The sequence below is a fragment of the Nonomuraea thailandensis genome (assembly GCF_024172165.1).
Classification (GTDB): Bacteria; Actinomycetota; Actinomycetes; order Streptosporangiales; family Streptosporangiaceae; genus Nonomuraea; species Nonomuraea thailandensis.
The window spans coordinates 1791009-1847345 of the sequence record NZ_JAMZEB010000002.1 but is presented as its reverse complement, the minus strand read 5'-3'; the positions used below and the strand labels follow the sequence as shown (position 1 = coordinate 1847345).

Genomic DNA, 56337 nt, shown 5'->3' with positions numbered 1-56337 from the left:
TCGGCCGGCGGCGGCGCGGTGCTCGGCCATCTCGGCGACGGCGACCGGGCGGGCTACGGGCGCGTCTCCACGCAGGGCGCCGCCTCCGGTCCCGTCCACCTGGTCTTCGAGGGCCGCCCGGGCCGCCTGTTCGACCTCGACGCCTTCACCCTGCAGTACGCCCGCTGAACCCCGGTGCGAACGGGCCCCGGCATGGCATCCTGTTGGCCACGGACGACCTGCGAGGCCCGCCATGCCGGAGATTGCGCCGCTGGAGCCAGGAGATCCCCCCAGCCTGGGCGATATCACCCTGCGAGGGCGGCTGGAAGCCTCCGGCGCAGGCCCGGTCTTCCTCGGCGCGACGGCGTCCGGTGAGGCGGTGTCCGTGCGGGTCGCCCCATCCGGGTCGGACGCGTTGCGGAGGATCGCCCGCGAGCTCCAGCGCCTCCCCGGGATCGGCGTCGCCCCCGTCATCAGGGCGGGAGAGGACGGCGGCCTGGCCTACCTCGCCGCCCGGCACATCGAGGGCCCCACGCTCCACGAGGCCGTCAGGCGCGACGGGCCTCTCGACGGCGAGGAGCTGCGCAGGCTCGCGACCGGCATCGCGACCGGGTTGCGCACCCTTCATGACGCGGGGCTCGCGCACCGGGCCCTGAGCCCGCACACGGTCGTGCTCTCCCCGGACGGACCCGTGGTGACGGACCTCGGGCTGGCCGCGACCGTCCCGGAGGTGGCGACGACCGCGCTGACGTCCTCCGCGAGCCTCACGCACCCGTCGTCCCTGGCTCCCGAACAGGCGCGAGGCGACGACGCCGGGCCGGCGGCCGACGTGTTCGCCTGGGGCACGGCGGTGGCGTTCGCGGCGGCCGGGGAGCACCCCTTCGGCACCGGGCCGACGGAGGCGGTGCTGCGCCGGGTCATGTTCGGCGAGCCCGACCTGCGTCACGTGCCCGAGCCGCTGCGCGGCCTGGTGGCGCGGGCGCTGGCCAAGGATCCCGCCGGACGGCCGACGGCCGGGCAGCTCGTGCTGGAGCTGCGCGCGGCCCTGGAAGCGCCACCGCCGCAGGGCGGCTACGGGCCGCCCTCGGCCGGGCAGGCATACCCCCCGTATCTCGCCCAGCTGTCCCCGCCGTACGGCTACCAAGGGTCCGGCCCCCTGCCCGCCGGCACGTCCCTGTCCTGGGCGCCTCCCCGGATCGGCCACCCGCGCCGCCTGGTGCCCGCGCTGATGGCCGACGCGGTCATCGTGTGCCTCGCGCTCGCCGTCGCGTCGATCCTGCGCTGGTTCGGCCCGTCGTCCACGACGGTGCTGGTCGTCGCACTGGTGACGGCCCTCGCGGCATGGCTGGGCCGCAGGTGGCTGAGGCGGCCGGCGGCCGTCGCCCGCTGGGCGGCCCGGCGCGGGCGCAGGCTCCTGGCGCAGGGGCGGCCGGACGCGGCGCTGGACGCGCTGTCCCTCGCGGCCGGGAGCGCCACGGGCAGGACGCGGCTGGTCGCCCGGGCCAACCTCGCGCTGGCCCACCGCGAGAAGGGCAACCTGGGCGAGGCGCGCTGGTTGCTCGCCGGCCTCCTGCCGGAGCTGACCGCCGAGTTCGGCGCCGCGCACCCGGAGGTGCTCACCGCCCGGGCCGGCCTGGCCGCCGTCCTGCGTGACCTCGGCCATGCCGGCCAGGCGGCCACCGAGCTGCGGGAGGTGGCCCGCCACACCGAGCAGGCCCTCGGCGCCGACCATCCGCAGACCCTGCGGGCCCGCGCCAACCAGGCCGTCGCGCTGGACGACGCGGGCGACCCCGAGGGCGCGCTGCGGCTGCTGCGCGACCTGCTGCCCCGCATGGAGCGGGTCCTCGGCCGCCATCATCGCGACGTCCTGGCGACCAGGGCGAACGCGGCCGCGCTGGAGGAGCCGGGCCGGGCCGCCGAGTCGCTGCGCCTGGTGCTGCGGCGGCAGCGGCGCGAGCTGGGCCCCGGCCATCCCGACACGCTGCGCACCTCGACGAACCTCGGCTACCTGCTGCTGCGCGACGGCGACCGGGAGGCGGCGCTGGCGCTGTTCGACGAGGTGGCCGGCCTGGCGGGCGACACGCTGGGCCGCGGCCATCCGCTGGAGCGGCGGGCCAGGGCGGGCGCGGCGAGCGCGCGCGGAGGCGAGCGGTGATCGCCCGGCGCCACACCCGGGCGCTGCTGACCGCGGCCGTCGCCGCGGCGCTGGGCGTCGTCATCAACGTGGCCACCGACCTCGGCGACAACGTGTGGGCCTGGGCGTCGGTGCTCGCGCTCACGCTGGTCTCCGGCACGGTCGCCGCCGCCGTGGAGGGCCGCCCGGCCGGGGGCGGCAGGACGGTCGTCATCCGGACGGGCGGCTGGCGGTCCTGGCTGTCCGGCACCAGGCAGCGTACGGAGATCGAGGGCATCGTCCTGGTCATCGAGGTGGAGACCCGCCCGGACGGATCCCGGCTCAAGCGGACCACGGTCTACTCGGAGGAGGTCGCGATGAAGCTGACCGGACTCGGGGAACGGGAGACGGAGGGCTGACGCGCCCCGCCCCGGCGGCCGGCGCCGGAGCTCCGGGGACGCGCCGCACGCGGGGGAGCGCGAGGGCCGGCGGTCAGGGGACGCGCCGCACGCGGATGCCGTGGGCGTCGGCGCGCTGGACGCCTCCCGCGTCCACGTTCGTGATGGGGATCAGGCCCCGCACCTGTCCCGAGCGCCCGTCGTCGGTCATGCGCACGATCAGCATGCCGGGGTCGTGGCCGTGGGAGGAGTGCGGGTCGCCGGAGAGCGGGTTGGGGCCGCGGGTCGAGGCGAACACCCAGCCGTGGTCCGGCGAGGAGGCGAACAGGTCCACGGTCGGATCGGCGCTGTACGGGGAGGTCAGCGGCACCGTGTTGACCCGGGCCCCGGTGCGCCCGTCGAAGACCTCCACCACGTTGGCGTCCCGGTCACCCACCCAGACGTGCCGCTCGCGGGGGCCGGCGGCGGTGCCGTGCGCGTCGCGTTCCGGGGTGTCGTCGTCGAAGAGCCGCTCGACGGGGGGCGTGTTCGGCGGATTGGCGGCCGAGTAGCCGCCGCGGGGCATCCGGAAGACGCTGAACTGGTCGAGGTTGGCCGGGGTGCCGCCGCCCCCGTCGCCGTAGACGGCGCCCTTCGCCTCGATGAACCCGCAGCCGTTGGCGGGCACGTGCGCGGCGTCGTACTCGCCCGCGATCGCCATCGGCGTGGCCCGCCAGTCCACGACGAACATGCCGCCGCCGCGCAGGCTGACGAAGACCGGGCCGTTGTCGGAGGCGATGAACGGGCAGATCGGCGCGTTGTCGGGGCGCAGGCCGGGGGCCTGGCAGGGCGCGCCGCCCGGCGTGGTGCAGCCGGCCAGGTCGAGCGTCGCCGCGGGCTCCTGGGTGAACGTGCCGGACGCGTAGTCGGTGCGGAGGCGCTCCAGCTTCTTGCCGTTCTGGTTGGCGATGACGAGGTAGCGGTCGTCGCCGGTGGGCCACAGGGCGTGCGCCTGGCGTGCGCCGCCCGCTCCCGGCTCGGTCTCGACGCAGGCGAGCGGGCGGCGGGAGCCGGCGTCGAAGATCACGACGTGGCCGCTGGCGACGAAGGCGAGGGCCGCGTGCGTCCCGGCCTGGTTGAAGACGATCATGTGCGGCCTGACCGGGTTCCTGCCGGTGGCGGCCAGGCACAGGGACGAGGCGGCGCCCGCGAGGTCGATCACGGCGGCCGGGCGGGCGGCGGACAGCCGCCTGGTGACCTCGCCGCCGTCGTAGACGTGCACGTGACCGCCGTAGGCCCGGCCGTCGCTGTCGGACTGGTCCACCAGCCAGATCTCGTACGCCTCACGCTCGGGCGCGGCCTGCGCGGCCCCCAGGGTGAGCGTCATCAGCAGCGCGGCGATCATGGCACGCCATTTCACGGCGCCTCCCGGGGGCGTCTCCAGCACTGATCGTCGCCTGCAGTGTCTCCGCGATCCCCCGTCAGGACAAGGGCCGGTCCACGAGGTCGGCCAGGGGGCGGCGGACGGCGCTCGTGCCGTCGAAGGTGACGCCCAGCCGCATGATCATCTGCGGGTGCTCGCCGGAGCAGAGCTCGCGGCGCAGGAACGCGCGCAGCGGGTCCATCTCCAGCGCCTGCGTGTGGAAGGCGGCGCTGACGCCGTGCGCGGCGGCCAGCAGCAGCACGTGCTGCAGCGCCTGCCCGCAGGCGATCCACTCCTGCCGGCCGTCACCCGCCGTGGTGAGCAGCGCGGGCACGCCGATCGACGTGCCCGCGCCGCCGTCGCCGCCCCAGTCGTGGCGCCAGGCGTAGTCGCGCTGCGGGAAGCCGGGCTCGGTGGGCGCCGCGCGGCGCGGGTAGCCGTCGGCGGGCACGCCGTCCTTGCGGCTGCTGCCCGGCGGACGCGCCCAGCGGATCACCTCCAGGCTCCAGCGCCGGTCGCCCGCCTGCACGCCCTGCGCCGCCCGGGTGAGCCCGGCGAGCACGCCCACCGCCTCGGGCGCGCGCACGGGGGTGAGCCTGGCGCCCCCGGCCGCTGCCGCCGCCACCAGCCGGTCGACGAGCCGGTCCGGCACGGGCAGCCCGGTGAATCCGGCGCGGTGGGTGCGCCGCCGCTCGATCTGCTCGCCGAGCAGCGCGGTCGCCTCGTCGGCCTCGGTCGCGGCGCCGGGTCTGACGGTGGCGATCAGCGACGGGCGGTCGGGGTCCGGCAGGACGTGCACGACGGGCTCGTAGCCGTGGCAGCGGATCGCCGTCCGCATGGTGAACAGCGCGGCGCCGCAGCTGATCAGCAGCTCGCGGCCGGACGCGTCGCCGACCCGCAGCCTCCTGCCGGCGTCGGCGCGCAGGCCGATCTCCTCCCCCGTCACCGAGAACGTCCAGGGCTGGGTGTTGTGCACCGACGGCGCCCAGCGGGCCGCCTCCAGAGCGGCGTCCAGCGCGTGCTTCTCCGAACGATCGATCATGGCCTCGTCCCTCCACCTCACGGTACGTCCAGCGCACCACGAGGCGGGCGGCCCGGATCAGGGCCGAAGGTCCCGCGTCCGGGGGCCGGTCGGCCCGGATCAGGGCCGAGGGTCCTGTGTCGCGGGTCCGGATCGCAGGGGGACCTGCCAGCGCACGCGGGTGCCGCCACCGTCGGGGGCGTCGAGGCCGGCGGTGCCGCCGAGCCCGCGGGCCCGCTCCTCGATGTTGCGCAGCCCGCTGCGCCGCCCGGCCTCCCCGACGCCGACGCCGTTGTCGGTCACCACCAGCGTGAGCCGCTCGCCCGCCTCGACCGACACCTCCGCGCGGCCGGCGCGGGAGTGGCGCACCACGTTCGACAGCGCCTCGCGCAGCACGGCCAGCAGGTGCTCGGCGACCGGCTCGGGCACGACGGTGTCGATCTGGCCCTCCATGCGCAGGCCCGGCATGAAGCCGAGATGGCTGCCCGCCCCCTCGACCAGCTCCACGATCCGCCCGCGCAGCCCGGGCGCGACCTCGTCGACCGGCCCCTGCAGAGCGAAGATCGACGACCGGATCTGCCGGATCGTCTCGTCCAGTTCGTCGATCGCGTGCTGCAGCCGCTTGGCCGCCTGCGGATGCTCCACCAGCCGCACCGTGCTCATCAGCGTCATCGCCGTCGCGAACAGCCGCTGGATGACCACGTCGTGCAGGTCCTTGGCGATGCGGTCGCGGTCCTCCAGCAGGCCCAGCCGCTCGGCGTCGCGCCGCGCCTCCGCCAGCTCCAGCGCCAGCGCCGCCTGCCCCGCGAACGCCTGCAGCATCTGCCGGTCCGCCCCGCTGAACGGCAACCGGCCGCTCCGCTTGGCCAGCATCAGCACGCCCCGCACGCCCGGCGCCGCGCCCAGCGGCACGAGCAGCGCCGGCCGGCCCTCCGACTCGCAGATCGGCTCGCCCCGGCTGAACACCTCGCCGGCCGGCGTGCCGTCGATCTCGCAGGCCGAGCCCAGCAGCTCGCGCGCGCCCTCGCCCTCGGCTGCCGCCACCCGCAGCGCCGGCCCCTCCGGCAACAGCACCTGCGCGAGGTCCGCGTCGCTCATCTGCCGGGCGCGGGCGGCCACCACCGACAGCACCTGGCGGGGGTCGGCCCCGGACAGCAGGTTCGTGGTCACGTCGGCGGACGCCTGGAGCCACCTCTCGCGCCGCCGCGACTCCTCGTAGAGGCGGGCGTTCTCCACCGCGACGCCGGCGGCGGTGGCCAGCGCGATCACGACGGCCTCGTCCTCCTCGTCGAAGTCGCCGCCGCCGCGCTTCTCGGTCAGGTACAGGTTGCCGAACACCTCGTCGCGCACGCGTACGGGCACGCCGAGGAAGGTGCCCATCGGCGGGTGGCCGGGCGGGAAACCGTACGACTCGGGGTGGTCGGAGATGCGGCCGAGCCGCAGCGGCCGCGCGTCCTTGATCAGCAGGCCGAGCAGGCCCAGCCCGTGCGGCCAGTGCTCGATCCTGGCGATCTCCTCCTCGCTCAGCCCCACCGGGATGAACTGGATGAGCGTGTCGTCCTCGCCGACCACGCCCAGCGCGCCGTAGCCGGCGTCCACCAGCGTGGTCGCGGTCTCCACGATGCGGCGCAGGACCGTCTCCAGGTCGAGGTCGCTGCCGATGGAGACCACGGCCTCCAGCAGCGCATGGACGCGGTCCCGCGTCGCCAGCACGGCGTTCAGCCGCACCTGCAGCTCCGCCAGCAGCTCATCGAGGCGCATCTGCGGCATCAACGGACGGTGCTCGCTCTCCACACCGGTCAGTCTGGCACGCGGGGGGCGCGGCCCGCTCCCTAGGTCGCGGGCAGCGCTGCCGCGAGCAGCACCACGCCCAGCGAGCCCACCAGCGACGCGATCGCCATGCTCCTGGCCAGCAGGGGACGGCCCGCGCCGCTGGCCCAGCCGTGCGCCCCGGCCAGAGCCATGACGGCGCAGAACAGCAGCAGCTTGGCCGCCAGGATCCGGCCGTAGCCGGGCTCGGCCAGCGTGGCCCACGTGACGCCCTTGTGCCAGGCGATGGCCACGCCGGTGGCGAGCTGGAGCGGCAGGAACACCGCGACGGTGAGCAGCCCGAAGCGCCGGCCCACGGCGGTCAGCACCTGGCCGCGCCGCTCGGCGTCGAGCAGCCGCCGGGCCAGCGGCAGCACCACCAGCGACACCGTGAGCTGCCCGCCGACCCACAGCGCCGCCCCGAGCACGTGCAGGAACCGCACCACCGACCACCACGTCATGACCGTCTCCGCCCTCCTCACCCGTCCCGGAGCCCGATCAGGCTACCGGCCGGGCCGGCCGCCGCCGCAGGGTCCTCCTGCCGGCGAAGAAGGGACTTTGGTCCCTGTTCCCGGGCGGGACGGGGTCGGCAGGCTGTGATGGTGATGTACCAGAACGGGATGGGCGCCCGGCGGCTGCGGGAGCTGCCCGCCGACGAGGCGCTGCGCCTGCTGGCCGGCGTGCCGTTCGGCCGGATCGTATTCACCCGCCACGCGTTGCCCGCGATCCGGCCGGTGAACCACGTCGTGGTGGACGGCGCGATCGTCATCCGGTCCAGCCCCGGCACGATCCTCAGCTCCCACCTCAGCTCGTACGTCGAGCCGGTAGAGGCCGTGGTGGCGTACGAGGCCGACGACCTGGACGGCTACGAGCGCCTGGGCTGGAGCGTGATCATCACAGGGGTGGCGCGCCTGGTGGCGGAGCCCGGCGAGGCGGCGCGGCTCCGGGACCTGCTGACCCCCTGGGTGGCGGGCGAGATGGAGCAGGTGATCCGCATCCAGCCGGAGATCGTCACCGGGTTCGAGCTCGTGCCCGTGGCGGTCACGGCGTAGCGGGCGTACAAAGATCGGTCCGCCGGGATAGTGGGCGCGGCGCGGCCCCATGGGGAACGCTGCCCGTGGACAGGACGGACGCAGCCCCCAAACTCGGGAGAACCCCATGGACCATGCCGGTGCACGCCCGTTCGTCATCGATCCCGCGGGCCGCGACGTCCACGGCGAGGCCGAGCACATCCGCGCGCTCGGGCCCGCCACGCGCGTCGAGCTGCCCGGCGGCGTCCTGGCGTGGGCGGTGAGCGACCAGGCCCTGCTCAGGCGGCTGCTCACCGACCCCCGGGTGTCCAAGGACGCCTACCTGCACTGGCCCGCCTGGATCAAGGGGGAGATCTCCCCCGAGTGGCCGCTGTTCGCGTGGGTGGCCGTGCGCAACATGCTCACCGCGTACGGGCCGGACCACCGGCGGCTGCGCGGGCTGGTCTCCAGCGCCTTCACCGTCCGCCGCACCGCCGCGCTGCGCCCGCGCATCGAGGCGATCACCGCGGAGCTGCTCGACGAGCTGGCCGAGGTGCCGCCGGGAACGGTCGTCGACCTGCGCGAGCGGTACGCCTACCCGCTGCCGATCAGAGTCATCTGCGAGCTGTTCGGCGTCGGCGACGAGGCCACCCGCGAGGAGGTGCGCCACTGCGCGGACTCCTTCTTCCAGATCGGCCGGCCCGACGCCCCGGACACCGCCGAGGTCCTGGCCCGGCTGCAGGCCGTGCTGCGCGGGCTCGTCGCGGAGAAGCGCGCGAACCCCGGCGACGACCTGTCCTCGGCCCTGATCGCCGCCCGCGACGAGGAGAACGCGCCGCTGGAGGAGCACGAGCTGGTCGACACGCTCATCCTGTTCCTGAGCGCGGGTCACGAGACCACGGTCAACCTGCTCGACAACGCCATCTGCGCCCTGCTCACCCATCCCGGCCAGCTCGCCCTCGTCCGCTCCGGGCGCGTGAGCTGGGACGACGTCGTGGAGGAGACGCTGCGCAGCCAGGGCCCGATCGCGAACCTGCCGCTCCGCTTCGCCGTCGAGGACATCGACCTAGGCGACGGCCTCGTGCTGCCCGCGGGCGAGCCGATTCTCCACTGCTACGGGGCCGCCGGGCGCGACCCGCTCGTGCACGGGCAGGACGCCGGCGCGTTCGACGTCACCCGCGCCTCGAAGGAGCACCTGGCCTTCGGGTACGGCGTGCACCGCTGCCTCGGCGCGCCGCTGGCCACGCTGGAGGCCACGAGCGCGCTGCCCGCCCTGTTCGACCGCTTCCCCGGCCTGCGGCTGGCCGGGGCGCCGGGCGAGCTGCTGCCGCTGGAGTCGTTCATCTCCAACGGGCACCGCGCGCTGCCCGTCCTGCTGTCGGCCTGACCTTGATCCCGTCAGTTCGCACGGCGAAGGAACGCGCATGGCCGGGGGTCCTGTGGAGATCGTCGAGCAGGCCCCGCGCGGGCCGCGATGGGCGGGGACGGCGGCGCTGCTCGCGCTCCTGGCGACCGGCGTGACGCCGAACGACGTCTACCCGGCGGCGCGCGTCTCGGGCGGCACCGGCACGATACGGGTCACGTTTCCCGACGGGTCGCGGGCGGAGATCAGCTACCCGGCCGGCCTGAGCCTGGCCTCGCTCGGCGCGCGGCCGTACACGGGCGGCACGCTGGCCGCCGCCGGCGGCGAGGAGTTCCGCGTGCTCACCGCGCCGCTCTACGGCGAGGCGGAGACGGCCGCGGGGATGACGTTCGAGCAGCGGCTGGCCTGGGCCGGCAACCTGCGCGGCACGCTCGGCCCCGACGGCTTCCTCACCCTGTCGGCCGGCGGCCCGCTGCGGCTGTCGCGGCCGGGCGAGATCCGCGACGGCCGGCTCGTGGGGCCGCAGTTGTGGCTGGGCGGGCTGAGCCGCTGCATGCTGGTGGTGGCGCCGGTGCCCGGCTGCGCGCGGCTGGGCGGGACGCCGGTCGTCCTCGACGCCCGGCACGCCATCGCGGGCAGCGCCTGCCGGGACGGCTACTACCTGGCCGCGGCCGGCGACCGCGGCTTCGTGCGCGAGGCGATCGGCGGTGTCCGCGTCCGTCCGGCCTGACACCATGAATCGGCCTCGCATTGTTCACCCTCCCTTGGCGCTGCCGCCCTTCCTTGACAAGACGTGAAAGGCGATCATGACGGTGTCCGTCACACCTTCCGCAAGGAGGCTTCGTGCACGCTCCGCCGCGTCCCCGCCCGTCCTGGCCGGTACGGCTCGCCGTCATCCTGTCCGCCCTCGTCTCCCTCGCCGGGCTGGCCGGGGTCGCTCCCGCCGACGCCGCGGTCTACGGCTCCTGCACCATCTCCCGCTGCGCCGACGCCCGCTCAGCCAGGACGATCTGGGCCTCCAAGGGCTACCCCACCACCGCCGGCTGGTACTCCTGGCCCGACGGCAGGTACAACTACACCGGCGGACGCCACTACAACCGCGAGGGGCAGCTGCCCGCCGGCGCCACCTACTACGAGTACGACGTGTACTCCCGTGCCCGGGGCGCCGCGCGTGACGCGTACCGGATCGTCGTCAACCGCAGCACCGGCGCGGCCTGGTTCTCGCCCGACCACTACACCGACTTCTACCGCCTCTAGGGAACGTTCATGACCTCTGCCCCGCGTCCGCTGCCCGCGTGGCTGACCGTGTCCACCGGCCGGGTCGTGGACGGGCGGGCCTGCCGGACCCGCGCCGCCTTCTTCGAGGAGGTGGCGCGGGTGCTGCGCTTCCCCGGCTACTTCGGCCGCAACTGGGACGCGCTGACCGACTGCCTGCGCGACATCGGAGCCGTCACGCTCGTCGTCGGCCGCGCCGAGGAGCTGCTGGCCGACGAGCCCGCCGAGCAGCTCGCCACCTTGCTGACCGTGCTCGCCGACGCCTCCCACGACGGGCTCACCGTGACGCTGTGCGCGGACGCGGGGCACGACGCCGCGCTGCGCGAGCGCGTCGCCGCCGCGCTGCGCTGACCCGTCACCCCTGGAGGTAGCGCAGGACGGCCAGCACGCGGCGGTGGTCGTTGTCGGACGGGCCCAGGCCGAGCTTGGTGAAGATCTGCGTGACGTGCTTCTCCACCGACCCGTACGACAGGAACAGGGTCTCGGCGATGGCGCTGTTGGAGCGGCCCTGCGCCATCATGGCCAGCACCTCGCGCTCGCGCGGCGTCAGCAGCGCCAGCGCGTCGCCGCGGCGGCTGGCGCCCATGAGCTGCGTGACGACCTCGGGGTCGAGCACGGTCTCCCCCGCCGCGATGCGGTCGAGGGCCGACAGGAAGTCCTTCACGTCGGCCACCCGCTCCTTGAGCAGGTAGCCGATCCCGCGCGCGCCGCCGGCGAGGAGCTGGGCGGCGTAGCGGGTCTCGATGTACTGCGAGAACACCAGCAGGCCCAGCCCGGGATGGTCGCGGCGGACCCGGATCGCGGCCCGCAGCCCCTCGTCGGTGTGCGTGGGCGGCATGCGCACGTCCACCACGGCCACGTCGGGGCGGTGCTCGGCCACGGCCGCCACCAGCGCGTCGCCGTCGCCCACGGCGGCCGCCACCTCGTGGCCGCGCGTGGTGAGCAGCAGGCACAGGCCGTCGCGGAGCACCACGGCGTCCTCGGCGATCACGATGCGCATGGGCCGTCCGATCATGCACGCAGGGGCAGGTCCACGGTGACCACCGTAGGGCCTCCGGCGGGGCTGTGGATCGCGAGCTCGCCGTCCACCACCCGCACGCGGCCGGTCAGGCCGCGCAGCCCGGACCCGGCGGCGGGCTCCCCGTCCGCCACGACGGCGCCGCCCTCGCCGTCGTCCCACACCCGCAGGCGCAGCCGCCCGCCCTGCGCGCGCAGCCGGATCGCGGCCTGCCGGGCGCCGCTGTGCTTGGCGACGTTGGCGAGCAGCTCGGCGGTGCAGAAGAACGCGATCGTCTCGACGGCGGGCGAGGGCCGCTCGGCCAGCTCGGCGTCGAGGTCCACGGGCAGCGGGCTGCGGGCGGCGAGCGTGGCCAGGGCCACCTCCAGGCCCTTGTCCAGGGCGGGCGGGTGGATGCCGCGGATCAGGTCGGTCAGCTCCGACAGGGTCTCCTTGGCGCCGCGATGGGCGCCGTCGATCAGGGCGCGGGCGCGTTCCAGCCGCTCGGGGTCGGCTGCCCCGGCCAGCTCCTCCCTGGCCATGCTGAGGCTCATGGCCAGCGCCGTCAGCCGGGCCGCCGTGCCGTCGTGCAGGTCGCGCTCCACGCGGCGCAGCGCGGCGGCGGCGTCCTCCACGGCCAGCGCCCTGGTCTCCTCCAGCGTACGGATGCGGGCCTGGGCGGGCGGCGGGCCGAGCAGCTTGCGCACCAGCATCCGCTCCGGCCCGAGCGCGAGGTGCACGACCATGGGGGCCAGCAGCAGCAGCCCCAGCCCCAGCACGCTCAGCAGCAGCGCGCCCGCCCAGCCGCCGGGGGCCGGCAGGCCGGGGACCTGCCACCACAGCGGGCACGTCAGCAGCACCAGGCCGAGCCCCCACGTCCCGGCGGCCGAGGCGAAGGCGAGCGCCGCGGCGGGCAGGCGGACCACGGCGTGGATGATCGCCCGCCAGCCGGCGACGTCGCCGAGCGCCGCGCCCATGCGGTTCAGCAGGCCCCGGCCCTGGCGGTGGGGCGCGGGCGCCGGCACGTCCGTCTCCGCCAGCGTCCGCGCCAGCCCCCGGTTGGCCGCCCCGAGCCGTCTGGCGCCCACCACGCATCCCGCCAGCAGCGGCAGGCCGACCACGTAGGTGGAGGCCAGCACGCCCGTCAGCACGACCAGCAGGTGGACCAGGCCGAGCGCGGCCATCAGGGGCACCGTCACCGTGTAGCCGAGCTCGCGCCAGATCCGCACCGGCCCGCTCCCTTCTCCTCGCCTTCCAGGCTGACGGACCCGGACCTGCACGGCCACCCGGCGATCCCCCCGGGGTTGTCCCCCGTCCTGTTCGGCGGAGGGCCCCGTGGTGCGCGGCGGGGGCGCGGGCGAGGGTGGCGCTGTGGGTGATCGATCGGACAGCCGGTGGATCGAGGAGAGGAGTCATGACATGTTCCGCAAGTCCGCGGGCCTGGCTGCCGGGCTGGCGCTGGCGACCACGGTGACGGGGCTGGTGGCGCTGACGCCGCCGACAGTGGCCCACGCTACGGCGACGGCGGCCGAGGCTGCAGCGCCCCACGCGGGAGTGGCCTCGGCGGCGGCGGTCGCGGCTGCTGCGCCGATCCTGTGGCGGGCGTGCGCCGGTGAGGGCGTTCCCGCCGGGATGGAGTGCGGCGCGCTCGACGTGCCGGTGGACTGGTCGAGGCCGCGCGGCAAGCAGGTCAGGCTGGAGCTGGTCAGGCTGCCGGCCACCGAGCCGGCCCGCCGCATCGGCAGCGTGCTCGGCGTCCCCGGCGGCCCCGGCGGCAGCGGCGTGGAGGACCTCAAGCGGGCGGCCCCCGACCTGACCGAGCTGCGCCGCCGCTTCGACCTCGTCGGCTACCGGCCGCGCACCACCGTCTGGGGCACCACCGCGGCCGAGCCGTGCTGGAAGCCCGGCGTCGCCCTGCGCGACCCGCGCGACCGCCGGGACTTCGAGGCCATGGCGGGGGCGATGGCCAAGGCGTTCGAGGTCTGCCGCGAGGCCGACACGACGGGCCTGTTCTCCCACCTGGACTCGCTGTCCGTCGCCAGGGACATGGAGGCCGTGCGCCGGGCGCTCGGCGAGGAGCGGCTGAGCTTCATGGCCAACTCCTACGGCGGGGTGGCCGCGGCCGCGTACATCAGGCTGTTCCCGCAGCGCATCAGGGCCATGTACCTGGACGGGGTGGTCGACCAGACCGAGGGCTGGTCGACGGTGAACCTGGTGGCACGCGCAGGCGTGGAGGGGGCGCTGGCGCGGTTCGGCCGCTGGTGCGCGGCGACGCCCGCGTGCGCGCTGCACGGCGAGGACGCCGCGGAGGTATGGCGAGAGCTGACCCGCGACGCCGACCGGGAGCCGATCCGGGTCACGTCGCAGCAGTACGGCGAGGGCGAGCTGACCGGCTGGCGCCTGCGCAACTTCGGCTTCGTCCCGGACCCCGGCCCCGGCCACGCCCGGTGGGCGGCGCTGGCGGAGTGGGTGGACAAGGCGCGGAACGGTGACGGGTCGGGGTTCGCCGACTTCGTCCTGGGCAACACGCGGGCGTGGGCCATGCCCGCGCTGCTGGCGATGACCTGCGGCGACGAACGCGGTTACACCGGCTGGGCCGAGCTCCGGAAGTTCCGCCGCGACATCCGCGAGGCCGCGCCGAGCTTCCCGGGGGCGGCGTTCGACCAGGTGGGGTGCATCGGCTGGCCGGAGCCGGTGGCGAACCCGGCGCGTCCGCTGGAGGTGGGCGGGCTGCCGCCGATGCTCGGCGCCGGCACCCTGGAAGGGGACTTCCCGTGGGTCGAGCGGTTCATCCGGAAGGTGCCGGGCTCGGTGACCCTTGGTTACGACGGGCCGGGGCACGTCCTCTACTTGTCGGGCAAGAGGTGCCCGATCGCGCATGCCACCGCGTACCTGACCGGCCTGAAGCTGCCCGCGGCGGGCACCGTCTGCCCCGCCGAATGATCTGAGGCTCGCCTCGCGCCGTCGTGGGGGCGCTCGGCAGGTCTCTCATCGGGCGAGGCGCGTGACGTCCTTGATGTGGGCGTTGCGCAGGAGGATCAGCCTGGTCAGGTAACGCTTCAGGACCAGGAACTCGGCGAGCGTGCCCAGCGGGGGCAGGGGGGCGGCGAAGTCGACGACGTCCGTCATGAGCGTGGCCGCGCCGTCGTTCGCCGGCTCGAAGGTGTGGGCGTGGTGCCAGCGCCTGAACGGGCCGGTGACCTGCTCGTCCACGAAGTACGAGGGGCGGGTGCAGGCGCTGATGGTCGTGGTCAGATGCCAGGTGAGGCCGAAGTGGCGGGCGCGCCACGTGACCTGGTCGCCCAGGGCGAGCTGCCCGGACGTGACGCCTGCCACCGCCCGCTCGGCTGTGTGGCCCATCGAGGACGTGTGCACGTCCACCGACAGGGACGCGTCGAAGACGACCGGCGGCGGCGCCAGGACCAGCGTGGTCACCTCGAATCGCGACATGCGCGGATCCTAGCCCTCCTCACCCGCCCCGCCCTCCGCCAGCCCCGCCGCCCACCAGCCCGGCTGCCCCGCCGCCGCACGGGCAGCCCTCACCACCGCAACCCCGCAGGCCGCAGGCGGGGTCACAGGGCCGCGAGTGGCAGTCCCCGCAAGCCGCAGGGCCACGGACGGTGGTCGCCCGATCGCGGGCGGCGGTCTCGGGGGGCAGGCCCCGCAGGGCTCAGGGCCGCAGACGGCAGGCGGCGTCGCTCGTCAGCGCGCGCAGGCGGCACCCCTCGCGGCGGCAACCCCCGCAGGACCATGAGCCGCAGACGGCGTCCGCAGACGGTAGGCCCGCAGGTCGCACGGCCGCGGGTGGTGGGTGACCGGTGGTGGCGGCCGGTGGTGGGCGGCCGGTGGTGGGCGGCCGGTGGTGGGCGGCCGGTGGTGGGCGGCCGGTGGTGGGCGGCCGGTGGTGGGCGGCCGGTGGTGGGCGGCAGTGGCGGTGGTGGGTGGTGGGTCAGTGGTCGTCGGTGAGGCGGTGAAGCAGTTCGTCGGCGACGGCGAAGCCGGCGACGACGTCGGCCGCCGTGAGCTGCCGCCGCACCATGCCCACCGCCTGCCCCGCGTACACGTAGGCGGTGTCGAAGTCGCCCGCCGCGCGCCCGGCCTCCAGTTCCGCCCGCGCCGCCTCGTCGCCGGCCAGCTCCTCCTCCCGCCCGTGCCACCGCTCGAAGAACGCGTTCCGCAGCGCGCGCCCGCCGAACTCCGGTGGCCAGGCCAGCCGCTGCGCGACGTCGAAGACCCGCCCGTACGCCGTGCCGGTCTCCCCGGTGGCCAGCACGCGCGCCCGCGCGGCCTCGGACAGCATGGTCTCGGCGCAGCCCAGGAACGCCGTCCCGGCCCAGGCGCCCGCCGCGCCGGCGGCCAGCACGGCGGCCAGACCCCGGGCCGTGGCGATCCCCCCGGCGGCCAGCACCGGGACGGTCACCTCCTCCAGCACGCCCTGCAGCAGCGGCAGCGTGGCCACCTCGTCACGGCCGTGGCCGCCGCCCTCGCCGCCTCTGGCCACCACGACGTCCGCGCCGGACTGCTCGGCCTCCCGCGCCTCCCGGGTGGTACCCGCCTGGACGGCGACGGTGATGCCGGCGCGGCGCAGCGGCTCGACGTACGGGGCGAAGTCCCCGAAACTCACCGATACCAGCGCCGGTCTGGCCTCGAGGACGGCGTCGAGCTGGTCGGGGTGGTGCTCCAGCGCCCACGCCATCAGCCCGATCCCGTACGGCCGCCCGCCCGCGGCGGCGACCGCGGCCTGCTCGGTGATCCACGAGGCCGGCGCGGGGCCGGGGACCCCGATCATGCCCAGCCCGCCGGCCGCGGAGACGGCCGCGGCCAGCCGCCCGTCCCCGACGCCCGCCATCGGCGCGCCGACCAGCGGCACGTCCAGCCCGAAACGGTCGGTCAGCCAGGTACGCGGCATTCGTCGCTCCTCATCAGCACAAGCTCGTCACGAAACTCATCAGCATGGCCTCATCGCCAGAGGTCTCGAAGCCGGAAACCTCGTCACAGCGGCCCCCGTCACGGCGGGCCTCATCACAGCGGGCCCCGCCACAGTGGGCCCCGCCACAGCGAGTCCCGCCACAGCGGGCCTCGTCACTGCAGGTAGCCTTCGACCTGCGCGACCGGCGCCACCTCGGCGTCATCGGGGTCCAGCCCGGCCGACTGCCGGGCACGGCGGCGCCGCAGCAGGTCCCAGCACTGGTCGAGGGTCTCCTCCAGGTGGGTGATCCGGGCGTGCTGCTCCGGCCCGGCGGACTCGCGCCGGGAGAGCAGGTCGTGCTCCTCCTCCACGAGGGCGTGGATGCGCTGGAGGATCTGCTGGTCGTCCATCACTCGGTCCTGTGCCTTTCCTGTGCGTGCATGCCGATCGGGACCCACCATGCCAGGGGGACGATCCACCGTACATCGCACGAATGTGTGATCTTGACCGCCTTGCCGCCCGGCCGGGGAAAGGACGCGCCGCACCGGCCGAGACGAATTTCTCGCACCTCGCATATCGATGCGGCAATAAATTTCAACAGGCCCGGAACCGCCCCCGGCCGCACCGGCCGGATTTTCCGCACGCGTAATCTTCTTATGCCGTTCCAGGAAGTACCGTTCCAAGGTCGCTTCCGCCGATCATTGGTCGCGGCAAATCAAGATCCGTGTAATCGTACGGTCCTGTTGGGGAAAAGCCGCGCGCTGCAGGGTGGTCATATGGATTTCAAGATCCTCGGCCCGATCGAGGTTCGTACCTCTCTCGGAAGACCGATCGCGCTCGGACGCCGAAAACAGCGCGTGCTGCTGGCCGCCCTGCTGCTCAACACCGGAAAGGCGATCCCCAGCCGGCGCATGCTCGACTGGCTGTGGGGCGAGCGCGCCCCGGCCACCGCGGAGTCGAACCTCTACACCTACATCTCCGCCCTGCGCAAGGTGCTCGGCTCCCCCTCCCGCATCGAGGCGGGCTCCAACGGCTACATGCTGCGCGTCACGCCCGGCGAGGTCGATGTCATGCTGTTCGAGGACCTCGCCGCGCAGGGGCAGCTGGCGCTGTCCGCCGGACGCCACGACGTCGCGCTCGAACGGCTGACCCGCGCCCTGTGCTTGTGGCGCGGCGAGTCCGTCCTGGAGGAGCTGCCCCTGCCGGCGTCGCTGCGTTGCGAGGCGGCGCGGCTGGAGCGGCTGCGGGCGACCGTCGTGGACGCCTCGCTGGAGGCCAGGCTGGCGCTCGGCCGGCACGGCGAGATGCTCGCCGAGCTGGAGGCGCTGACCCGCAGGGACCCGCTGAACGAGCGGCTCAGGGCGCAGCTCATGCTGGCCTTGTACCGTTCCGGCCGCAGGGCCGACGCGCTGACCGTCTACCAGAGCACGCGGATGACGCTGGCCGCGGAGGTCGGCATCGACCCCGGCCCCGACCTGGTCCGCATGCACCAGCGCATCCTCGCGGACGACCCCGCGCTGACGCCGCCGCCGGCGGTCGCCGCCCGCAGGGCCCCGGCCGAGCTGCCCATCGGCTCGGCCGCCTTCACCGGCCGGACCACCGAGATCTCGCGCCTGTGCACGATGCTGACCGCCGGCTCGGGCGCGACCGCCATCTCGGCGATCACGGGCGCCGCGGGGGTGGGCAAGTCGGCGCTGGCCGTGCACGTCGCCCACCAGGTCGCGGGGCATTTCCCGGACGGCCGGCTCTACGTGGACCTGCACGGCTCCACCCCGGGCGTCGCGCCGCTGAACCCGGCCGACGTCCTGGCCCGCCTGCTGCGCTCGCTCGGCGACGGCACGGTCGCGGGGCCCGGCGGCCGGTTCGACGTGGACGAGGCCGCGGCCCGCTTCCGTTCGCTGACCGACGGCAGGCGCCTGCTGCTCCTGCTCGACAACGCCCGCGACGCCGCGCAGGTGCGCCCGCTGCTGCCCGCGAGCCCCACCTGCCGCGTGCTGGTCACGGCGCGCAGGATGCTCACCTCGCTGGACGCGGCGTCGCACTTTCGCCTCGGCGTCATGGCCGAGGACGAGACGGCCACGCTGCTCGGCCGCCTGATCGGGGAGGAGCGCGTGGGCGCCGAGCAGCGGTCGGCGCGGGCGATCGTGCGGCTGTGCGCCGGGCTGCCGCTGGCGATCAGGATCGCCGCCGCCCGGCTGATCGCCCGGCCGGGGCTGTCGCTGCGTGCCCTGGCCGACCGTCTGGCGGTCGAGGACCACCGCCTGTCCGAGCTCCAGGCCGACGACCAGGCCGTACGGGCGTGCTTCATGATGAGCTACCGGAGCCTGGACGCCGAGTCGTCCCGGATGTTCCGGCTGCTGAGCCTGCTCGGCGGCGGCGCCATCAGCGTCGCGGCCGCCGCGGCTCTGGCCGGCCGGCCCGAACCGCGCACCGCCGACCTGCTGGACCACCTCGCGGAGGCCCAGCTGCTGGAGTCGTGCGGCCACGACCGCTACCGCATGCACGACCTGCTCGGCCTGTTCGCCCGCGAGCGGGCCAGGGAGGAGGACACCGAGGAGGATCAGGCGCAGGCCGCCCGCCGGGCGCGGCGCGACGTCCCGTCGCCGGCCCAGCCGGTCACCTACATGACCGTGAGGGGCTGAGGCCGGCCCGCCCGCGGGAAATCATCCGCATTCACCGTGGTCTCGGATCGATAAACGCGCGGCGATCCGCTCCCGGCCGCCTTTTCTTCTCCGCCCACTCGCGCGGGCCGCCGACCTACACACATTTGTATGGCACGGGGCATAGCCGGATTCGACATTGTTGACGCCGGGTCTCACCTTTTCTCACCGCCGAGAAGAAGGCCGGGCACCAGCGGAATTCACGCGAACCGGGAAGGGCGGACGTGTCTGAACTCATCGGCGTGGACGAGTGTGAAAGTTTCACGGTGAAACAGGTCCAGGACTTGTACAGAAGGTACGTCAGCCGCAGCCAGGTCAACCTCATGACCTCCTTCGGCTTCGGCCGGGAACTGGTCGAGAGCGCCGAGGGCGCCCGGATCAGGACCCGCGACGGCCGCGAGGTCCTTGACGTCACCGGCGGGGTCGGCGTACTGAACCACGGCCACAACCACCCCCGCATCCTGGAGGCCCGCCGCCGCTTCGCCGACCGCCGGCGCATGGAGGTGCACAAGGCGTTCTTCTCGCCGTACGTGGCCGCCCTCAGCCACAACATCGCCACCCTGCTGCCGGGCGACCTGAACATCTCCTACTTCCCGAACTCCGGCGCCGAGGCCAACGAGGGCGCCGTCAAGATGGCGTACAAGTACCACGGGGGGCGCCGCAACACGATCCTGCGCTCCGACATCAGCTTCCACGGCAAGACCCTCGGCGCGGGCAGCCTGACCGGATCGTCGGAGAACTCCTTCCGCTTCCCCGGCCTTCCGGGCATCGTCGTGCACCCGTACGGCGACCTCGCGGCCGTCCGCGCGGCGGTCGAGGCCGCCCGCACCCCGGACGGCGGCTGCGACGTCTACGCCATCATGGCCGAGCCGTTCAGCGCGTCGAGCATGCGCTGCTGGTCGGAGAGCGACCTGTACGAGCTGCGGCGGCTCTGCGACGCCCACGACATCATGCTGATCTTCGACGAGGTCTACACGGGCTGGGGCAAGACGGGCAGCCTCTTCTACTTCATGCGCTACCCCGACCTGCTGCCCGACCTGCTCGTCTACTCCAAGTCCCTCGGCGGCGGCAAGGCGTCGATCGCCGGCTACACCGCCCGCGAGCGCGTCTTCCGCAAGGCGTACGACCGGCTCTCGGACGTCATCCTGCACAGCACCACCTACTACGGCTTCGGCGAGGAGACCGTCACCGCCATCGAGGCCGTCAACATCGTCGTCGAGGACGACTACCCCGCCAGGGCCCGGCAGATCGAGCGCATCCTGGGCCCCGGCCTGCAGAACATCCACAAGCGCCACCCCGACGTGGTCGGCCGGGTGAGCGGGGTGGGCGCGCTGTGGGGCGTGTTCCTCGCCGGCGGGCCCAGGGTGCTCGACCTGGCGGCCAGGCTCGCGCCCGGCTTCTCCGGCGACCCGCAGTTCCGCACCAAGCTGATCGCGCTCTCGGTCATCGCCGACCTCTACCGCGAGCACGGCATCGTCTCCTACTACAGCCCGAACGCCGACAACCCGCTCGTCGTCGCGCCGACCCTGGCCATCGAGCCGGAGGACGTCGAGTACTTCCTGGCCAGCCTCGACAAGACGCTGTCGAAGGGGCTGCCGCGGTTGCTCGCCGCCTTCGTGCGGGAGAAGGTGGGGTCGCGATGGCCCGCCGGGTCGTAGTCACCGGCAGCGCCGGGATGCTCGGCGGCCACCTGGCCCGCCGGCTCGTGCTCGACGGCCACGACGTGCTCGGGGTGGACGTGCGTCCCCAGCCGGACCCGCTGCTGGCGGCGGGGCACCGGATCGGCGACGTGCGCGACCTGCCGCTGATGACCGAGGCCATGACGGGCGCGGACGCGGTCGTGCACTGCGCCGGCGCGCTGCCGAGCTATCCGGCCGAGCAGATCCACGACCTGATCGTCACGGGGACCGGCACGGTCCTGGAGGCCGGGCGCCGGGCCGGCGTGGAGCGGCTGGTGCACATCTCCTCCACCGCCGTGTACGGGCTGCCGTCGCTCGTGCCCACCCCTGAGGACCATCCGCGCGCCCCGGTCGACCCCTACACCAGGGCGAAGGCCGAGGCGGAGGAGCTGGCGGAGAAGTACCGGGCCGACGGCATGTGCGTGCCCGTCCTGCGCCCCAAGACGTTCCTCGGCCCCGGCCGGATGGGCCTGTTCGCGATGCTCTTCGAGTGGGCCGAGGAGGGCCGCAACTTCCCGGTGCTCGGCCGCGGCGACAAGCGCATCCAGATGTTCGCGATCGAGGACCTGGTGGACGCGGTCGCCCTCGTGCTCGACGCGCCCGCCGGCGTCGCCGGCGACACCTACAATCTGGCCGCCGCCGAGTTCGGCACGCTGCGCGAGGACTTCCAGGCGGTGCTGGACGCGGCCGGCCACGGCAAGCGGGTCGTCTCGCTGCCCGCGGGACCGGCCGTGGCCGGGCTGCGGCTGCTGGAGCGCAGCAGGCTGTCCCCGGTGTACGGGCGGCTGGCGCGCAAGCTGCTCGCCGACTCCTACGTCAGCATCGACAAGGCCCGTGAACGGCTCGGCTTCCGGCCGCGGCTGTCCAACCGGGACGCGATCCTGCGCACGTACGCATGGTGGCGGGAACACCGCGCGACCGGTCCGTCCGCCGGCGGATCCGGCGGCGCGACGAGCCGGGACGCGTGGCGGCAGGGCGCGCTGTCGCTGGCGAAGGTCTTCTTCTGAGCTATCGGGGTGAAGCATGCGCCTTGTCGAATCGGCAGACGTTCCAGAGAGCCCGCAGCGCCAGGAAGCGGCGCAGGACCGGGTCGTGCAGACCCGCAGGCGACCGGTCGCGGACCTGGCCGCCCTGATCCGCCCCTCCCACGCGGCCAAGGCGATCCTGCTCGTGCCCGTGGCGCTCGTCGGAGCGGCCCCGCCGAGCCTGGCCGAGGTGGCCGGGGTCGCCTGGGCCACGGTGGCGTTCATGGTGGCCTCCGCCGCCGTCTACATCGGCAACGACATCGCCGACCGGCACCGCGACCGCCTCCATCCGGTGAAGTGCGCCCGCCCCGTCGCGGCCGGCCGGGTGGGGGTGCTGACGGCGGGCGTCTGCTGCGCCGTGCTGCTGGCGGTGCTGGCGGCCATCGTCGCGCGGGCGCCGGCGGCCTCCTGGCCGGTGCTGGTGTACCTGGTGCTCAACATCGCCTACAGCCGCGGGCTCAAGCACGTTCCGCTGGTGGACGTGGGGGTGGTGGCGGCCGGCTTCGTCCTGCGCGTCGTCCAGGGGTACGAGGTGACCGGGGACCGGGTGCCCTCCTGGCTGCTGATCACGGTGTTCTCGATGTCCCTGCTGCTGCTCATCGGCAAGCGCCGCCAGGAGCTGCTGGAGGCCGGGGCCGTGCACCGGCCCGCGCTGCGCGGCTACTCGATGGAGCTGACGAACTGGCTGCTGCAGATCGCCTCCGTGCTCGCCCTGGTCTCGGGCCTGATGTACCTGCGTGAGGAGGGGCCGTTCGGCCCGGAGCACGGCCAGACGGCCATGATGCTGTCCACCCCCTTCGCGCTGTTCGCCCTCTTCCGGTACCTGCAGATGCAGCTCGTGCACAAGCAGGGCGGTGACCCGGTGCGCGTGCTGCTGCGCGACCGCGTCATGGTCGCGAACTCGATGTTGTGGGCCGCCGCCCTCGGCGTGACGCTCGTGCTCGTCCACCTGTGAGGACGCCCAGTGAGAACGCCCAGTGAGAACGCCCAGTGAGAACGCCCAGTGAGAACGCTCTGTGGAACGCCTGTGAGAACAACTGTGAGAGGAAGGCGATGGACGTCCGCATTCTGGGACCGGTCGAGGTGACCTCCGGTGACCGCGGGGTGCCTCTGGGACCACCTCAGCGACGCGCGGTGCTGGCCGCGTTGGCGATCGACGCCGACCGGCCCGTCTCGCTCGGCACGCTGATCGAGCGGGTCTGGGACGACCCGCCGGACCGGGCGGCCGACTCGCTGTACGCCCACATCGCCCGCCTGCGGCAGGCGCTGACCGCGACCGGCGTCCGCATCGAACGCCGCGACGGCGGCTACACGCTGGAGGTGGACCCCGATCGGGTGGACGCCTACCGGTTCCGGCGGCTGGCCAAGCAGGCGCAGCTGCGCGCCCGCGACGACTTCGCCCGGACCCGGCTGCTGGGCGAGGCGATGGAGCTGTGGCGCGGCGCGCCGCTGACCGGCATCCCGGGCGAGTGGGCCGCCCGCATGCGGTACGGCATCGAGCAGCAGTACGTGGGCGCACTCGTCACCTGGGCCCAGGCGCACCTGCGGCTGGGCCACCCCGACCTCGTGGTCACCGAGCTGACGCCGCTGGTGCCGCGTTACCCGCTCGCGGAGCCGCTGGCGAGCATGCTGATGCGCGGCCTGTGCGCGCTGGGACGCGGCGCGGAGGCGGTGGCCCTGTACGCCCGCCTGCGCGGGTACCTCGCCGACCACCTGGGCGTCGAGCCGGGGCCGGAGCTGCGTGCGCTGCACCTGCGGATGCTGCGTGCGGGCACGGCCCCGGCGCCCCGGCCGGCCCTGCTGCTCGCCCAGGTCCCCGGCTGAGCGGGACAGGCGGGCTCAACCAGGCGGGCTCAACCGGGCGGGCTCAACCGGGCGGGCTCAACCGGGCGGGCTCACCCGGCGGGCTCACCGGGCGAGCGAGACGACCAGCCGCTGCCCGCTGTGGTCGGACAGGCCGTTCGAGCGGACCAGCCGGTATTCGTGCACGGCGATCTCCGGCGTGGTGTACGCCCAGTCGATGCGCCACAGCGACAGCAGGGGCCGCCGTTCGTCCCAGGTGGCGGGGTAGAGCGAGCGCAGCGCCGGGGAGGCGTCGGTCATCCGCTCCGGCACCAGGCGCAGCAGGCCCATCGCGGGCGAGGCGTTGAAGTCGCCGGCCAGGACGGCGGGCAGCGGGTTGGCCCGGATGTCGGCGGCGAGCGCGCGCAGGTTGGCCTCGCGGGCGTCGTGCTGGGCGCGGCTGAGGCCGCCGGAGGCGACGGGCGAGTTGATGTGGGAGTTGTAGAACGAGACCGTGCCGCCGCCGACGCGCAGGTCCGTGCGCAGCGTCTTCACGGCGTGGAAGGCCGGCCAGCCGGAGCCGGGCGGCACGTGGGCGTCTCCCGCCCCGAGGCCGCGCTCCAGGACGACGGGGAAGCGCGACAGCGTCACCATCTCGCTCGCCGTGGCGATGTGGTACCCGGGGAACTCGCGGCGCAGCCGGTCCAGGTCGTTCACCCGGATCGGCCGGGAGTCCGCGCCGAAGTAGACGTACTCCTGCAGCAGCAGCACGTCGGCGTCCTGGGCGCGCAGGTGGCGGTAGAAGGCGGCGACGTCACGCGGCGGCGTCCCGCCCGGCGGGGGCGCCATGCCGCTGATCGGCTGGTCCCAGTACCAGGTGTTCCAGGAGAACATCTTGATCGCGTCCGGCGGGGCGGGAGTGGCGCGGTGCCACAGCGCGGCGGGGTTGAGCCCGCTCGCGCCCCCGCCCAGCGCCAGGGACAGCAGCGCCACCGCGGCGGCCGCCCGGCGCGCGCGGCGCGCCACCACCAGGGCGGCGGCGAGCAGCAGCACGGGAACGGCCGCGAACGCCAGCGGCGGGACGAGCTCGGGGCCCTGCCACCACCACACCCGCCCGGACAGGACGCGGTGCAGCACCACGAACACCGCCCAGGCGACGGCCGCGCACAACACCAGCGCAATCCTCCGGCGGGCCCCCGGCGCGCGCCGGGAGCCGCGAAGGGGCGCCCCGGCCTGGGGACCGGGCGTGCGGGCGCGGCGGACCGGGCCGAGGAGCGCCCGCAGCGGAGCCGTCACGTGGCCGCCTGCCCGGGGATCCCCATCGTCACGTCGGGGTCGTAGAGCCGGCGGAACCTCGCCGAGCAGAGCCACCGCGCGACCCCGGCCGCCACCCCGGCGGCGATGGTCACGTTCACCAGGAAGTGCACGGCGCCGAAGTACAGCAGGAACAGCGGCCCGCGCCGGCGCAGCACGAAGCGGTACATGCCGAGGTCGGCCAGCAGCGACACGGCCAGGGCCAGGGCCGCGAGCCCGGCGCCGGCCGCGCCGAACGGGATCGCCAGGGGCGCCGCGGCCAGGGCGGCCAGGGCGGCGAGGCTGCCGCCGGCCCGGCTGGAGGTCTCGAAGCCGCGGGCGAAGCGCCGCCGGCGGGCGTACAGCGGCACCCTGGCGCGCCCGCGCCGGTACAGCTTGCGCAGCAGCTTGACCAGCTTGTCGTCGTGGTCGTGCCGCGAGCGCACCGCGGTGGTGAGCAGCATCTCGTAGCGCTGGGTGAGCCGGTGGCCGTAGTCGACCTCCTCGGTCTCGCGCAGGCGTGGGTTGAACGGCCCGATCTCGTCGAACACCCGGCGCGGCATCGCCATCAGCGCCGAGAACAGGAACGAGACGGGCCCCTCGGAGCTGACCGTCCAGTAGTGGTACTGCAGCGCCCGGTACTCCTCGACGAGGCTGTCGCGGATCAGCGGCTCGGGGTCGTGGACGCTGGACACCACGCCGAGCCCCGGATCGGCGGCGAGCAGGCCGACCGCCACCTCGATCGCGTCGGGGTAGGCGGCCACGTCGGAGTCCACGAACATCAGGATCTCACCGGCGGCGTGGGCGGCGCCGAGATTCCGCGCGGCTCCCGGGCCCAGGTTCCGCTCGGTGCGGATCACCCGCACGCCGAGCCGCCGCGCGACCGCGGCTGAATCGTCGGTGCTGCCGTCGTCCACGACGATCAGCTCGACCGGCCGGTACGTCTGCGCCCGCAGGGCGCGCAGGCACAGCTCCAGCGAGGCGGCGTAGTTGTAGTTCGGCACGATCACCGACACGAGAGGCCCTGACCCGGTCATCGCTCACACCTCCGCGGGAAGGTCGTACGTGCGCCGGAACCGGCTGGACACCACGCACTGGGCGGCCCCGGCGAACACCGCCACCGCGACGGTGACGTTCACCAGGAAGTGCACCGCGGTGAAGTACAGGGCGAAGGGCGTGCCCGCGTACCGCCGGACGAAGCGGTACATGCCCAGGTCCGCCGCGATCGAGCCGGCCAGCAGCACGACCGGAGCGGCCAGCCAGGCCGGGCCGAGCAGGACCGGCAGCGGCGCGGCCAGCACGGCGAACAGGGCGGCGAGCGAGCCCCAGCCGCGGCTGCTGTTGGCCGGGCCGCCGTTGAAGTCGGGGCGGCGCAGGTACAGCGGGATGTGCAGGCGCGCGCGGTGGAAGAACTTCGACAGCACCACCGAAAGGCGGTCGTCGTGGTCGTGCCTGCCCCTGATCCGGTTGTCCAGCACGATGCGGTACCGCTGGGTGACGCGGTGGCCGTACTCGGCGTTCTCGCTGTGGCGCAGCGCCGGGTTCAGCGGGCCCACCTCGTGGAAGACCTCCGCCCGCATGGCGAACAGCGCGGAGTAGATCGTGCTGATCTCGCCCTCGTCGCCGGAGATCCAGTAGTGCAGCTGGAGGCTGCGGTAGCGCTCGACGAGGCTGTCGGGGATGAGCGGCTCGGGGTCGTAGGTGCCGCACACCACCCCCAGGGTGGGATCGGCGGTGAGCAGGTCCACCGCGTGCTCGACCACGTCCTCGGCCAGCGCGAGGTCGGAGTCGAGGAAGAACAGCACCTCGCCGCGGGCGTGGCCGGCGCCGAGGTTGCGGGCGGCCGGGGCACCGATGTTGGTGTCGGTGACCACGACCCGCACCCCGTGCCGGTGGGCGACCGCCACGGAGTCGTCGGTGCTGCGGTCGTCCACGACGATCACCTCGATGCGCGGGTACGTCTGCCGCTCCAGCGCGCTCAGGCACAGCTCCAGGGTGCGGGCGTAGTTGTAGTTCGGCACGATCACCGAGACCAGCGGCCTCATCGGGAATCCCTTCGCCCGGTCCGGCGCAGCAGCAGCGGCAGGGGCCTGCCGAGGCCGCTCCTGGTGAAGTCGGAGGAGTTGTTGACCCGGGGGTAGGGCTCGTCCGGGACCGGGACTTCGAGGAACTCGCACAGCGGGCCCCAGCCGGCGCCGGCGTCGAAGACGAGCAGCCGCCCGGCGGGGATGGCCGCGCTCACCCTGGCCGTGTGCTCCTGGAACAGCTTGATCGCCCGTCCGGGCTCCCGGTCGGCGGCCGTCGCGAAGGTGCGCGCGTCGAGGGTCGTGTCGACCATCCTGACGAACGCGGCGAGGTCGGTGCCGAGCAGCGACGACAGCAGGACGGCGGCCCGGCCGGGCAGCGACTCGATGCGCCGCCGCTGGGCGAACAGGGTGCGCTGCATGCTGGCCAGCCAGCGCTCCGGGTCACGCGTGGTGAGGACGACCTTGGCCTTCGGGTAGTGGTCGGCGAGCTGCCGCCAGTAGGCGGAGGTGGGGCCGTCCACGCACGACTCGTACCCGACGAGCAGCCGGTCCCAGTCGGGCTCGCGGGCCGTGGCGGCGGACAGCCAGGGCCTGATCTGCCTCGGGTGGGCGAACACGTCGACCATGTGGTGGCACGGCCCGAAGCCGAGCCGTTCCAGCGCCGTCTTGAGCGAGAGCGTCCCCGTGCGGCCGAAGCCGGTGCCGATGACCTGCACGGCCGCTCAGTCCTGCGCCGCGAGACGGGCGAGCTTCTCCAGGCGGGACACCGCGAACCGCTGCGTCACGCCCACCGCCCCGCCGAGGGCGCCGGTGAAGGTGACGGCGAGGTGCACGCCGGAGAAGTACAGGCCGAACGCGGCGCCGCGCTGCTGGTAGGCGAAGCGGTGGGTGCCCGCGTCCAGAGCCATGGCGGCGGCCACCAGCGCGGGCGGGACGAGCGCGCCCGCGCGGCGCGCCCGCGCGGGCAGGACGCGCGGCAGGGCGAGCGCCGGGACGGCGGCGAGCAGCAGCACGCCGCCGACCGCGCGCGGCACGGAGTCGCCCGGCGTCTCCCCCTCGCGCCAGTCCAGCGCGCTGAGGCGGGCGCGGCGGAAGACCTTGCGCAGGATCGTCCTCACGGTGGCGTCGTGGTCCTTGCGGCCGCGGATCGCCTCGCTCAGCTTCACCTCGTACGAGCGCGTCACGCGCACGCGGTAGTCGGAGGAGACGGTCTCGCGCAGCCGCGGGTCGAAGGGGCCGATCTCGGCGAACACCTTGGCGGGCACCGCCAGCACGGACGCGTGCAGTTCGAGCGTCGGCCGGTGGGCGGGCATCCACCAGCGGTGCATCTGCAGGGCGCGGTACTGGGCGGCCAGGCTCTGGGAGACCAGCGACTCGGGCAGCAGGATGCCGCCCAGGGCGCCGATCTCCGGGTGGTCGCGCAGGGTCCGCACCGCGTTCGCCACCGCGTCGGGTTCGAGGGCGATGTCGGCGTCGAGGAAGAACAGGATCTCCCCGGTGGCGTGCTCGGCGCCGAGGTTGCGGGCGGGGGTCGGGCCGCCGTTGACCCTGGTGCGCACCACCTTGGCGCCCATGGACGCGGCCACCCGCGCCGCCTCCCCGGTGCCGCAGTCGTCCACCACGATGGTCTCGACGTGCGGATGGGTCTGCGCTCTCACCGCGTCCAGGCAGAGCCGTAACACCTCGGACCGGTTGTAGCTGGGGATGATGACCGAGACTAGCGGGTGCTCCCGACTCATGATGTGTGCTCCAGCCGTGTCAGACCTCAGGTCCGGATCACGCTAGGCACGGCGCCTTGTCCCGTTCTTGTCGGGTCCGTTCTTGTCGTGGCGGGCGCGCCCGCCACGACAAGAACGGGACAAGGACCGCCCGGTACGTTCGGCGCCGTGATCGAGCAGCATCTGGCCGCCACCACTCCCCGGCCGGAAAGATCCTTCGCGGAGCGGGTCAGGCGGTTCGCCCGCCCGCGCAGGCGCTGGTGCTGGGGCACCAGGCTGGTCGTGACCGCCGCGGTGGCGTGGCTGCTCTTCGTGCTCTGCCACCTGGCGGCCAGCGGGCGCACCCACCTGTGGGCCCCGCTGGAGCTGGTCCCGCCGCTGCTGTTCCTGCTGGTCCCCGCGCTGCTGCTGATCGTGGCGCCGCTCGCCCGCCCGGTGCGCCGGCGCGTCGTCCCGCTGCTGGTGGTCACCGCGGTGCTGGGCGCCGGGCACAGCGGGATCAACTACGCCACCCTCTGGCACACCCCGCCGCCCGCGGGCCCCGGAGCCGTCACCGTGGCCGCCTGGAACACCCAGTTCTGGGACCAGGACTGGGTCACCGCCGGCGGCGACCGGTACTCCCCCGGGTTCTACGCCTACCTGCACGCGCTGGACGCCGACGTCTACCTGCTGACGGAGTACCTGTACGTGGACACCCGGGCCGGCGACCCGCGCTCCGGGCGCTGGACCGCCGACCTGGCGATGCGCATCGACAAGCTGGCCGAGCTGCGCCGCGAGTTCCCCGGCTACGACGTGGCGGCGTCCGGCGAGCAGATCACGCTCTCGCGGTTCCCGATCATCGGGCACCGCGGCCTGGACCTGCGCCCGTGGCTGCCGCCGGACCAGAGGGAGATCCCCGGGGCGCTGCGCGACTGGCCGGAGGGCTACACGGTCGAGACGCTGCGCACCGACCTCGACGTCAACGGCACGATCGTCTCCTTCTACGCCGCCCAGGTCTCACAGCCGCCGCTCGAATGGCGGCTGTACGACGCCGGGTCCCGTGACGCCGCCGCCGGCGCGACCCTGCGGCGGGAGGCGAGCTTCCGGGCCATCGGCGCGGACGTCGCGGCCAACCCCCATCCCGTCGTGCTCGCCGGCGACCTGAACACCTCCCCGGCGATGGGCGTCCGCCGCCTGCTGCCCGAGCGGCTGATCGACCGGACGCCCGCGCTCTCGTCCCTGTATCCGGCGACCTACCTGGCCGGGACCGCCGAGCTGTGGCGGATCGACTGGCTCTACACCAGCGCCGACGTGACCGTGCACAGCTACGAGCTGCCCGGCGCCGAGGGGCTGTCCGACCATCGGGCCCAGCGCATGGTCGTGTCGGTGTCCTGACCGGCGCGGCTCCACCGACGAAAGGAACGACCCATGCCCGACGAGGTGGCCTGGCGCGGTGACGTCGCGGTCATCGTGCCGAACTACAACAAGCGCAAGACCCTGCGGGCGTGCCTGGAGTCGGTGTACGCGCAGACGTACCGGCCGGCCGAGGTCGTCGTCGTCGACGACGTCAGCACCGACGGCTCGCTGGAGATCGCCCGGCGGTTCCCGTGCGCGATCGTGCAGTCGCCGCGCAACCAGGGGCCGGCGGGCGCGCGCAACCTCGGGGTGGCGAGCAGCTCGGCACCGCTGCTGTTCTTCGTCGACTCCGACACGGCGCTGGCCCCCGACGCGATCCGGAACGCGGTCGAGGCGTACCGCCAGACGCCGGACTGCGGCATGGTCCAGGGAATCTACGACATCGAGCCGCTGTACGACGACGGGCCCGTCGAGCGCTACCGCGTCCTGTGCGAGCACTACGAGCGCAGCCGGACGACGGCGACGTTCCTGTCCTGCACGCTGATCCCGCGCCACGTCTTCGCGGAGGCGGGCGGGCTGGACGAACGGCTGCGCGACGGCGAGGACTTCGAGTTCGGCACCCGCATCCCGGCCCGTTACCGGCGGGTCGTGACCACCTCCGTGGTCACCAGGGCCGACGACGAGGACCGGTTCTGGGGGTGCCTGGCGGAGCGCTTCGTGCGGTCCACGACCCTGCCGGTGATCATGGTGCGGGCGCGGCGGCTCCGCGGTGAGGACAGGGCCGGCTTCCAGCTCGACATGATCGGGACGGGCCGGCACAAGCGCCGCAAGGGGCCCCGGCTCTCCTCCGCCTCGGCGACGGCCACGTTCCTCACCCTGCCGCTCGCGCTGCTCAGCCCCTGGCTCCTGGCCGTGCCGGCGGCGGCGCTGGCGGTGTTCCTGTTCAGGAACCGGGTGTTCATCGGCTTCGCCCGCCGCCACCGGGGCGTGCGCTTCGCCGCGTGGGTGGCCTGGATGCAGCTCTGCTTCCACGCGGCCTTCTTCCTGGGCGCGTGCGTGGGGCTGCTGCGCGTCGCCTACGAGCTGGGCCGCCGGCGGGGCGAGCCGATCAGGACGGGCCCGTCCCCGGTGCCGTCGGCCGGGGCGCGCGAGTGAGACCGGCCGGCCCGTCCCGCCGTCTCAGGATGCCCGGCCTGCCGCGCCCGCCCCACCTCCCGCGCCTGCCGCGCCTGCCGCGCCTGCCTCGTCCGCTGGCGCGGGCGCTGGCCGCCGCGTTCGCCGTCGCCGTCCTGGCCGCGATCGTCTGGACGATGTCGCGGCTGGACTGGAGCGTGGTCGGCATCCTGTTCACCCGGCGCGACGCCGGTGAGATCGCCCTGCTGCTCGGCGGCTCGCTGCTGGCGAGCACGGCGGGGCTGTCGCTCGGGTTCCTCGCCTGGCGCGTCGTGCTGCTGGAGCTGGGCCCGCCGGTCAGCGGTCCGCGGGTGGTGCGGATCTTCTTCGTCGGCTTCCTGTCCAAGTACCTGCCCGGACGGGTGCCCGGCATGATCGCCACCGCCAAGGTCGCCACGGTCAACGGCATCACCTTCGGCAGGCTGATGACCACGGCGGCGCTCGTCATGAGCCTGGTGCTGCTGAGCGGGTTCACGGTCGGGCTGCTGGCGGGGGTGCAGATGCTGGGGGCGCGAGCGGCGTGGCTGGCCGTGGCCGCCGTGCTGATCGTGCTCGTCCTGGTGCGCCCGCAACTCGTCAACCAGAGCTCCGCGCTGCTGCTGCGGCTGCTGCGCCGGCCCGCGGCGGCCCGGGCCGCCTCCGTGCGGGGGGTGCGGCTCGCGGTCACCTGGCAGAGCCTGTCGTGGGTGGTCACGGGGCTGCACCTGTGGCCGCTGGCCATCGCGATGGGCGCGCCCGCGTCCCGGTCCCTGCTGCTGTGCGTCGGCGCGTTCACGCTCGCCACCTCGGTGGGCATCGCGGCCGTGTTCATCCCGGACGGGATCGGCGTCCGGGAGGCGGTGCTCACGGCCGCGCTGAGCGTGGTGCTGCCCACCCCGGCCGCCGCGGTGGTGGCCCTGGCCAGCCGGCTGGTCTCCACCGTCAGCGAGGTGCTGCTCGGCGCGGCCGCCCTCGCGATCGCCGAGTACCTCGTCCGCCGCGGCCGGGCCGATCCGCAGGAGGCGCCCCTGCCCGCGGTGTCGCCCCGGCACGGCGGCGGGTGATCGCCGGAACGTGCCGCGCGCCGGCTTCCGCCGCGGTCGCGCGCCCGCCTCCAGCCGCGTGCCGCGCACCGGCCTCCGCCGCGTACAGCATGCCGGCCGAACAGGTCGTGATCTCCGATGCTGTTCACCTGGGTGCTTCGCGGGCAGCGCCCGCCGTTCATCGGCGGGCCCTTGACTGCCCTGGCAGACAGATCGCACTTGGACCGAGGACGTACATGCACCGCAACACCCTCTCCGCCGTCGCGGCGGCCGTGACCCTGCTGGCCGCGGGCGCGACGCCGGCCACAGCGGCGGCCACAGCGGCGGCCACAGCGGCGGCCACGCCGCCCGGCTCCTTCTTCGGCGGGAAGCTGCCGCTGAGCGCCCCGCCGGTGACCACGACGGTGGCGCCCGGCGTGACCCTGACCTCGATGTCGCTCGGCGCCAAGGACGCCGGCGACCACTGGACCGTGCACGTGTACCTGCCGGGCACGATCGACGGGCCGCTCAACACGGCCGGCACCGCCCTGGGCGCGAGGGAGATCGCCGACCGGGTGGCGGCGGCGGTGCGGGAGAAGGGCTTCGAGCCGCGCACCGAGGAGGTCACCACGGCCGCGTTCGCCGACCGCCCCGCCGGGACGCTCGGCTGGACCGTCCGCGTCGGTCAGTACGCCACCAGCGCCGAGGCCGCCACCGCGCTGTCGGCGATCAGGGCGGCCGGCTTCGCGGGCGGCACCCGCTACACCGCCCAGGACGGCACCGACCCGGGGGCCCCGCAGAAGGTGCACGTGCTCCGGGTGGACTTCCGGCAGTTCCGCGGCACGGTCGGCACCGACTTCGGCGCCACGCTGAACGGCACGGAGAAGCTGACCGACCTGGCCGCCGCGGCGGGCGCGCTGGCCGGGATCAACGCGCAGTGGTTCTACAACAGCGCGCCGGGCGGCATGTACGTCAAGGACGGCAGGCTGATCGGCTCCGCCACCCAGGGCCGCGCCGGGATCAAGATCACCAAGGGTGGGCGCGCGGTGGACGTGGACACGTACACGGCCCGCGTCACCCTGCGGGCCGGCCGGGACAGCGTCGAGATCGACGGCGTGAACCGGGTGCCCGGCGAGATCTGGAACTGCGGCGGAGTGGGCGGCGACCTGCCCACCGAGAAGCCGCAGCACGACCTCAAGTGCACGGACGCGAGCGAGCTCGTGCTGTTCACCCCCGAGTGGGGCACGCCGCCCGCCGGCGCGGGAGCCGAGGCCGTGCTGGACGCCCGCGGCACGGTCACCGCGGTGAACCCCTCGCGCGGCACCGCCGTGCCCGCCGGCGGCTCCGTCGTCCAGGCCATCGGCGACAGCGCGGCATGGCTGCTGGAGCACGCCGAGGCGGGCGAGCGGCTCAAGGTGAGCGAGCGCGTCGAGGACGGCAGGGGCCGGCGGGTGGCGCTGACCCCCGACACCACGATCCTCCAGGTCGGCCCCTCCCTCGTACGGGACGGCCGGGTGTCGGTGAACGCGGCGGCCGACGGCGTGATCCGGGAGGGCAGCGATCAGACGTTCACCTACAACTGGACCGTCCGCGCCAACCCCCGCTCCATGATCGGGATGGACTCCCGGGGGCGGCTCATGCTGGTGGTCGTGGACGGGCGGCAGGACGGGTACAGCGAAGGGCTCGGGGTGGCGCAGACGGCCGAGCTGATGAAGCTGCTCGGGGCCCGGGAGGCGATGAACCTCGACGGTGGCGGGTCGAGTGTCATGGTCACGTCGGGCGGCGGGATCGTGAACAGGCCGTCGGACGCGGCGGGCCAGCGGTCCCTGGGGAACGTCATCCTGGTCAGGCCGTAACCGCACAGGGCCGGCAGGCCGCACGCTGGAGGACCTTGCTGTGAGCGGGGTCCTCCCTTCGCGTTGCATGACAGCGCTGTCTTGACAGCGGGTCCCCCGGGTGAAACTTTCGTACCAGATCGGGGTTGACAACGTTGTCAGATTATTGGTACTGGCCTGCCGACCTGCGGAAAGGTCCCCGATGAAGCGATCCGTCCTGACAGCACTCTTATCCCCTCTCCTCGCCCTCGCCCTCGCGGCTCCCGCCACCGCCGCACTCACCGCGCAGAAAGGTCCGGAGCCCATTCCCAACCCAGGCCCTTCGGGCACCCCCTCCCCCGGCCCGTCCTACAGCCCGCCGCCCGGCCCGGAAGCGGCCGAGCCGGCTCCGCCCGCCGGTGAGGCGCGCAGGGCCGCGCGTGACGGCCAGGAACTGGCCAGAGCGGAAGGCGCGGCCTTCGCCACCTCCTTCGAGGACGGCGACCCGCAGCCGACCTGGCTCAACACCGCCGAGAAGGCCCAGAACGTCACCGGGACCCTGCCCGGCGGCATCGAGGGCAGCGTCACCGACAAGATCGCCCAGGTGCGGGCGAGCGGCGAGCACGCGGCCGCGGGCGAGGTGAAGGAGAACCTGGCCGACACCGACGCCAACACCAAGTGGCTGGTGTTCACCGGCACCGGCTGGGCGCGGTACGACCTGTCCGAGCCCGTCGCGGTCGTGCACTACGCGCTGACCTCCGCCGACGACGCCCCCGAGCGCGACCCGCGCGACTGGGAGCTGCAGGGCTCGCACGACGGCCAGGCCTGGACCACCCTCGACGCCCGCGCCGGCGAGACCTTCACCGCCCGCCACCAGCGCAAGGAGTACCGCTTCGGCAACACCACCGCGTACGCCCACTACCGGCTGAACGTCACCCGCATCGGCGAAGGCTCGACCCTGCAGCTCGCCGAGTGGGAGCTGTCGGACGGCGGCAGCGGCCCCCGCCCGCCCAGCGACATGCGCAGCCAGGTGGGCACGGGCCCGACGGGCGGATACGTCTCCAAGCCGCGCGCCGGCTTCACGGGGCTGCGGGCCCTGCAGTACGCGGGCGCCACCACCTCCGCGTCCGGCGGCCGTTCCCTGAACAAGGTGTTCGAGGTGGACCTGCCGGTGACGTCCACCACGGAGCTGTCGTACCTGGTCTTCCCCGAGTTCACGGCGGCCGACCTGCGCTATCCCAGCACGTACGTCTCGGTGGACCTGGCCTTCGACGACGGCACCCGCCTGAGCGACCTGAAGGCGGTGGACCAGCACGGCGTCCGGCTGGCCGCGCGGCAGCAGGGCGAGTCCAGGACCCTCTACGCCGGCCAGTGGAACTTCAAGCGCGCCGAGATCGGCCGGGTGGCCAGGGGCAAGCGGATCACCCGCATCCTGGTGTCCTACGACAGCCCGGCGGGCATGGCCGGGTTCCGGGGCTGGGTGGACGACATCAGGATCGTCTCCGAGCGCAGGCGGCAGCCGTACGAGGGGCGCGCGCCGCACAGAAGCCTCTCCGACCACGTGGTCACCACCCGGGGAACGCACTCCACCGGCGGCTTCTCCCGGGGCAACAACTTCCCGGCCACCGCGGTCCCGCACGGGTTCAACTTCTGGACCCCGATGACCGACGCGGGCTCGACGAGCTGGCTGTACGAGTACCACCGCGCCAACAACGCCGCCAACCAGCCGGAGATCCAGGCGTTCACCGCCAGCCACGAGCCGAGCCCGTGGATGGGCGACCGGCAGACGTTCCAGTTCATGCCGTCGGCGGCCGAGGGCGCGCCGGACCCGTCGCGCACCGCCCGCGCGCTGCCCTTCCGGCACGAGCGCGAGGTCGCGCGCCCGCACCTGTACGCGGTCACGTTCGACAACGGGATCACGACCGAGCTCGCCCCGGCCGACCACGCGGCGCTGGCCCGCTTCACGTTCCCGGGCTCCTCGGCGAAACTGATCTTCGACAACGTGAACAACAGCGGCGGCCTCACGCTCGACGTCGCCGCCGGGGTGGTCACCGGCTACTCCGACGTACGCAGCGACCTGTCCACGGGCGCCACCCGGATGTTCTTCCACGCCGTCTTCGACCGCCCGGTCACCGGCGGCGGCAGGCTCACCGGGCAGGGCCGCGACAACGTGCTCGGCTACCTCGCCTTCGACGCCGGCCCGTCGCGCACGGTGTCCATGCGCATCGCCTCCTCGCTGATCAGCGTGGAGCAGGCGCGCAGGAACCTGGAGCTGGAGATCGCCGCCTCCGACACGCTGGAGTCGGTCAGCGAGCGGGCGCGCCGGGCGTGGGACGCCAAGCTCGGCGTCATCGAGGTGGAGGGGGCGAGCAGGGACCAGCTCGTCACGCTCTACTCCAACCTGTACCGGCTGTTCCTGTATCCGAACTCGGGCTTCGAGAACACCGGCACGGCCGCCGCGCCGGTGTACCGGCACGCCGTGCAGTCGGCGACCGCCACCCCGCCCAGCACGCCGGCCGAGACGGGCGCGCGGGTGGCGGACGGGAAGGTGTACGTCAACAACGGCTTCTGGGACACCTACCGGACGACGTGGCCGGCGTACGCGCTGCTCACGCCGCGGGCCGCCGGTGAGATGGCGGCCGGGTTCGTCCAGCAGTACCTGGACGGCGGCTGGATCTCGCGCTGGTCGTCGCCGGGGTACGCCGACCTGATGGTCGGCACCAGCTCCGACGTGGCCTTCGCCGACGCGTACCTGAAGGGGGTGCCGGGGTTCGACGCCGAGGCCGCGTACGCCGCCGCGGTCAAGAACGCCACGGTCGTGCCGCCCAGCCGGAACGTGGGCCGCAAGGGCCTGGCCACGTCCGCGTTCCTCGGGTACACGACCGTCCAGTCCACCGGCGAGGCGATGTCGTGGGCGATGGACGGCTACATCAACGACTTCGGCATCGCGAACATGGCCAGGGCCCTGGCCGGGCGCTCCACGGGCGCGAAACGGGCCCGCTACCTGGAGGAGTACGAATACTTCCGGGACCGGGCGCTCAACTACGTGCACCTGTTCGACCCGGCGACGGGCTTCTTCCAGGGCAGGAACGCCGACGGGTCGTTCCGCCGCAAGCCGGGCGCGTACGACCCGCGTACGTGGGGCTTCGACTACACCGAGACGAACGGCTGGAACATGGCCTTCCACGTCCCCCAGGACGGCCGCGGCCTGGCCAACCTGTACGGCGGCGCCGGCAGGCTGGCGGACAAGCTGGACACGTTCTTCGCCACGCAGGAGACGGCGCTGTTCCCCGGCTCGTACGGCGGCGTCATCCACGAGATGCGCGAGGCCAGGGACGTGCGCATGGGCCAGTACGGGCACAGCAACCAGCCCTCGCACCACATCGCCTACATGTACGACTACGCCGGCCAGCCGTGGAAGACGCAGGCCAGGGTGCGCGAGGCGCTGTCGCGGCTGTACCTGGGCAGCGAGATCGGCCAGGGCTACCCGGGCGACGAGGACAACGGGGAGATGTCGGCGTGGCAGGTGTTCGGCGCGCTGGGCTTCTACCCGCTGCAGATGGGCAGCCCGTACTACGCGATCGGCTCGCCGCTGTTCGAGAAGGCGACGGTGCGGCTGGAGAACGGCAGGAAGCTGGTCGTCAGGGCGCCGGGCAACAGCGAGCGCAACGTCTACGTGCAGGGGCTGAAAATCAACGGCAGGCCGTACGGCAGGACGTACCTGCCGCACGACCTGATCGCCGAAGGCGGCGAGCTGGTGTTCGAGATGGGGCCGAGGCCGTCGCGATGGGGCACCGGCCCCGACGCCGCGCCGCCCTCGATCACCCGCGACGACCGCGTCCCCGCGCCGCTGCGCGACGTCACGGGCCCGGGCCGCGGCACGGCGTCCGGCGCGGGCGGCGCCGACGTGGGCGCGCTGTTCGACGACAGCTCGGCCACCCGGGCGGCGCTGCCCGAGTGGGTCCGCTACGACCTGCCCGCCGAGCGGCGGGTGAGCTTCTACACGCTCACCTCGGGCGCGCAGGAGGGCCAGGACCCGGCGGGCTGGGTGCTGGAGGGCTCCAAGGACGGCCAGGCGTGGCAGGTGCTCGACGAGCGATCCGGCGAGAGCTTCCCGTGGCGGTTGCAGACCCGGCCGTTCAGGATCGCCAAGCCGGGGGCGTACGAGCACTACCGGGTCAGGTTCACCGGCGCCGGCGGGGCGTCGCTGGCCGAGATCGAGCTGCTCGCCCCGGCGCGGGCGGAGACGTCTCCGCTGGTCGTCGATGCCGAGGGGGCGTTCGCCGCGCCCGGGGAGACCGTGACGCTGCCGGTGACGGTGGCCAACCACGCCGATCGGCCCGCCGGCGGCGAGCTGACCGCGACGGGGCCGCAGGGCTGGGCCGTCCAGCCGGGCTCCGCCCCGTTCGGGCCGCTCGCGGCCGGCGCGTCGCAGGTGGTGCCGTTCCAGGTGACGGTGCCGGCCGCGGCGGCTCCCGGCAGCCATCCGGTACGGCTGTCGGCGGTCTCCGGGCTGGGCACGACGAGCGGGCAGGTGGCGGTCACGGTGGTGGGCGACACCGTGGAGTTCACGCCCGGCACCCCGGCCGAGGAGCCCTGGCTGTTCGACGAGGACGGCTCGCAGCTCGACGGCACGGTCCACGACGGGCGGGCCCGCTTCACCGACGGCGACAGCCACGCCGTCTACCGGTTCGAGCTGCCGGCCGGGGCGAGCGCGGGCTCGCTGACGCTGGACATCGGCAACCAGTTCCTGGTGCAGGTCTCGCCTGACAACCAGAGCTGGCGGACGGTGCTGCGGGAGGACGCGAACGTGCGCGACCTGTCCAACCGGCAGCAGCGGACCGTCGAGGTCGGCGGCGGGCGCACGTTCTACCTGCGCCTCGCGGACAGCCGGCCGCAGGACGGCTGGGGCGCCTGGCTGGCCAGAGTACGCCTGGAGGTGCAACGCCCGGCCGGCTGACCCCTACGGCGCCCGGCCGGCTGACCCTTGTAGCGCCCGGCCGGGTGCCCCTCAAGGCGCCCGGCCACCTGGCCTGATGTTGCCCTGGGCGCTCTCGTGGCCCAAGGGCGGCACCGCGCGTGCGGTCATGCCAGCCGCTCGCCGATCTCCTTCAGCTCCGCGTTCTGCACCTGGATGATCTTCCCGGCCAGCTCCAGCGTGGGCCCGTGCCTGCCGGACTTCCGCACGGTCTCGGCCATCATCACGCCGTGGTGCAGGTGCTCCGACAGCGCCCTGAGCCACGCGCCGTCGAAGGCGTCGCCCTCGGGCAGGTCCGCCCCCATGGCGGCGACCGGTTTCACCGGCACCGTCTCGTTCCAGGACCGCAGCCAGGACTCCATCATCGCGATGTCCGCCCGCTCCTCCGGGATGAGCTTCCCGGCGAGGTCGCGCACGTACGAGCTGCCCGCCCGCCCGGCCGCCGCCTCGGCGAGCTGGATCGTCTGCTGGTGATGCGTGATCATCTCCTGGTTGAAGGTCACGTCCGCCTGCGCGTACGCCTTCTCCGTCTCCGCCGCCGCGGCGCAGCCCGCCGCCAGCAGCAGGCCGAGCAGCGCCACCCTTGCCGTCTTCCACCGCATGTGGTGAGGTACGCACGCCACCTTCCGGCGGTTCGGCCGGACACTCTCTGTAGCCATATGATTGCCCGATGTCACCTCTCTGGCGGGGCGCGATCCTGCCGATCCTCCTCACCGGGGCGCTCCTGCCCGCCTCCCCCGCCCGGGCCACGACCGGGCCCGGGGGCTACGCCGTGCACGGCATCGACATCTCCGGGCACAACCATCCGGGGGAGCAGCCGATCGACTGGCGGGCGCTGGCGGCGAGCGGGCAGAAGTTCGTCTCCATCAAGGCCACCGAGGGCCATCGGAGCAAGTGGGTGAACCCCTGGTTCGCCCGCGATCTGGCCGGCGCGCGCCGCGTGCGGCTGATCCGCACCGCCTACCACTACTTCCTGCACCACCAGGACGGCGTCGCGCAGGCCGATCACTTCCTGAGCACGGTGCGCGGGCACGGCCTCGACGGCACTCATCCGTACGAGCTGCCGCTGGAGGTGGACGTGGAGGGCGCGTGCGGCGCCGAGCCCGCCGTCCTGGTCAAGCGGGTGCTGGCCTTCATCGGCCGGGTCGAGAGCGTGACCGGCGTCGCGCCCACCGTGTACACGCAGAGGAGCTTCGTCGACCGGTGCATGGCGGGCAGCACCGCGCTCGGACGGCACCGCGTCCGGCTGGCCCGCTACGGCCGGACCCCGCCGGCGCCTCTCCCCGGCGCGACGGGCTGGGACTTCTGGCAGTTCACCAGCTCCGCCAGGGTGGCGGGGCTGCCGGACCACGACGTGGACGAGAACGTGTTCGCGGGCGACCTGGCGGCCCTCGAACGCCTGGCCAACCTCGCCCCCTGACGCGCTCGCCGCCCAAGGAGCCGTCATCGGGTAGACCGCGATCATGGCGGCCACGTCGCGCTCTCCGGCACCCGTGCCCGGGTGACCGCCCGCGCCGCCTGCACCGAGCGGCTGCCCGGCGACCGCTTCGAGCAGCACGTGGCGCCGGACGAGCGGGCGACACGCGATGCCCTCCACTGCCGCAACACTACCGACTGCTACTCTCCGTTATAGATTGCTCACTTTTCGTATAGCGGGGAGCTCTTGTGAAGGTCGCGTGCGTCGGCGGCGGGCCCGCCAGCCTGTACTTCTCGATCCTGATGAAACGGGTGGACCCCGCCCACGACATCACCGTGTACGAACGCAACCCGGCCGGCTCGACGTACGGCTGGGGCGTGACGTACTGGGACGAACTGTTCGGCTACCTGCACGACGTCGATCCCGAGTCGGCCCGCGAGATCAGCGCGAGCTCGGCCCGCTGGGACAGCTGGGTCGTGCACCTGCACGAGCGCGCCACCGTCACGGTGGGGCACGGCGACAAGGGGTTCGGCATCAGCCGGCGGCGGCTGCTCGCCATCCTCGCCGAGCGGGCCGAGTCCCTCGGCGTGCGCGTCGAGTACGAGCACGAGATCGCCGCCGAGGAGGACGTGGCCGACGCCGACCTGATCGTGGCCGGGGACGGCGTCAACAGCCGGCTGCGCGAGCGGCACGCCGAGCACTTCGGCACCGAGGTCGCGGTCGGGCGCAACCCGTACGTGTGGCTCGGCACCACCAAGGTGCTCGACTCCTTCACCTTCGCCTTCGTCGAGACGGAGCACGGCTGGATCTGGTGCTACGGCTATCCGTACAGCGGGGAGCACAGCACGTTCATCGTCGAGTGCGCGCCCGACACGTGGCGGGGGCTCGAGCTCGACGTGGCGAACGAGGCCGACGGCCTGGCCCACCTGGAGAAGCTCTTCGCGGAGGTGCTGGACGGGCATGCGCTGATCGGCCGCACGCAGGCCGACGGCGGCCCGCACTGGCAGCACTTCCGCACCCTGACCAACCGCACCTGGCACCGCGGCAACCTCGTCCTGCTCGGGGACTCCGCGCACACCACCCACTACTCGATCGGCGCCGGCACCGCGCTGGCGCTGGGCGATGCCGCCTACCTGGTGGACGCGCTGCACGCGGAGCCGGAGCTGGAGGACGCCCTGGCCGGGTACGAACACGAGCGCATGACCGCGATCCGGCCCTCCCAGCGGGCGGCCCGGCGCAGCTCCCAGTGGTACGAGCACGTCCCCAGGTACGTCGACCGGCCGCCCAGGGAGATGATCGCGCTGCTGAACCAGCGGCACTCCGCGCTGCTCCCGCATGTGCCGCCGCGCCTGTACTACTGGGTCGGCAGCACCGCCGCCACGATCTCCGGGCTCGGCTCGCGGCTGTTCAGGCGGGGCTGAGACCGCGCCTCACGACGGCTCAGCCGGGCGTGGCGCGCCCGCGCTCCGCTCCCGGCTCGGGCGGTGGCACGCCGCCCGGCGGCGGCGCGGCGGTGTGGTGATCGGCCGCGGCGGCCTGACCTGGGGGAACGGACTGGACCAGCTCCTGCCGGGCGATGAACGTGTCGATCAGCGAGAGCAGCATGGCCACCACCGGCACGGCCAGCAGCGCCCCCACCGCCCCGAACAGCGACGCCCCCAGGATCACGCCCGCGAACGCCACCCCGGGATGGATGTCCACCGACCTGCCGCTGATCCGCGGCTCCAGCGTCAGGTTCTCCACCTGCTGGTACAGCACGCCCCAGCCGAGCGCGGCCAGCCCGATCCACGGCCGGGGCGACACGAGCCCGACCACGACGGGCAGCACGATGGCGATGTAGGTGCCGATGGTGGGCACGAACTGCGCCACCAGCCCCGTCCACAGCCCGAGCGCGAGCCACGACGGCATGCCGAGCGCCAGGAACACCACGGTGGACGCGACGGCGTTGACGGTGGCCAGCAGGAGCCTGGCCCACACGTACCCGCCGGTCTTGACCAGCGACACGTCCCAGACGGTGAGGAAGACGCGCTGGAGGTTCGCGGGCATGAGCCGGGCGAGCCACACGCGCAGCCGGGGCCCGTCGGCGGAGAGGTAGAAGATCAGCAGCAGCAGCGTGAACAGGTTGACGATCGCGCCGGTGAGGGTGCCGAGCAGGCCCAGGACGTTGCCGAGCACGTCCTGGGCGTACTGGGCGGCCTGCTGCGGGGTGAGGTTGAGCGAGGAGAGGATGTCGGCGATCTGGTAGTTGGTGCCGAACCGCTCGTTCACCCAGGCGACGGCGCCGGTGAGGATGTCGGGCAGCTCCCGCACCAGGACGGCGACCTGCTCCGCCAGCAGGCTCCCGAACAGGTACAGGAAGATCGCCGAGACGAGCAGGAACGCCACCATCACCAGCAGCGCCGCCGCGCCGCGGCGCATGTGGCGGGCCAGCCGGCCCACGGCGGGCTCCATGGCCAGGGAGATGAACCAGGCCATCACCACCACGACGATCAGCCCGCCCGCGTCGGCCAGCACGAAGCGGGCGAAGAGCACCACGGCGATGACCGCGACGACGGCGAGCGCGGCCCGCCACACGTTCGCGGGTGAGAGCAGCACCCGCACGACGTGGGGCTCTTGCTGCTGCGTCATGTGCCCTCCCGGTGCCGGGGCGATCAGCGACAGGTACGTGGCCCTGCGCAGCGTACGCGGTGGACCAGGGGACTGCCCAGTCTTGATCGGAATGAACCCGGCGGCGGCTCAGGCGGCGAGGAAGTCGTCGATCATGGAGGCGAGCCATTCCGCGCGGTGCACGAGCGTGACGTGAGTGGTGCCGGGCAGCACGGCCAGCCGCGCGGCCGGCAGCCCCGCCTGGTCGCCGGCCACCCCGCCGCCCCGCAGGCGGAACGTCTCCACGGCGTGCTCGGGGCGGATGATGTCGGAGTCTCCGATGACCACCATCGTGGGCGCCTCGATCGAGCGCACCTCCCCGGCCGTGGGCTCGACGAGGTCGCGCATGAGGGCGCTCACCTTCTCGCACAGCACGGGGAAGTCCTCGGGCCGGGGCGCGAGCTGCAGGTACTCGTCGTGGAAGGGCGAGCCGTGCAGGTGCTCGGGCCGGATGCTCCCGAAGCCCTCGGACAGGCCGGGGTGCAGGCCCTCCGGGGTGAAGGAGAACGAGGCCAGGATGAGCTTGCGGACGAGGTCCGGCCGCTCCTGCGCGACGTGGAAGGCGATGCTGGAGCCCAGGCTGTAGCCGAGCAGGTCGGCCCGCTCGACGCCGAGGTGGCCGAGGAGCGCGGCCACGTCGCCGGCGAGGAGCTGGGGCGACAGGGGGCGGTCGATGTCGGCGGTGCGGCCGTGGCCCTGGATCTCGACGGCGATCACCTTACGGCTCTTGGCCAGGTGCGGCAGCAGCATGCCGAACGAGGTGCCGATGCCGGAGAAGGAGCCGTGGATGAGGACCAGCGGGTCGCCGGCGCCGTGGACCTCGTAGTACATGTCCAGGCCGTTGACGGGGGCGTAACCGCTCGTGTGGTTCGTCATGTGCCCATGGTGGGCGGCCGCGCTTACGCTCTTCTTCTGGTTCCCTTCCGCTCGTCATAGTAGAACGGAACCCTACGTTCCCTTACAATGCGGAGTATGAGCAGCGCACCCATGAGCGGCCGCAAGGCGCAGGCGGCACGCAACGACGAGTTGATCCTCCAGGCGGCGCGGGCGGTCTTCACCGCCGAGCCCGGCGCCCCCATCGCGGCCGTGGCCGAGAAGGCGGGCGTCGGGATCAGCGCGCTGTATCGCCGCTACCCCAGCAAGGAGGCGCTGCTGCAGAAGCTGTGCGGCGACGGGCTACGGCTCTACGTCGAGGTCAGCGAGCGGTCGCTGACCGACGGCGGGGACCCGTGGGAGGCGTTCGCCGGATATCTGCGCGGCATCGTGGACGCCGACTCCAGCTCGCTGACGATCAAGCTGGCGGGCACGTTCACGCCGACGGAGGAGCTGCACACGCTCGCCGCCAGGGCCTCGGCCCTGGCGGTCGAGGTGCACGGCCGGGCGGTGGCGGCGGGCGTGCTGCGGCCGGACGTGACGGTGGCCGACATCGCGCTGCTGTTCGAGCAGCTCGCCTCGATCAAGCTGGGCGGCGAGGAACGCGCCTCCCAGCTCCGCCACCGTTACCTGACGCTGATGATGGACTCCATGCGCGTCCCCCCGGCCCACCGCGAGCTGCCCGGCCCCGCGCCGCGGGACGAGGAGCTCGGCGTCCGCTGGGTGCCGCACGGCTAGTCCTCGCCGGCCTTCCAGTGGAACAGGTACGACATCAGGAAGCCGAGCAGCCCGGCCACCCCGGCCGACACGGTCATCGCCGTGCCGAGCGCCGACACCGCGCCGGAGACCAGGCCGGGGCTGCCGGCGGCCAGGCCGACGGCCTGGGTGAGCACCAGGGCGACGCCGAGCGCGAGGAACAGCACGAGGCCGATCTTGAACAGGACCATGGTGAGGCTCTTCATGACGGGGGCTCCTCTCAGATCGGCAGCACGCCGGTGGCGACCAGCACGCCGAGGACCAGGGTCGGGATGACGAACCAGACGATCAGCCGGCCGAACGTCCTGGCCGGGTCCACCTGGGCGATGCCGCTGGCGATGTAGATCGGGGCCGCTCCCGGCGGGGACGCACCCTCGGTCGAGGCGAAGATCATGATGGCGGTGGCCGCGGCGGCAGGGGCGACCCCGGCCGCGGTCAGCGCGCTGAACGCCACCCCGCCGACGGCGGCGATCGTGGCGGTGCCGGTCAGCGGCGCGGCGATGACGACGAGCAGCAGGCCGACCAGGGTGGCGATGACCACGGCGGGCGCGTCCAGCCCCTGCAGGATCGCGGTGAGCTGGTCGACCAGGCCCAGCTCGCCCAGGCTGGCCGCGGCGGCGAAGGCGAAGAACAGGGTCGCGCCGATGACGGCGTACCTGGGGGCCATCTCGCCGAGCAGCTCGCTCCAGGCGCGGCCGGTGCGCGGCAGCCGCTTCCACGCCACCGCGAACGTGGCCAGCACGGTCAGCACCGGGATCCACACGATGATGCTGATGTCGCCGGCCGCCTCGCCGACCCGCGACTCCATCAGCGCCACCCCGAAGTCCAGCGTCATCAGCACCGGCACGAGGATGCCCGCGTACACCAGCAGCGACGTCCACCCGGCGCGCAGCGCGGCCCGCAGCGGCACGATGTCGGCGGCGTCGGTGGCGGCGATGCCGTGCCTGCGCACCCACACGAACACCACCACGAAGCGGTAGGCCACCGTCCACAACCCGCCGATGAGGGCGGGCACGAAGAGCTGGTCGGCGGTCAGCACGGGCGCCACGGCGGCCGAGCCGAGCAGCAGGAACATCGACGAGCTCGGCGGGATCGAGATGCCCAGCCCGGCGTTGCCCGCCACCAGCGAGGCGGCCAGGTCGGGGCGCCAGTTCGAGCGGATCATCCAGGGGATGGTGACGGAGCCGACGGAGGCGGAGATGCCGGAGCCCGACCCGGAGGGGCCGCCCAGCAGCGCGGAGGCCGAGGTCGAGACGTACCCCGCGCCGCCGCGCAGCCTTCCGAAGATCGAGTTCAGTACGGCGACCTGCTCCTGGATGAGGCCCAGCCTGGTGAGCAGGTAGCCCATGAAGACGAAGGCCAGGGCGGCGAAGACGACCTCCTCGGCCATCGCGTCGGCGATGCCCGCCCACGCCAGGTCGAGGAAGCTCGTGCCGCCGAAGAGGCACACGCCCGCGAAACCGATGAGCATCGCCTCACCGATGTTGCGTTTCAGCACGCCGTTCCAGACGACGATGATGGTGATGTAGGCGATGAGCGCCCATACGGCGATTCCCATGGCGAATGACCTCCAATGGGGGGTTGTGCTGGGGGTGAACGGCCTGCCGGCCGGTGGTCAGGCGCCGGTTTCCGGCGGGGGCTGGGACGGGCCGGCCAGGCGGCGGGCCAGCTCGACGGTGCGGCGGGCCCTGACGACGATCGGGGCGTCCACGAACCGGCCGTCGGGCAGCGCCACCGCGCCGACGCCCGCCTGCTCGGCCCGCTCGGCCGCGGCCACGATCTCGGCGGCCCTGGCGGCCTCCTCCTCCGTCGGCCGGAACGCCCGCCTGATCACGGGGATCTGGCGCGGGTGGATGGCGGTCCTGCCGAACAGCCCGAGCGCGCGGCCCGCCCGGCAGGAGGCGAGCAGCCCGGCCTCGTCCTTGACGTCGGGGTAGACGGACATGGGCACCGGCGGCAGCCCGGCCGCGGCGGCGGCCAGGACGACCTGGAGCCTGAGGTGGTTCATGGCCTGCTCGTCGGTGATGGCCAGCTCGGCGGCCAGGTCCTGCTCGCCGAGCGCGACCCCCGCCACGCGCGGGTGCGCGGCGATCTGCCCGGCCGCGACGATCCCGGCCGCCGACTCCAGCAGCGCGTACGCGGGCGCGCCGGTGAGCGCGTCGAGCACGGCCGCCGACTCGACCTTCGGCAGCCGTACGGCGTCGGCCAGGTCCCCGACGGCGGCCAGGTCGTCGCGCCCGCGGTCCGTGGCGGGATCGTTGACCCGCACGTGCACCTCGGCGCCACCGCCGCCGCGGCGCTCGCGCAGGTAGGCGACCGCGTTCCGGCGGGCCTCGTCCTTCCTCACGGGCGCGACGGCGTCCTCCAGGTCGATGATGACCACGTCGGCGCCGGACGCCATCGCCTTGCCGAACCGCTCGGGCCGGTCGCCGGGCACGTACAGCCAGGTCACGGGCGGCAGCGGGCTCACGCGATCACCCCGTCCTCGCGCAGGGCGGCGATCCGCTCGGCGGGGTAGTCCAGCTCGCCGAGCACCTCGTCGGTGTCCCGGCCGAGAGCCCGGCCCGGCCACCGGATCTCGCCGGGCGTGGCGGACAGGCGGAACATGACGTTCTGCATGGTGAGGGTGCCGAACTCGTCGTCGGGCACCTCCACGAACGTGTCGAGCGCCGCGTACTGGGGGTCCTCGGCCAGGTCGGTGACGTCGTAGATGGGCGCGACCGCGGCCTGCACCTCCTCGAACCTGGCGATGACCTCCGCGGCGTCCCGTTCGGCGATCCAGGAGGCGACCGCCTCGTCCAGCTCGTCCACGTGCTGCACCCGGCCGTGCCCGCTGGCGAACCACGGCTGCTCGACCAGGTCGGGCCGCCCGACGAGGGTGACCACGCGCTCGGCGATGGGCTGCGCGCTGGTGGAGATGGCCAGCCAGCGGCCGTCGCGGGTGCGATAGGTGTTGCGCGGCGCGTTGCTGCTGGAGCGGTTGCCGGTGCGCTGCTGCACGATGCCGAGCGCCTTGTAGATGCTCATCTGCGGCCCGAGCAGCCCGAGGATCGGCTCGATGATCGCCATGTCGATGACCTGCCCGCGCCCGGTCTGCTCGCGGGCGTGCAGGGCGACCATGACGGCGTACGACATGGCCAGGCCCGCGATGCCGTCGGCCAGGGCCAGCGGCGGCAGCGTGGGCGGCCCGTCGGGCTCGCCCGTCATGGCCGCGAAGCCGCTCATGGCCTCGGCCAGCGTGCCGAAGCCGGGCCGCTTGGCCATCGGCCCGAACTGCCCGAAGCCGGTCATCCGCGCCACGATCAGTCGCGGGTTGAGCTCCAGGAGGTCCCTCGGGTCGAGGTTCCAGCGTTCGAGGGTGCCGGGGCGGAAGTTCTCGATCAGCACGTCGGACCGCTCGGCCAGGCGGCGCAGGATCTCCTGCCCCTCGGCCCGCGACAGGTCCACGGCCGCGGCGCGCTTGTTGCGCGACAGCGTCTTCCACCACAGGCCGGCGGCGCCGTGCCCGCGTGAGGGGTCGCCCCGGCGCGGGTGCTCGATCTTGATCACGTCGGCGCCGAAGTCGCCCAGCATCATGGCGGCGGAGGGACCGGCGAACAGCGTCGCCGCGTCGATGACCCGCAGGTCAGCGAGGCTCGTCATGGGTATGTAACTTATAAGAAATATGTCATAGGTCAAGAGCGTGGCCGTTCTGCGAGACACTTGAGGACATGTCACCCACCGAGCCCCGGCCGCCCATGAGCAAGGCCGAGTACGTCTACAGCGTGCTGCTGGAGGAGATCCGCTCCGGCCGGATCCCCGGGGGCACCGCCCTGCGCGCCGGGGAGGTCGCCAAGCGGCTGGGGGTGTCGGTCACGCCCGTGCGCGAGGCGCTGCGCAGGCTCGAGAAAGACCGGCTGATCAGCTACGAGGCCCACCACGGCGCGACCGTGGTGGACCTGGGCGACGAGGCGCTGGCCGAGTACTACGGGGTGCGCGCGGTCGTCGAGGGCCTGGGGGCGCGGCTGGCGGCGGCCAGGATCACCGCGCAGGAGCTGGCGGAGCTGCGCGAGCTGCACGCCTCGATGGCCGAGGACGCCGCGCGGGGCAGGCACGACCGGCTCGGCGAGCAGAGCAGGCGCTTGCACCTGCGCATCGTCGACATCGGCGGCCCCGCCTTCCTGGGCGCGCACGCCCGGTCGGTGCGCAACAGCTTCCCCGTGCCCGCCGAGGCGTCACTGTGGCTGGACGAGACGCAGGTCAAGGCGCAGCTGGAGGCGCACGAAGGCATCCTGACGGCACTGGAGTCGGGCGACGCGGAGACGGCCGAACGCATCATGATCGACCACGTGCGCCGCGCCGGGGAGTTCCGCCAGCACCACTGAGCGGTCAGTGCGGCAGCGTGGCGCGGACCCCGTCGAGCACGTCGGGGGTGGACTCCACGGGCAGCGCCGACAGCGACAGCCGCGCGAACGCCTGCTGGTGCTCCTCGACCCGCCGCCGGTCCTCGACGACGATCGGGGCGTGCAGCAGGTGCAGCACCAGCGCGTCCGGCCGCTCCTGCTGGGGGAAGCGCAGCAGCGTGAACGGCGGCCCCTGGTAGAGGTAGCCGCTCTCGCTGACGGGCCGGGCGACCTGCACGGCCAGGTGCGGCTGCCTGGCGGCCTTGGTGAGCGCGTCGAGCTGGGCCAGCCGGTCCTCCGTCCGGCCCAGCGGCGGGTCGCTCAGCGCCGCCCGGTCGAGCACCGCCCACAGGTGCGGCCCCTGGTGCCGGTCGAGCACCCGCTGCCGCACCGCCACCAGCTCGGCCGCGCCGGCCGCCTGCTCGTACGTGGCTCCGGCGGGCAGCCCGGCCAGCGCGGCGGACAGCGCGTACGCCGGGGTCTGCAGCAGCGCGGGCACCTGCATCGGGCAGTACGTGTAGATGATCTGCGCCTGGTCCTCCATCTCCAGGAACGCCGACAGCGCCAGCGGCACGCCAGGGGCGTCGTACCAGCCGGGCACCCGCTCCTCCCGCAGCAGCGACAGCAGCCGCGGCGAGTGCTCGCCGTGGCCGTACAGCTCCAGGAGCGTGCGCACGGTGGCCTCGCGCGGCGCCACCAGGCCGTGCTCGATCCGGAAGATCGTGGAGGTGTTGAGCCCCGCGGCGTCCGCCGCGGACTTCATCGACAGCCTGGCCGCGGCGCGCAGGGAGCACAGCCGGGCCGCGACAACGCTTAACTGCATACGTCTGTCACAACCATCGATGACAAATATCAGCGTTTACACCTGGTCTATTGAAACCGAGTGACGGGTGTTGCACGATGGCCACTCTAGTGCTCGGACACGTCGTGCATACGCCAATCGGAAAGGCAGAGAAACTGTGGCGGACGCGTGGATACTCCATCCCGACTACCGGACTCCTCCGGCCCCCACAGACCTCGGCCTCACCCCCGGACCATGGCGGCACCCTGACGGGGGCCAGATCATGAACGGCACCTACGAGCGGCCCCTGGCCAAGCGCCGGGTCGAGGTCGTGACCGTCTGGTACGGCCACGCGCTGAGCCACTGGCGCGGCCCCCGCATGCCGCGCTTCAGCAGCCCGATGGTGTCGGCCTGGAACCCGGTGCTGGCACAGGGCCTGTCCGTCGATCCGCACGCCCCGGCGCCCTACCGCGACGAGCTGTGGTGCGACCGGTGGATAGCCGAGGCGCTGCTGTACGCGCGCAAGCCGTACGGGGCCTTCACGCTGCCCGCCGACGAGGCGATGCGCTGGTTCGCCAAGAGCGGCGGCACGAACCTGGTCTACCACGCCCAGCTCGACGGCGAGCTGGTGCGGGTGGTGGCGGGCACGTCGGAGAAGTACGCGCAGCTCTTCGACCTCGACGCGCTGATCGCCGACTACCGCGAGGCGCTGCCGAAGGAGCTGGCGGAGCGGGAGGCGCAGGCCCTGGACGAGCACCGCGCCTGCTCCCCCGCGCTGAACTACGTGCTCACCGAGAACGCCGAGGCGCTGTTCGCGCAGGCCTCCCTGTCGGTGCGCGGCCTCACGCTCGGCTACCCGCCGCGGGAGACGGCGGCCCGGATCATCTCGGAAGCCGCCCAGTGAGCGAGCCCGGGATCAAGGGCATCCTGTTCGACCTCGACGGCACCCTGTTCGACCATCGCGGCGCCGCCGACGCCGGCATCACGGCGTGGGTGGCGGGCCGGTTCCCCGGCCATCCGCGGCTGGCCGAGGCGCCGGCGATCTGGGCCGCGCTGGAGGGGCCGTACCTGGCGATGTGGCAGGCGGGGCGGTGCTCGGTGCAGGAGCAGCGGCGGCTGCGGCTGGCCGCGCTGTGCGCGGAGCTGGCCGTGCCCGTGCCCGGCGACCTGGACGCCGCGTACGCGGGCTTCACCGAGCTGTACCGGCGGCACTGGGCGGCGTTCCCGGACGTGACCGCGGCGCTGGCGGGGCTGGACGGGTTCGCGCTCGGGGTGCTGACCAACGGCACGCTGCCGATGCAGGAGGCGAAGGTGCGTGCGATCGGGCTGGCGGGGCTGGTCGGGCCGGTGCTGACGGGCGAGGTCCTGGGCGGGCACTTCAAGCCCGCGCCCGCCTGCTACACCGGGGCCGCGGCGGCGCTGGGGCTGGCGCCGGAGGAGGTGCTGCTGGTGGGCGACGACGTGGAGAACGACGTGACGGGGCCCGCGGTGACCGGGATGCGCTCGGTCTGGCTGGACCGGCTCGCCTCCGGGCCGACCCCGCCCGCGGGTTTCCCCCGCATCACGTCGCTGACGGAGCTGCCGCCGCTCGTCGCGCGCTGACCGCCATCACCTCACCGGCCGATCCGCCGCGGCTCGTCGCGCGCTGACCGCCATCACCGCGAGGGCGGCCAGGACGAGGGCGGCGCCGGCGTACAGGGGCGCGGTGTAGCCGAGACCGGCGCTGATGGCCAGGCCGCCGAGCCAGGCCCCCAGCGCGTTGCCGACGTTGGAGGCCGACACGTTGGCGCTGGCGGCGAGCGGGACGCCGCCCGCGTAGTCGGTCACCCGGGTGATCATGCCGGGGACGCCGGCGAAGCCGAACAGGCCCAGCAGGAAGACCAGCACCACCGCCGCGGCGGCGTAGGCGGCCAGCGCCCCGAACGCGATCAGCGTCACGGCGAGCCCGGCCAGGGAGCCGATCAGCGTGCGGTCCCGGTCGCCGTCCGCGGCCCGCCCGCCGGCCAGGTTCCCGATCACCAGGCCGGTGCCGTACACGACGAGCAGCCAGGCGACGTCGGCGGCGGCGAAGCCGGTGACGTGCGTGAAGGTGTAGGCGATGTAGCTGAACGCGCCGAACATGCCGCCGTACCCCAGCGCGGTGGCCGCCAGCGTCAGCCACACCTGCCCGGAGCGGAACGCGTGGAGCTGCGCCCGCAGCCCGCGCAGGCCGGTCGCCGCCGCGGGATGCGTGCGGTCGGCAGCGCCCGCCCAGCCCGGCACCAGCGCCGCGATGGCCACCAGGGCGACGACCCCGATCGCGGTGATCGCCCAGAACGTGGCCCGCCAGGTCCAGCGCTCGCCGATCAGCGCGCCGAACGGCACGCCCAGGACGTTGGCGAGCGTCAGCCCGGCGAACATCACCGCCACCGCCCGCGACGCCCGCTCCGGCGGCACCATGCGCCGGGCGACGAGCGAGCCGATGCCGAAGAACGAGCCGTGGCACAGGGCGGCGACGACGCGCCCGAGCAGCATCATCGGATACCCGGCCGCGACGGCGGACAGCAGGTTGCCGGCGACGAACAGCGCCACCAGCCCGACGAGGACCGGCTTGCGGGGCAGCCCGCCGGTGGCGGCGGTCACCACGATCGCGCCGGCGGCGACGCTCAGCGCGTACCCGGAGATCAGCCATCCGGCCGCGGCCTCGGAGACGTCCAGGCTCCGGCTCACCTGCGGCAGCAGGCCCGCGATCACGAACTCGGTCAGGCCGATCCCGAAACTGCCGAGGGTCAGTGCGATGAGCCCGGCGGGCATGCGTCCGGTGCCGTTCGCCCGATTCGTCATCCGGACATCATCCAGCAGCGGACCGGGTGGCCTGATCGCGGGGCGCTTGATCGTCTTCACGTCGGCTCGCAACCATGGAGTATCCGGGCCGGGGCGACAAGGTGGTCACCTATCGCGCGCCCCGCTGACGCGGCTATCTTCGGGTACAGCGGTCCCGCGCCCGGAGGTGCCCGATGGTGGTGATCGTCGCGGTCGTGCTCGCCCTCGGCCTGGTGGCCGTCGTGGTGCTCGTCCTGCTGGAGTGCCTGGTGCGCCGGCCGCTCCGGCACGGGGAGAAGGGCGCGATCACCGGTGGCGCGTACGAGCTGGCGGTGCTGATCAAGGGGCGCCGGTCGCTGGCCGAGACGGCGATCACCGCGCTGGTCAGGCGCAACGCCGTCCGCGAGTCCCGGTCGGGCCTGTGCGCCGCGGTCCCCGGGGCCGCCGCCGTGCATCCGGCCGAACGCCTCGTGCTCGGCTTCCTGGCCGGCCGGGCGGGCCGCGCCACCCGCCGGGAGATCGCGGAGGCGCCGGGCTGGCCGCCGCTGGAGAGCCGGATGCGCGCCGAGCTCGGGCGGCGCGGGCTGCTGCGTCCCGGCTGGATGTCGTGGCCGCTCACGCTGTCGGCGTTGACGTTCCTGCCGGTGTTGTGCGCGAACGTCGCCACGTTGATGCTCGCGCTGGACACGGCCGGTGACCTGCTGACAGGAAAGCCGGCGGCGGCGTGGGCGCGGCTCGGGCAGTGGTGGCCTGCGCTGGTCGCGCCGCCGCTCACCGTGGTGTTCTGGATGGTCATCGAGTGGATGTGGACGCCTCACGGTGGCACGACGCGGGCGGGCGAGGCGGCCTATCGCGAGGTCCTGGCCGCGCATCCGGACCATGACGGCAGCCTGGAGTCGTACGTGATCCGGGGCGAGCGCCCGCCCGAGACCGTGCCGGCGCCCGCCCCGGTACGCGGCGGGGCGGACGACGACGGCGACGCCGACACGGGCGGCGACGGCGGGTGCGGATGCGGCGGCGGGGACGCCTGAGACCCCACCCATGACTCATTTGTCAGGACATTCTGACGTCGGTTAAGCTGATCAGCATGACCGCGAACCTGGCCATCGACCTGGACCGGTCCAGTCCCGTGCCGCTCTATTTCCAGGTGGCCGAGCAGATCGCGGAGGCGATCCGCCGCGGCGACCTGGCCCCCGGCTCGCGGCTGGACAACGAGATCCTGCTGGCCGACAAGCTCGGCCTGTCGCGGCCCACGATCCGCCAGGCGATCCAGTACCTGGTGGACAAGGGCCTGCTGGTGCGCAAGCGCGGCGTCGGCACCCAGGTGGTGCACGGCCAGGTCAAGCGCTCGGTCGAGCTGACGAGCCTCTACGACGACCTGCGCCGCTCGGGTCAGGAGCCGGCCACGCAGGTGCTGGCGCTGGAGCCGCGGCCGGCGGAGGAGGAGATCGCGCCGATCCTGGGCGTGGAGCCGGGCGCACAGATCCTCTACCTGGAGCGGGTGCGGTTCGCGGCCGGTGAGCCGCTCGCCGTCCTGCACAACTGGCTGCCGCAGGGCCTGGCCCCGCTCACGCCCGCCGACCTGGAGGGGCGCGGCCTGTACGAGCTGCTGCGCGGCGCGGGGGTGCGCATGCGCGTCGCCAACCAGCGCATCGGCGCCAGGGCCGCCACCCAGGCCGAGGCCCGGCTGCTGGAGGAGCGCCGCGGGGCGCCGCTGCTGACGATGGTCCGCACCACCTACGACGACCAGGGGCGCGCCGTCGAGCACGGCTCGCACGTCTACCGCGCCTCCCACTACTCCCTGGAGGTCACGCTCATCGAGCGCTGATCCCCGCCTTCACCGGCGGGCACGCGGCCGGTCAGGTGATCGGGGCCGCCGCGTGCCCGGCCGCCGCGAGCGGGCCGGCGGTTCACGGGGCGCCGGGCCCCAGCAGCCTCTCGGCGTCGGCCCGGGACGCGATGCGGACGAACGTCAGGTGCTCGTTCCCCGGATCGGCGGCGGCCTGGCGGTAGCGCTCGCGGTAGTGATCGTGCCGGGTCCAGGCCCAGCGGACGATCGACTCGTCCTTGGTGAACAGGAAGCGGAAGGACTCCCTGTTGCCGTTCCACAGCTCGGCGCCGGTGGCCATCCGCCGCAGCGTCCTGGGCAGCAGCCGGCGCATCACCGTGCGCCTGGGCAGGTCGAACCAGACCACGGTGTCGGCCCGCTGCCACACCAGGTCGCGCACGGCGGAGTAGTTGCCGTCCACCACCCACCCGTCGGCGGCGGTGAACCGATCGACCTCGGCCAGGAACTCCGGCTCAGGCCGCGGCGTCCAGCCCGGCATGTGGAAGATCGAGTCGAGCTCCAGCCAGGGCACGCCGAGGCGCGCCGCCAGACCGGCCGCCAGCGTGGACTTTCCCGAGCCGGTGTTGCCCACCACGGATACGCGTCGCACCGCGCCACTGTAGTCGTCCGGGCGCTCCGTCCCAGATTCCGGACACGTTACTTTCTCTTTTCGTCACCTCCGCAACCCTTGGCAACACACCTCCCGGACACCTATGGTTCAGTGCAATGCCACACATTACTGGGAAGGTTCATGACGTCTAAGCAGGTCAAGCCCCTGTCCGGTGCCGTACGCACGTCCGCCGGGGCCGTACGGCCGCTTCCGGGAGTGCGCATCACCGGTGGTCTGCTGCACCACTGGCAGCGCCGGAACGGCGCGGCCACGATCCCGCACACCATCGAGCAGCTCCGCGCGGCGGGCAACGTCGCCAACCTGAGCCGCCTCCTGGAGCAGGACCCGGCGCCGTACCGCGGCCGCTACCCGTTCCTGGACACCGACCTGTACAAGACCCTGGAGGGGCTGGCCTACGAGCTGGGCGACGGCCGCGCGCGGGAGCCCGTACGGGAGTTCTTCGAGGAGGTCGTCGGCCTCCTGGAGCGGGTCCAGGCCGAGGACGGCTACCTCAACTCCTTCTTCCAGGACCCGGCCGCCACGAAGAAGCCGTGGGAGGACCTGTCCTGGGGGCACGAGCTGTACAACCTGGGTCACCTCATCCAGGCCGCCGTCGCCGCGGCGCGCCGGATGGGCGACGAGCGGCTGCTGCGGGTGGCGGAGCGGTTCGCGGACCTGGTGGTGGAGCGGTTCGCGCACGAGGGGGTGTGCGGCCATCCCGAGGTGGAGATGGCGCTGGTCGAGCTGTTCAGGCAGACGGGGCTGCGCGCCTACCTCGACCTGGCCGCCGCGTTCGTGGACCGGCGCGGCTCGGGGCAGCTCAAGCACAGCATCTTCGCCGGCGACTACTTCCAGGACCACGTGCCGTTCAGGGAGCTGCCGTCGGTGACCGGGCACGCGGTGCGGATGGCGTACCTGGCGGCCGGCGCGGCCGACGTCCACCTGGAGACCGGCGACCGGTCGCTGTTCGAGACGCTGGAGCGGCTCTGGGACGACATGGTGGCGACCAAGCTGTACGTCACCGGCGGGCTCGGCAGCCGGCACTCCGACGAGGCGATCGGCGACCGGTACGAGCTGCCGTCCGAGCGCGCCTACAGCGAGACCTGCGCGGCCATCGCCGTCATGCAGTGGGCCTGGCGGATGTTCCTGGCCACGGGCGGCGCCAAGTACCTCGACGTGTTCGAGCGCGTGCTCTACAACGCCTACGCCGTGGGCCTGTCGGCGGACGGCAAGGCGTTCTTCTACGACAACCCGCTGCAGCGCCGCCCCGACCACGAGCAGCGCAGCGGCGCCGAGGCCGGCGGCGAGCCGCTGCGCCGGGCCTGGTTCACCTGCCCGTGCTGCCCGCCGAACATCGTGCGCTGGATGGCGCAGCTCGCCGACTACGTGGCGGCCGAGCGGGACGGCGCGCTGCTCGTCGCCGCCTACGCCGAAGGCAGGATCGAGGGCACGGAGCTGGACCTCGCGGTGGAGACGGCCTA

The 56337-nt window shown here is 73.7% G+C and carries 52 protein-coding genes (2 of these 52 running past the window's edge); 28 read left to right on the top strand and 24 right to left on the bottom strand.

The genetic code is table 11. The features are described 5' to 3' along the window. From HD597_RS12515 to HD597_RS12505, 3 genes are all read left to right on the top strand, one after another. Positions 1-168, top strand: the final stretch of a protein-coding gene (locus HD597_RS12515) for a ThuA domain-containing protein (RefSeq protein WP_253742191.1). 1332 nt of this gene lie to the left of the window's left edge; 168 of the gene's 1500 nt are visible here — the last part of the coding sequence; its start codon lies beyond the left edge, outside the window; the stop codon is at positions 166-168. Between the two features lie 64 nt (positions 169-232). Further along, positions 233-2134, top strand: a complete 1902-nt coding sequence (locus HD597_RS12510) for a serine/threonine-protein kinase (RefSeq protein ID WP_253742190.1) — start codon at positions 233-235, stop codon at positions 2132-2134. Further along, positions 2131-2511, top strand: a complete 381-nt coding sequence (locus HD597_RS12505) for a hypothetical protein (RefSeq protein ID WP_253742189.1) — start codon at positions 2131-2133, stop codon at positions 2509-2511. The genes HD597_RS12510 and HD597_RS12505 overlap by 4 nt, the downstream gene beginning before the upstream one ends. A 73-nt stretch (positions 2512-2584) precedes the next feature. Here HD597_RS12505 and HD597_RS12500 read toward each other — a convergent pair whose 3' ends face one another. From HD597_RS12500 to HD597_RS12485, 4 genes are all read right to left on the bottom strand, one after another. Next, positions 2585-3889 carry a hypothetical protein gene (locus HD597_RS12500; RefSeq protein WP_253742188.1) on the bottom strand — a complete coding sequence of 435 codons (1305 nt, stop codon included), beginning with the start codon at positions 3887-3889 and terminating at the stop codon, positions 2585-2587. A 61-nt stretch (positions 3890-3950) separates the two neighbouring features. Further along, positions 3951-4934 (bottom strand): Acg family FMN-binding oxidoreductase, encoded by a 984-nt coding sequence (locus HD597_RS12495; protein ID WP_253742187.1) that lies wholly within the window; start codon positions 4932-4934, stop codon positions 3951-3953. A gap of 99 nt (positions 4935-5033) precedes the next feature. Then, positions 5034-6683, bottom strand: a complete 1650-nt coding sequence (locus HD597_RS12490; protein WP_253742186.1) for a sensor histidine kinase — start codon at positions 6681-6683, stop codon at positions 5034-5036. A gap of 62 nt (positions 6684-6745) precedes the next feature. After that, positions 6746-7183, bottom strand: coding sequence for a hypothetical protein (locus tag HD597_RS12485; protein WP_253742185.1), 438 nt, complete (start codon positions 7181-7183; stop codon positions 6746-6748). A gap of 138 nt (positions 7184-7321) precedes the next feature. Between HD597_RS12485 and HD597_RS12480 the strand changes: the two genes are divergently transcribed. The 5 genes from HD597_RS12480 to HD597_RS12460 all read left to right on the top strand — a co-directional run bounded on the left by HD597_RS12480 (position 7322) and on the right by HD597_RS12460 (position 10721). Continuing rightward, complete coding sequence (locus HD597_RS12480; RefSeq protein ID WP_253742184.1) at positions 7322-7774, top strand: pyridoxamine 5'-phosphate oxidase family protein; 453 nt, start codon at positions 7322-7324, stop codon at positions 7772-7774. Between the two features lie 106 nt (positions 7775-7880). Beyond that, the gene (locus HD597_RS12475) at positions 7881-9119 is read left to right on the top strand and encodes a cytochrome P450 family protein (protein WP_253742183.1); all 1239 of its coding nucleotides are present in this window, start codon (positions 7881-7883) and stop codon (positions 9117-9119) included. Positions 9120-9156: 37 nt separating this feature from the next. Next, positions 9157-9825 carry a hypothetical protein gene (locus tag HD597_RS12470; protein ID WP_253742182.1) on the top strand — a complete coding sequence of 223 codons (669 nt, stop codon included), beginning with the start codon at positions 9157-9159 and terminating at the stop codon, positions 9823-9825. 113 nt (positions 9826-9938) lie between these two features. Continuing rightward, positions 9939-10352, top strand: coding sequence for a ribonuclease domain-containing protein (locus HD597_RS12465; protein ID WP_253742181.1), 414 nt, complete (start codon positions 9939-9941; stop codon positions 10350-10352). 9 nt (positions 10353-10361) lie between these two features. Next, on the top strand, positions 10362-10721 hold the full coding sequence (locus HD597_RS12460) for a barstar family protein (protein ID WP_253742180.1): 360 nt from the start codon (positions 10362-10364) through the stop codon (positions 10719-10721). A gap of 4 nt (positions 10722-10725) precedes the next feature. On the opposite strand, the gene HD597_RS12455 is transcribed toward HD597_RS12460, so the two are convergent. Beyond that, positions 10726-11370, bottom strand: coding sequence for a response regulator transcription factor (locus tag HD597_RS12455; protein WP_253742179.1), 645 nt, complete (start codon positions 11368-11370; stop codon positions 10726-10728). Positions 11371-11381: 11 nt separating this feature from the next. After that, a complete protein-coding gene (locus tag HD597_RS12450) occupies positions 11382-12596 on the bottom strand; it encodes a sensor histidine kinase (RefSeq protein WP_253742178.1) in 1215 nt (404 codons plus the stop codon). A 190-nt stretch (positions 12597-12786) separates the two neighbouring features. Here HD597_RS12450 and HD597_RS12445 point away from each other — a divergent pair, with 190 nt between their 5' ends. Then, entirely contained in the window at positions 12787-14310 is a 1524-nt protein-coding gene (locus HD597_RS12445) for an alpha/beta fold hydrolase (protein ID WP_253742177.1), read from the top strand. 45 nt (positions 14311-14355) lie between these two features. Here the strand turns inward: HD597_RS12445 and HD597_RS12440 are convergent, their stop codons facing one another. From HD597_RS12440 to HD597_RS12430, 3 genes are all read right to left on the bottom strand, one after another. After that, on the bottom strand, positions 14356-14817 hold the full coding sequence (locus HD597_RS12440; RefSeq protein WP_253742176.1) for an SRPBCC family protein: 462 nt from the start codon (positions 14815-14817) through the stop codon (positions 14356-14358). A gap of 499 nt (positions 14818-15316) precedes the next feature. Next, a complete protein-coding gene (locus HD597_RS12435; RefSeq protein ID WP_253742175.1) occupies positions 15317-16276 on the bottom strand; it encodes an NAD(P)H-dependent flavin oxidoreductase in 960 nt (319 codons plus the stop codon). 173 nt (positions 16277-16449) lie between these two features. Then, complete coding sequence (locus tag HD597_RS12430) at positions 16450-16686, bottom strand: DUF2630 family protein (protein ID WP_253742174.1); 237 nt, start codon at positions 16684-16686, stop codon at positions 16450-16452. Between the two features lie 366 nt (positions 16687-17052). On the opposite strand from HD597_RS12430, the gene HD597_RS12425 reads away from it, so the two are divergent. The 5 genes from HD597_RS12425 to HD597_RS12405 all read left to right on the top strand — a co-directional run bounded on the left by HD597_RS12425 (position 17053) and on the right by HD597_RS12405 (position 23464). Continuing rightward, the gene (locus tag HD597_RS12425; protein WP_253742173.1) at positions 17053-18918 is read left to right on the top strand and encodes an AfsR/SARP family transcriptional regulator; all 1866 of its coding nucleotides are present in this window, start codon (positions 17053-17055) and stop codon (positions 18916-18918) included. Positions 18919-19220: 302 nt separating this feature from the next. After that, positions 19221-20594 (top strand): aspartate aminotransferase family protein, encoded by a 1374-nt coding sequence (locus HD597_RS12420; RefSeq protein WP_253742172.1) that lies wholly within the window; start codon positions 19221-19223, stop codon positions 20592-20594. Next, positions 20576-21622, top strand: coding sequence for an NAD-dependent epimerase/dehydratase family protein (locus HD597_RS12415; protein WP_253742171.1), 1047 nt, complete (start codon positions 20576-20578; stop codon positions 21620-21622). The genes HD597_RS12420 and HD597_RS12415 overlap by 19 nt, the downstream gene beginning before the upstream one ends. Before the next feature lie 16 nt (positions 21623-21638). Then, positions 21639-22595, top strand: coding sequence for a UbiA prenyltransferase family protein (locus HD597_RS12410; protein WP_253742170.1), 957 nt, complete (start codon positions 21639-21641; stop codon positions 22593-22595). A gap of 98 nt (positions 22596-22693) precedes the next feature. Beyond that, a complete protein-coding gene (locus tag HD597_RS12405) occupies positions 22694-23464 on the top strand; it encodes an AfsR/SARP family transcriptional regulator (RefSeq protein WP_253742169.1) in 771 nt (256 codons plus the stop codon). A gap of 84 nt (positions 23465-23548) precedes the next feature. Here HD597_RS12405 and HD597_RS65780 read toward each other — a convergent pair whose 3' ends face one another. The 5 genes from HD597_RS65780 to HD597_RS12380 are packed head-to-tail and all read right to left on the bottom strand — an operon-like array spanning position 23549 to position 28481. After that, positions 23549-24718 carry an endonuclease/exonuclease/phosphatase family protein gene (locus tag HD597_RS65780; RefSeq protein ID WP_253742168.1) on the bottom strand — a complete coding sequence of 390 codons (1170 nt, stop codon included), beginning with the start codon at positions 24716-24718 and terminating at the stop codon, positions 23549-23551. After that, positions 24715-25752: a glycosyltransferase family 2 protein gene (locus HD597_RS12395; protein WP_253742167.1), complete on the bottom strand. Its 1038-nt coding sequence runs from the start codon at positions 25750-25752 to the stop codon at positions 24715-24717. The genes HD597_RS65780 and HD597_RS12395 overlap by 4 nt, the downstream gene beginning before the upstream one ends. 3 nt (positions 25753-25755) lie before the next feature. Beyond that, entirely contained in the window at positions 25756-26760 is a 1005-nt protein-coding gene (locus HD597_RS12390; RefSeq protein ID WP_253742166.1) for a glycosyltransferase family 2 protein, read from the bottom strand. Next, on the bottom strand, positions 26757-27458 hold the full coding sequence (locus HD597_RS12385; RefSeq protein WP_253742165.1) for a sulfotransferase family protein: 702 nt from the start codon (positions 27456-27458) through the stop codon (positions 26757-26759). Before HD597_RS12385 ends, HD597_RS12390 begins: the two co-directional genes overlap by 4 nt. Positions 27459-27464: 6 nt before the next feature. After that, complete coding sequence (locus tag HD597_RS12380) at positions 27465-28481, bottom strand: glycosyltransferase family 2 protein (RefSeq protein WP_253742164.1); 1017 nt, start codon at positions 28479-28481, stop codon at positions 27465-27467. 147 nt (positions 28482-28628) lie between these two features. Between HD597_RS12380 and HD597_RS65775 the strand changes: the two genes are divergently transcribed. From HD597_RS65775 to HD597_RS12355, 5 genes are all read left to right on the top strand, one after another. After that, entirely contained in the window at positions 28629-29834 is a 1206-nt protein-coding gene (locus tag HD597_RS65775) for an endonuclease/exonuclease/phosphatase family protein (RefSeq protein WP_253742163.1), read from the top strand. A 33-nt stretch (positions 29835-29867) separates the two neighbouring features. Then, the gene (locus HD597_RS12370) at positions 29868-30950 is read left to right on the top strand and encodes a glycosyltransferase family 2 protein (protein ID WP_253742162.1); all 1083 of its coding nucleotides are present in this window, start codon (positions 29868-29870) and stop codon (positions 30948-30950) included. A gap of 29 nt (positions 30951-30979) precedes the next feature. Beyond that, a complete protein-coding gene (locus HD597_RS12365) occupies positions 30980-32011 on the top strand; it encodes a lysylphosphatidylglycerol synthase domain-containing protein (protein ID WP_253742161.1) in 1032 nt (343 codons plus the stop codon). A 215-nt stretch (positions 32012-32226) separates the two neighbouring features. Beyond that, positions 32227-33825, top strand: coding sequence for a phosphodiester glycosidase family protein (locus HD597_RS12360; protein ID WP_253742160.1), 1599 nt, complete (start codon positions 32227-32229; stop codon positions 33823-33825). A gap of 181 nt (positions 33826-34006) precedes the next feature. Beyond that, positions 34007-38743, top strand: a complete 4737-nt coding sequence (locus tag HD597_RS12355) for a GH92 family glycosyl hydrolase (protein ID WP_253742159.1) — start codon at positions 34007-34009, stop codon at positions 38741-38743. 125 nt (positions 38744-38868) lie between these two features. Here the strand turns inward: HD597_RS12355 and HD597_RS12350 are convergent, their stop codons facing one another. Next, entirely contained in the window at positions 38869-39363 is a 495-nt protein-coding gene (locus HD597_RS12350) for a DUF305 domain-containing protein (RefSeq protein WP_253742158.1), read from the bottom strand. A 68-nt stretch (positions 39364-39431) separates the two neighbouring features. On the opposite strand from HD597_RS12350, the gene HD597_RS12345 reads away from it, so the two are divergent. Together HD597_RS12345 and HD597_RS12340 are read left to right on the top strand one after the other, a co-directional pair. Then, positions 39432-40181 (top strand): glycoside hydrolase family 25 protein, encoded by a 750-nt coding sequence (locus tag HD597_RS12345; protein ID WP_253742157.1) that lies wholly within the window; start codon positions 39432-39434, stop codon positions 40179-40181. A gap of 245 nt (positions 40182-40426) precedes the next feature. Further along, positions 40427-41599: an FAD-dependent monooxygenase gene (locus HD597_RS12340; protein WP_253742156.1), complete on the top strand. Its 1173-nt coding sequence runs from the start codon at positions 40427-40429 to the stop codon at positions 41597-41599. Positions 41600-41618: 19 nt separating this feature from the next. On the opposite strand, the gene HD597_RS12335 is transcribed toward HD597_RS12340, so the two are convergent. Both HD597_RS12335 and HD597_RS12330 read right to left on the bottom strand, forming a co-directional pair. Beyond that, the gene (locus tag HD597_RS12335; RefSeq protein ID WP_253742155.1) at positions 41619-42806 is read right to left on the bottom strand and encodes an AI-2E family transporter; all 1188 of its coding nucleotides are present in this window, start codon (positions 42804-42806) and stop codon (positions 41619-41621) included. Positions 42807-42914: 108 nt separating this feature from the next. Beyond that, the gene (locus HD597_RS12330) at positions 42915-43700 is read right to left on the bottom strand and encodes an alpha/beta fold hydrolase (RefSeq protein ID WP_253742154.1); all 786 of its coding nucleotides are present in this window, start codon (positions 43698-43700) and stop codon (positions 42915-42917) included. A 96-nt stretch (positions 43701-43796) separates the two neighbouring features. Between HD597_RS12330 and HD597_RS12325 the strand changes: the two genes are divergently transcribed. Further along, positions 43797-44435 carry a TetR/AcrR family transcriptional regulator gene (locus HD597_RS12325; protein ID WP_253742153.1) on the top strand — a complete coding sequence of 213 codons (639 nt, stop codon included), beginning with the start codon at positions 43797-43799 and terminating at the stop codon, positions 44433-44435. On the opposite strand, the gene HD597_RS12320 is transcribed toward HD597_RS12325, so the two are convergent. The 4 genes from HD597_RS12320 to HD597_RS12305 are packed head-to-tail and all read right to left on the bottom strand — an operon-like array spanning position 44432 to position 48095. After that, a complete protein-coding gene (locus HD597_RS12320) occupies positions 44432-44659 on the bottom strand; it encodes a hypothetical protein (RefSeq protein WP_253742152.1) in 228 nt (75 codons plus the stop codon). The two genes, HD597_RS12325 and HD597_RS12320, sit on opposite strands and share 4 nt — an antisense overlap. A 14-nt stretch (positions 44660-44673) precedes the next feature. Continuing rightward, complete coding sequence (locus HD597_RS12315; RefSeq protein WP_253742151.1) at positions 44674-46011, bottom strand: TRAP transporter large permease subunit; 1338 nt, start codon at positions 46009-46011, stop codon at positions 44674-44676. A gap of 57 nt (positions 46012-46068) precedes the next feature. Next, on the bottom strand, positions 46069-46923 hold the full coding sequence (locus tag HD597_RS12310; protein WP_253742150.1) for an HpcH/HpaI aldolase/citrate lyase family protein: 855 nt from the start codon (positions 46921-46923) through the stop codon (positions 46069-46071). Further along, complete coding sequence (locus HD597_RS12305) at positions 46920-48095, bottom strand: CaiB/BaiF CoA transferase family protein (protein WP_253742149.1); 1176 nt, start codon at positions 48093-48095, stop codon at positions 46920-46922. The genes HD597_RS12310 and HD597_RS12305 overlap by 4 nt, the downstream gene beginning before the upstream one ends. 68 nt (positions 48096-48163) lie before the next feature. Here HD597_RS12305 and HD597_RS12300 point away from each other — a divergent pair, with 68 nt between their 5' ends. Beyond that, complete coding sequence (locus tag HD597_RS12300; RefSeq protein ID WP_253742148.1) at positions 48164-48817, top strand: GntR family transcriptional regulator; 654 nt, start codon at positions 48164-48166, stop codon at positions 48815-48817. 4 nt (positions 48818-48821) lie between these two features. Here HD597_RS12300 and HD597_RS12295 read toward each other — a convergent pair whose 3' ends face one another. After that, complete coding sequence (locus tag HD597_RS12295; RefSeq protein WP_253742147.1) at positions 48822-49658, bottom strand: helix-turn-helix domain-containing protein; 837 nt, start codon at positions 49656-49658, stop codon at positions 48822-48824. A 241-nt stretch (positions 49659-49899) separates the two neighbouring features. On the opposite strand from HD597_RS12295, the gene HD597_RS12290 reads away from it, so the two are divergent. After that, the gene (locus HD597_RS12290) at positions 49900-50520 is read left to right on the top strand and encodes a hypothetical protein (protein WP_253742146.1); all 621 of its coding nucleotides are present in this window, start codon (positions 49900-49902) and stop codon (positions 50518-50520) included. After that, positions 50517-51218, top strand: a complete 702-nt coding sequence (locus tag HD597_RS12285; protein WP_253742145.1) for an HAD family hydrolase — start codon at positions 50517-50519, stop codon at positions 51216-51218. Before HD597_RS12290 ends, HD597_RS12285 begins: the two co-directional genes overlap by 4 nt. Positions 51219-51224: 6 nt before the next feature. Here the strand turns inward: HD597_RS12285 and HD597_RS12280 are convergent, their stop codons facing one another. After that, on the bottom strand, positions 51225-52439 hold the full coding sequence (locus HD597_RS12280; protein WP_253742144.1) for an MFS transporter: 1215 nt from the start codon (positions 52437-52439) through the stop codon (positions 51225-51227). A gap of 173 nt (positions 52440-52612) precedes the next feature. Here HD597_RS12280 and HD597_RS12275 point away from each other — a divergent pair, with 173 nt between their 5' ends. Together HD597_RS12275 and HD597_RS12270 are read left to right on the top strand one after the other, a co-directional pair. Next, positions 52613-53449 (top strand): TIGR04222 domain-containing membrane protein, encoded by an 837-nt coding sequence (locus HD597_RS12275; protein WP_253742143.1) that lies wholly within the window; start codon positions 52613-52615, stop codon positions 53447-53449. Between the two features lie 56 nt (positions 53450-53505). Continuing rightward, positions 53506-54246 carry a GntR family transcriptional regulator gene (locus tag HD597_RS12270; protein ID WP_253742142.1) on the top strand — a complete coding sequence of 247 codons (741 nt, stop codon included), beginning with the start codon at positions 53506-53508 and terminating at the stop codon, positions 54244-54246. A gap of 82 nt (positions 54247-54328) precedes the next feature. On the opposite strand, the gene HD597_RS12265 is transcribed toward HD597_RS12270, so the two are convergent. Continuing rightward, on the bottom strand, positions 54329-54856 hold the full coding sequence (locus HD597_RS12265) for a P-loop NTPase family protein (RefSeq protein WP_253742141.1): 528 nt from the start codon (positions 54854-54856) through the stop codon (positions 54329-54331). Between the two features lie 141 nt (positions 54857-54997). Here HD597_RS12265 and HD597_RS12260 point away from each other — a divergent pair, with 141 nt between their 5' ends. Continuing rightward, positions 54998-56337: the 5' portion of a glycoside hydrolase family 127 protein gene (locus HD597_RS12260; RefSeq protein ID WP_253742140.1), read on the top strand. It continues 622 nt past the right edge of the window; 1340 of the gene's 1962 nt are visible here — the first part of the coding sequence; the start codon lies at positions 54998-55000; its stop codon lies off the right edge, out of view.

Excerpts from the sequence above, each read along its gene's own strand:
- HD597_RS12510 (WP_253742190.1), top strand. The coding sequence starts at position 233 with ATGCCGGAGATTGCGCCGCTGGAGCCAGGAGATCCCCCCAGCCTGGGC.
- HD597_RS12495 (WP_253742187.1), bottom strand. The coding sequence starts at position 4,934 with ATGATCGATCGTTCGGAGAAGCACGCGCTGGACGCCGCTCTGGAGGCG.
- HD597_RS12490 (WP_253742186.1), bottom strand. The coding sequence starts at position 6,683 with ATGCCGCAGATGCGCCTCGATGAGCTGCTGGCGGAGCTGCAGGTGCGG.
- HD597_RS12485 (WP_253742185.1), bottom strand. The coding sequence starts at position 7,183 with ATGACGTGGTGGTCGGTGGTGCGGTTCCTGCACGTGCTCGGGGCGGCG.
- HD597_RS12480 (WP_253742184.1), top strand. The coding sequence starts at position 7,322 with ATGGTGATGTACCAGAACGGGATGGGCGCCCGGCGGCTGCGGGAGCTG.
- HD597_RS12475 (WP_253742183.1), top strand. The coding sequence starts at position 7,881 with ATGGACCATGCCGGTGCACGCCCGTTCGTCATCGATCCCGCGGGCCGC.
- HD597_RS12470 (WP_253742182.1), top strand. The coding sequence starts at position 9,157 with ATGGCCGGGGGTCCTGTGGAGATCGTCGAGCAGGCCCCGCGCGGGCCG.
- HD597_RS12460 (WP_253742180.1), top strand. The coding sequence starts at position 10,362 with ATGACCTCTGCCCCGCGTCCGCTGCCCGCGTGGCTGACCGTGTCCACC.
- HD597_RS12455 (WP_253742179.1), bottom strand. The coding sequence starts at position 11,370 with ATGCGCATCGTGATCGCCGAGGACGCCGTGGTGCTCCGCGACGGCCTG.
- HD597_RS12445 (WP_253742177.1), top strand. The coding sequence starts at position 12,787 with ATGTTCCGCAAGTCCGCGGGCCTGGCTGCCGGGCTGGCGCTGGCGACC.
- HD597_RS12440 (WP_253742176.1), bottom strand. The coding sequence starts at position 14,817 with ATGTCGCGATTCGAGGTGACCACGCTGGTCCTGGCGCCGCCGCCGGTC.
- HD597_RS12435 (WP_253742175.1), bottom strand. The coding sequence starts at position 16,276 with ATGCCGCGTACCTGGCTGACCGACCGTTTCGGGCTGGACGTGCCGCTG.
- HD597_RS12430 (WP_253742174.1), bottom strand. The coding sequence starts at position 16,686 with ATGGACGACCAGCAGATCCTCCAGCGCATCCACGCCCTCGTGGAGGAG.
- HD597_RS12425 (WP_253742173.1), top strand. The coding sequence starts at position 17,053 with ATGGATTTCAAGATCCTCGGCCCGATCGAGGTTCGTACCTCTCTCGGA.
- HD597_RS12415 (WP_253742171.1), top strand. The coding sequence starts at position 20,576 with ATGGCCCGCCGGGTCGTAGTCACCGGCAGCGCCGGGATGCTCGGCGGC.
- HD597_RS12410 (WP_253742170.1), top strand. The coding sequence starts at position 21,639 with ATGCGCCTTGTCGAATCGGCAGACGTTCCAGAGAGCCCGCAGCGCCAG.
- HD597_RS12405 (WP_253742169.1), top strand. The coding sequence starts at position 22,694 with ATGGACGTCCGCATTCTGGGACCGGTCGAGGTGACCTCCGGTGACCGC.
- HD597_RS12395 (WP_253742167.1), bottom strand. The coding sequence starts at position 25,752 with ATGACCGGGTCAGGGCCTCTCGTGTCGGTGATCGTGCCGAACTACAAC.
- HD597_RS12390 (WP_253742166.1), bottom strand. The coding sequence starts at position 26,760 with ATGAGGCCGCTGGTCTCGGTGATCGTGCCGAACTACAACTACGCCCGC.
- HD597_RS12380 (WP_253742164.1), bottom strand. The coding sequence starts at position 28,481 with ATGAGTCGGGAGCACCCGCTAGTCTCGGTCATCATCCCCAGCTACAAC.
- HD597_RS12370 (WP_253742162.1), top strand. The coding sequence starts at position 29,868 with ATGCCCGACGAGGTGGCCTGGCGCGGTGACGTCGCGGTCATCGTGCCG.
- HD597_RS12365 (WP_253742161.1), top strand. The coding sequence starts at position 30,980 with ATGCCCGGCCTGCCGCGCCCGCCCCACCTCCCGCGCCTGCCGCGCCTG.
- HD597_RS12360 (WP_253742160.1), top strand. The coding sequence starts at position 32,227 with ATGCACCGCAACACCCTCTCCGCCGTCGCGGCGGCCGTGACCCTGCTG.
- HD597_RS12355 (WP_253742159.1), top strand. The coding sequence starts at position 34,007 with ATGAAGCGATCCGTCCTGACAGCACTCTTATCCCCTCTCCTCGCCCTC.
- HD597_RS12350 (WP_253742158.1), bottom strand. The coding sequence starts at position 39,363 with ATGCGGTGGAAGACGGCAAGGGTGGCGCTGCTCGGCCTGCTGCTGGCG.
- HD597_RS12345 (WP_253742157.1), top strand. The coding sequence starts at position 39,432 with ATGTCACCTCTCTGGCGGGGCGCGATCCTGCCGATCCTCCTCACCGGG.
- HD597_RS12335 (WP_253742155.1), bottom strand. The coding sequence starts at position 42,806 with ATGACGCAGCAGCAAGAGCCCCACGTCGTGCGGGTGCTGCTCTCACCC.
- HD597_RS12330 (WP_253742154.1), bottom strand. The coding sequence starts at position 43,700 with ATGACGAACCACACGAGCGGTTACGCCCCCGTCAACGGCCTGGACATG.
- HD597_RS12325 (WP_253742153.1), top strand. The coding sequence starts at position 43,797 with ATGAGCAGCGCACCCATGAGCGGCCGCAAGGCGCAGGCGGCACGCAAC.
- HD597_RS12320 (WP_253742152.1), bottom strand. The coding sequence starts at position 44,659 with ATGAAGAGCCTCACCATGGTCCTGTTCAAGATCGGCCTCGTGCTGTTC.
- HD597_RS12315 (WP_253742151.1), bottom strand. The coding sequence starts at position 46,011 with ATGGGAATCGCCGTATGGGCGCTCATCGCCTACATCACCATCATCGTC.
- HD597_RS12305 (WP_253742149.1), bottom strand. The coding sequence starts at position 48,095 with ATGACGAGCCTCGCTGACCTGCGGGTCATCGACGCGGCGACGCTGTTC.
- HD597_RS12300 (WP_253742148.1), top strand. The coding sequence starts at position 48,164 with ATGTCACCCACCGAGCCCCGGCCGCCCATGAGCAAGGCCGAGTACGTC.
- HD597_RS12295 (WP_253742147.1), bottom strand. The coding sequence starts at position 49,658 with ATGCAGTTAAGCGTTGTCGCGGCCCGGCTGTGCTCCCTGCGCGCCGCG.
- HD597_RS12290 (WP_253742146.1), top strand. The coding sequence starts at position 49,900 with ATGAACGGCACCTACGAGCGGCCCCTGGCCAAGCGCCGGGTCGAGGTC.
- HD597_RS12280 (WP_253742144.1), bottom strand. The coding sequence starts at position 52,439 with ATGACGAATCGGGCGAACGGCACCGGACGCATGCCCGCCGGGCTCATC.
- HD597_RS12275 (WP_253742143.1), top strand. The coding sequence starts at position 52,613 with ATGGTGGTGATCGTCGCGGTCGTGCTCGCCCTCGGCCTGGTGGCCGTC.
- HD597_RS12270 (WP_253742142.1), top strand. The coding sequence starts at position 53,506 with ATGACCGCGAACCTGGCCATCGACCTGGACCGGTCCAGTCCCGTGCCG.